This is a genomic window from Amphibacillus indicireducens, from assembly GCF_039539605.1.
In the GTDB taxonomy this organism is placed as follows: Bacteria; Bacillota; Bacilli; order Bacillales; family Amphibacillaceae; genus Amphibacillus; species Amphibacillus indicireducens.
Genome location: NZ_BAABDL010000155.1, coordinates 2,191 through 46,279, shown reverse-complemented (window position 1 = coordinate 46,279; position 44,089 = coordinate 2,191). Strand labels below are relative to the sequence as shown.

The window sequence follows — 44,089 nt, the reverse complement described above, 5'->3', positions numbered from 1 at the left end:
GTTCGAGGTAGAAGCATGGTGACATGTGAAGCTGACGAATACTAATCGATCGAGGACTTAACTAAAATTAAAAAGCGGAATCATCCGTTTAACACCTTTGTAATTGATGGCACTTGTCAGGTGCAATTCTTATCTAGTTTTTAGGGTATATTTAATTATATCTATGGCCTAGTGACAATAGCGAAGAGGTCACACCTGTTCCCATACCGAACACAGAAGTTAAGCTCTTCAGCGCCGATGGTAGTTGGGTTTTCCCTGCGAGAGTAGGACGTCGCTAAGCCAAACAAATGAAGCTTTGTGAAGTAACAAATGGTATTTAAACCTCTCCAATTGTTCCACAGTAGCTCAGTGGTAGAGCAATCGGCTGTTAACCGATCGGTCGTAGGTTCGAATCCTACCTGTGGAGCCATTTATTCAATTAAATTGATTATAAATGCTTCCATAGCTCAGTAGGTAGAGTGCATCCATGGTAAGGATGAGGTCGCCGGTTCGATCCCGGCTGGAAGCTTTTAAATTTTTAACAACATGTTATGGCCCGTTGGTCAAGCGGTTAAGACACCGCCCTTTCACGGCGGTAACACGGGTTCGAATCCCGTACGGGTCACCATTTATTTTTGTATGATCTCAGTATTTTTGGATAACCTACTTTAGCAACTACTTATCATGGAGGATTAGCTCAGCTGGGAGAGCACCTGCCTTACAAGCAGGGGGTCGCAGGTTCGAGCCCTGCATCCTCCACCATTTTAACGAGCCGGCCTAGCTCAACTGGTAGAGCAACTGACTTGTAATCAGTAGGTTGGGGGTTCAAGTCCTCTGGCCGGCATGGTCTTTTGTTCAGTTAGATAAATATACGGAGGGATAGCGAAGTTGGTCAAACGCGGCGGACTGTAAATCCGCTCCCATCGGGTTCGTAGGTTCGAGTCCTACTCCCTCCACCATTTAATTCTTATAATAATACCGATAACAGTTTTGTATAAATGCTGTTATTTTCTTATTGGTGGGCTATCGCCAAGCGGTAAGGCAACGGTTTTTGGTTCCGTCATGCGTTGGTTCGAATCCAGCTAGCCCAGTAACCTAAAGTGAAGAAACCCTTAAAACAAAATGTTTTAAGGGTTTTTTTAGGTCGAAAAGGTACCACATAATTGATAACATTGGTACTTTTGATTATAAAGATGATTTTGAGTGTGATATAATAAAACAAGTGATTACCAATTGAAATGAGTGGTTATGATATGAGTAGAGGGATGTGTGAATCATGCTTGGTGAGGGTTTAAATATCTTTAATATTCTTAGGATCATCGTTGACATTACCCTTGTCTGGTATGTATTTTATAAACTGATTATGTTATTACGTGGTACGAAAGCAATCCAACTTTTAAAAGGGATTTTTGTCGTATTATTTATTTACTTAGTTAGTTATATATTGAATCTCCAAACAGTACAAGTAATGATTGAACAGGTGATTGTTTGGGGACCGGTTGCTTTAATTGTTTTATTCCAACCTGAGCTCAGAAGAGCACTCGAACAGATTGGACGAGGAAGTTTCTTTAGTCGAAACCGCCACTCGGAAGAGGAAATTTTAAATCAAATAATTGATGCACTAGTTACTTCTAGTAGCTACATGGGAAAACGACGAATTGGTGCGTTAATTACGATTGAAAGAGAAACAAATATGGGTGATTATATTGAAACGGGAATCCCGATTCAGGGGCAATTATCTCATCAATTATTGACAAATATTTTTGTGCCGAACACACCTTTACACGATGGGGCGGTTATTATTCATCACGATCAAATCATTGCGGCGGCCTGTTATTTACCACTCTCAGAAAGTCCGTTTATTTCTAAGGAGTTAGGAACTCGACATAGAGCAGCGATGGGTATTAGTGAAGTAAGTGATGCCTTGACGATTATTGTGTCTGAGGAAACAGGAAATATATCTTATACGCGTAATGGGGAGTTACACAGAGATATTAGTCAAGAAGAATTAGCTAATTTGTTAAGGCAAGATTTAGGTACGAGTTTTAGTCAAACCCCTACATTGAAAACCTGGAACTGGAGGGGGAGAAAAAAATGAATGAATGGTTAAATAAAACGTGGGTTATCCGGATTATCTCTTTATTGTTAGCGATTATAACGTTTATAGTAATTACCATTGATAATCAAGATACGAGAACTGCAGATATTGGCAGTTTTGATTCGATTTTTAGTAGTTCACAAGAAGTTCAGGTTTTAGAAGATATTCCAGTTAATATTCAAATCGATGATCAAAAGTATGTTGTTAGTGGTGTTCCACAAACAGTAACTGTGACGTTAGAAGGAACGGTAAGCGTTGTACAATCAACAGCTACCCAAAGAAATTTTGACGTTTTTGTTGATCTCGAAGGACTTGAACCCGGGACTCATGTTGTCCCGATTGAATACGAAGGCGTTTCAAACCGTTTGACTGTCGATATTAGACCTAGTGAAGCTGAAGTTTTGATCGAAGAGCGAGCAACAAATGAATACAGAGTAGGTGTTGATTTTACCAATCAAGATCGTTTACAGCCTGGATTTGAGTTACTTGAAGCGACTGTAATACCAGATACCGTACAAATTACGAGTTCGCAGAATATCATTGAACGAATTGCGATTGTAACAGCTTTTGTTGATCTTGAAGGTTTAGGAGAAGATATGACCTTTGTCGATGTGCCTGTTCGTGTTTATGATCATGAAGGAAATCAACTAAATGCTCGGATTGAGCCAGAGGTTGTCTCGGTTGAGGTTAAGTTAGCGAGCCCTAATAAGACTGTTCCAGTAATAGTAGATACTACAGGTGAAATAGCGGATGAGTATCGAATAACATCAATTACGGTTGATGTTGAAGAGGTTGATGTTTATGCCGCTGAAGAAAACCTAGAGAACTTAGATATGATTCGAACGATGCCGATTGATTTATCAGGGGTTACGGGGACAACGACAATTGAAGTTGGCTTAGCGATGCCTGGTAATATTCGTTTAGTCTCACATGAAACAGTATCGGTCACAATAGAAGTCGAAGAATGGACTGAAGCAGTAATTGAAGATGTTGAAATCACTGTTGAAAATTTAGCCGGTGATTTTACTTCATCATTCATAGACCCTGAAACTGGACTGATTGATATTACGATATTAGGCTATCAATCAGATTTAACAGGAATGAGTTCAAGTGATTTTCAATTACGAATCGATTTAACTGGACTTGAAGACGGCGAGCATCAATTACCTTTAGATGTCGTTGGGCCTACAGGTTTAGAGTTTTCACCAGAGATGGAAGAAGTTGTTGTTGAAGTTCAGTAATGAATAAAACTGTATTTGGAAACAAAGGAGAGGTACATGATGGGTAAATATTTCGGAACAGATGGTATACGAGGAATAGCTAATGAACAACTAACACCGGAATTAGCTTTTAAGCTGGGCCGAGCAGGTGGATATGTACTGACAAGAGAAACTGAGAAACCGAAAGTGTTAATTGGAAAAGACACACGTATTTCAGGGGAAATGTTAGAAGGAGCTTTAATATCTGGATTGTTATCGATGGGAATAGAAGTGATGCGTTTAGGTGTCATTTCAACCCCTGGTGTCGCCTACTTAACTAAAGTGATGAGTGCAGAAGTTGGGATCATGATTTCAGCCTCACATAACCCTGTCGAAGATAATGGGATTAAGTTTTTTGGACCAGATGGCTTCAAACTATCTGATGAGCAGGAGCAAGAGATCGAGGCTTTAATCGATGCAAAAGAAGACAATCTCCCACGTCCAATTGGCTCTGAAATTGGTGTGATAAATGACTATTTTGAAGGTGGTCAAAAGTATTTACACTATTTAAAGCAGTCAATTGATAATGAATTTGATGGTCTACACGTTGCACTTGATTGTGCAAATGGATCAACTTCTTCACTAGCACCACATTTATTTGCCGATTTGGAAGCAGATATCTCAACGATTGGTGTTTCGCCTAATGGCTTAAATATTAATGACGGCGTAGGCTCAACTCACCCTGAGTCGTTGCAAGCACTAGTTGTTGAAAAAGAAGCTGATATCGGCCTTGCTTTTGATGGTGATGGTGACCGATTAATTGTTGTTGATGAAAAAGGGAAGGTTGTTGATGGTGATCAAATCATCTTTATTTGTGCAGATTACCTTAATAAACGTGGTCTCCTCCGCCATTCAACAGTTGTATCAACGGTGATGAGTAATTTAGGTTTTTATAAAGGTTTAGAAGAAGTGGAAATCAAGAGCAGTAAAACGGATGTTGGTGATCGTTACGTTGTTGAAGAAATGCGAAAAGGTGGATTTAATCTAGGTGGAGAACAATCAGGGCATATTGTCTTTTTAGATTATATTACAACGGGTGATGGGATGTTAACGGCACTCCAGCTGTTAGATATTATGAAGGAAACGGGTAAACCAATTTCTGAATTAGCTGCTAAAATGAAAAAATTCCCACAGGTATTGAAAAATGTTGAGGTTGTCGATAAGCATCAAGTATTTGTCGATCAGCGTGTGCAAGATGTAATTGATAAAGTAGAATCTGATTTAGGTGACGAGGGTCGTGTATTAGTTCGACCTTCAGGAACTGAGTCACTTGTTCGTGTAATGGTTGAAGCACCAACAGTTGAACGTTGCCATGAAGCAGCAGACCAAATTGTTGACGTGATTGAAGATGTTTTGGGGTTAGAATAGAAGATTATAGCTTTAATGTCCTTTGTCACGATCCAAATTAGTTATTAGACTACTTTGGATCGTATTTCTTTTTTGGCTTTCTTCATATCAAGATACCTGATTATTTTTAATAACGTATATTTTTATAGTAAATCTAGCAGTAGTAGCGCAAATAAATTGGTAAAAAAAGTTTATAAAACTCAATATTAGTATCGGCAAACTTGGAAAATCCCGTTTTGAAGATAAAAAAATAAAAAAATATTTATTTTGCACTTTACCAAAGCGCTTTAGTAGTTTATAATGACAGTAGTGAAATAAGTGAATCGAAAATGGAATTCAACTAATATCCTTTTGGTCGAATCGGAAAGCGCTTTACCAACTTAAAATTTCTACTGGTGAAATGTAAAGGCTTACTAGATAGGAAACATTTTTTTAAAATCAAACCAAAGCGCTTTGGATGTTAAAGGATACCATTATATAGATTTTATGATTCATTTATATTGCTAAATATAAAAGGGAGGGTTTTAAGAATGAGAAAGTTTTGGAAACTTATTTTGATGGTGTTATTTGCTACTAGCATACTTGTAGCATGTGGTGGAGATGACGGTGGTCAAGCTACCGATGCAACAGGAGATGAAGTTGATGAATCTGAAAGTGTAGATGATGTGACAGAAGAACAGATTGGTAGTGAAGATGCAGAAGTTGAGTTAGTATTTTGGGAGTTTGGAAATACAGGTTATGATGTTCTAATAGAAGAATATGTAGAGCTGAATCCACATGTATCAATCAATCTTTTAAACCAAGATATGAATGATGTCCATGATAACTTATTTACATCCCTTTCAGCGGGCAGTGGAGCTCCTGATATTGCAATGATTGAAGAGGGTGCAATTGAGCGTTTTAAAGCGGCTGAAGATCGTTTTCACAATTTAAATGATTTAGGAGCCACTAATATAGCGGGTGATTTTCTTGAATGGGTATGGGTAAACGGTCAAAGTGCTGATGGCTCTTTCCAGTTTGGTTTACCAACGGATATTGGTCCTACAGTCATGTTTTATCGTACAGATGTATTTGAGGCTGCGGGCTACGATTCATCGCCAGAAGCTGTATCTGAACTACTTAGTACATGGGATGACTTTGCTGAAGTAGCACAAGCAATTAATGATGCTACAGGTGCTTTAATGACTGACTCTGGCGAACTAGTATTTAATGCGAGACGTGATCAAGCTACTGAAACATACTTTAATGCTGAGGGAGAATATATTCTAGAAGATAATGACCAAATTAAAGAAGCTTTTGACTATGTTGCAGACTTGTTTGAAGCTGGTTTAGTTGGAGATACGCCACTTTGGACACCAGAATGGTTTGCTGGTATGGATGATGCTTCTTATGCAGTATTCTTAGGACCAGCTTGGTTACAAGGTGTTATTAAAGAAAACAGTCCTGAAGAAGGAGTATGGTCAATAGTTACAATGCCAGAAGGTGCTGGTAACTGGGGAGGATCTTTCTTAACGCTTCCAGCAGAAGGTGAGAATCAAGAAGAGGCCTATGCATTTATTGAGTGGTTGACTGCACCAGAGCAACAATACAAAGCATTCCAAGGTTATGGATTATTCCCATCTACACCTGCAGTATACGAAATGCCCGATTTCCAAAATTATGAGGATCCATACTTTGGTGGAATAAATACAGCTGAAGTATTTGGCGAGGCAGCCCAAGCTGTGAAACCTGTTTATAAAGGTAGCGCATATTATCCGATAGGTGATGAAATTTATGAAGCTATCGATAATGTTGCTGCTGGTGGCGATCCAGAAGCAGAATGGGAAGATATGTTATCAAGAGTTCAAAGTATTTTAGATAGACAATAAACTAAAAAAATGGGGGGTATGAGAAACAGTCATACCCTCCCAAACTTTACTTTATACTTCATGTTTTTGTTGGTAGTTTAAATATAATTATACTTTACTCAATAATAATGTATAATTTTAACTTTAATTATTGAGTTTAATAGATTTTATATAAATGCCTAGTAATAGGAGTGCCAATGTCTAAGTTTGATTCTCTTTATAATGATAAATAAATTAAGTAGGATATTCTTAAGGTCCTATAAGGAGGGGCAGAATATTGTCTAGAATGAGAACTAGAAAGTTAACTGAAAAGAAAAACAATGCTTTATCTGGTTATGTGTTTACTTCTCCATTCTTTATTTTGTATGCAATTTTTGGGTTTTTCCCTATGGTGTTTAGTTTTTATTTGTCCTTTTTTAATTGGAATGGTTTATCGCCGATGACCTTTGTTGGGTGGAAAAACTTTGAGATCGTTTTAAATGATGGCTCATTTTATTCGTCCATCATCAACACATTTATTATCGGTATTATGGGGACTATTCCGCAATTAGTCATTGCGCTATTCATAGCATTTGCACTCAATTCGGCACTTATACGGTTCCAAAATACATTTAGAACATTAATATTTTTACCATACATTACGTCACTTGTATCGGTTGCAATTATTTTTGGTCTTATGTTTAATAACCAGCCATTTGGCTTCGTAAACTATATTCTAAGTTTGTTTGAGATTGATCCTATTAGATGGAGTCAAGCATACTGGCCGGTAAAAATAGCCATCTCAACAATGGTGTTATGGAGATGGGTTGGATATAATACGATCATATTCTTAGCAGGCATGCAAAGTATTCCTAAAGAATTGTATGAAGCGGCCAAAATTGATGGTGCAACTATTATGCAACAAATTAGATTGGTTACACTTCCGATGTTAAGACCAATTTTAATGTTCGTTGTGTTCACATCGACAATTGGAGCATTACAATTATTCACAGAGCCGTTGATCTTCTTGGGTCGAGGATTACGTGAAGAAGGAATTACTATAGTTGCTTATTTATGGCGAGATGCATTTGTATTGAACTCGTTTGGAACAGCGTCTGCCGCAGCAATTATAATGTTCTTAATCGTTATTATATTGACCGGAACTAACTTGCTGCTGACAAACCTAGTAGGTCGTTCACGGAAAGTAAAATAAGGGGGACTAATAATGAGTAAAAGTAGAGAAGTTGGATATAAAAAGTTTTCAATTAAAAGATCCTTGGTTTATTTGTTTTTAATCGTTGTTTCACTAGCGTCCCTTTTCCCATTTTATTATATGTTTGTGATGGCAACACGATTAAATCGAGATGTTAATGCAGTCCCACCTCCATTTACTCCTGGTGCTGAATTGGTGAGTAATTTCCAAAAGGTTACTGACAATATAAATTTCTTCGGTGCGATGGGAAATTCGCTTATGGTAGCATCGTTTATCACGATAGGTGTTTTATTTTTATGTTCTTTAGCAGGATTCGCCTTTGCCAAATTAGATTTTAGAGGTAAAAATTTCTTGTTTGGTTTTATTTTAGTAACAATGATGGTACCAACACAATTAGGATTAATTCCACAATACTATATTATTACTACTCTAGGCTGGTTAAATGATCTTCGTGCGATTATTATCCCCGGATTAGTTAATGCATTTGGTGTATTTTGGATGGCCCAGTATATTAGAGATGGTGTGCCTTATGAGACTGTTGAAGCGGCAAAAATAGACGGGTGTTCAAATTTTAGGATTTACTGGAACATTGTTATTCCGATGATTTTACCAGCATTTGCAACGCTTGGTATTATTGTATTTATGCAAGTGTGGAATGACTTTTTATGGCCAGTTGTTGTATTGCGTGAACCAGCCGTTCATACAATACAGGTTGCACTACGGTCATTAAATGATGCTAGACAAATGGATTATGGAATGATTATGTCTGGTACTTTTTGGGCAACGGTTCCGTTATTGATTGTATTTTTAATGTTTAATAGATTGTTTATTGAGAGTCTTACAGACGGGGCTGTAAAAAGTTAATACACGGATTATATAATAGAAATAAGTATGTATAAGGTAATTCACAATACTTTTTGTAAAGTTTAGAGTCGTCTATTAGTTATATACATTATAAAAATATGCAAAAGCTTTCAGAAAATATTTTATCACATTCAGTGCCTTTTATTTTATTTAAGAAGGTCTGAATGTGAATTATATTTTTGAGTGGAATAATACTTGAAGAGATTCATGAAGGTAGGCTTAAAATGATGATAGATTATTTATGGGGTGCTTAAGTTGGGAAATTTAGTTTTTAAGATTGCTGATATTATCTATAGATTTGTCGTTTTAAATTTAATATGGTTGCTATTTTTTTTAATTGGGATGGGTATTTTTGGTTTTATGCCAGCGACAGTAGCACTATTTTCTGTTATTAGACAGTGGATAAAAGGAGAGGAAGATCTAAGACTTTTTAAAATGTTTTTTCATTATTATAAAGTGGAATTTATTCGCTCTAATATTCTATGGCTAATATTCTTAGTCATTTTTTATATTATATATGTAAATTATTCATTTATTTCATACTATTATAGTGCGGGATTTCATTTTTTCTTATATATAATCCTATTTTCTTTTGCCTTTATAGCGTTCATGACATTTGTCAATTTATTCTCAGTCATCGCTCATTTTGAATTTAAAACAATTCGATACATTAAGGTGGCTGCAGGAATGGTTTTTTTAAGACCATTTAATACTCTAATACAACTGTTATGGTTAGTTGTCTATTATATTATATCGTTTCAATGGCCAACTGTTTTTATAGTATTGGGTGTCAGTGTATTAGCATTTATATTAATGGCTACAAATTATCCGACATTTATAAAGCACACTCCATTAGATCAACAAAATAATTAGAACCTCACGTTTGCTTTGGGTTAACCGATTGATACAAAGGTTAAAATGCCTAATTCTTATCAAGGATTATTAGAATTAGTTAGATGAAAATATGCTATAATATATGTTGAAAGTAAGTTAATTTGGAATTGAGAGCGATCTCAATCTGCTATTTATTACTGTTTTAATCTATTTTAGTTATTGGCATCTTCACTATCAATAATTAGTAGCGCTATATTCTACATAAATCAATTATTGTAGAAATGTGTAGCCTTCTTCCATTATGGGAGAAGGCTTGATTTATTAAATGATTTGATATATTTTTAATTTAGATGGAAATGAAAGAAGAATCGGTATAATTAAGGAGAGAAATGAATATTGGTAACGATATACGATGTGGCTAAAAAAACAGGTTTTTCTATAACAACTGTGTCAAGAGCACTAAATAATTATCCCGATGTAAGCGAAAAAACTAAGAAGCTTATATTAGAAGTTGCAGATAAAATGGGCTATTTTCCAAATTCTATTGCTAGGTCGCTAACAATGAAAAAAACCTTTACTTTGGGTGTTATATTTGTTGAAGATTTAGGAATAGGAATGAAGCATCCTTTCTTTAGTGTAGTTATTGAAGGATTTAAACAAAGAGCTGAAAAATTCGGTTTTGACTTAGTGTTTATTAATAGATTTATTGGGGAAGATAGGAAAAGTTATATTGATCATGCCTACTATCGTGGTGTTGATGGTGTGATTGTTGTCTGTTCACATTATGATGATCCAGAGGTAAAAAAGTTGATTGAATCTCCATTGCCAAGTGTTGTATTAGATGTCCACAGTGATCAGACAAATGTTATTTACAGTAATAATATTTATGGCTGTGAATTAGCAATTGATCACTTATATTCACTTGGTCATCAAAAAATAGCTCATATAGCAGCTACTGATGGCTCCTTTACTGGAAAAGAACGATTAAAGGGATTTGGGCTAGCGTTAGATAAGTATGGGTTAACGATAGATGACTCTTATATTGTAAATGGTGGACTTTTTTCATATGAGAGTGGGTACAATGCAATGAATAGATTGCTTAAATTGGATGATGTACCAACAGCGGTGTTTGCCTCGAGTGACACGATGGCTATAGGCGCAATCAAAGCGATTAAAGATGCAGGCCTATCAGCGCCTGATGATATTTCTGTCGTTGGGTTTGATGATATTGAGCTTGCTCAGCATATAACTCCTGGCTTAACCACTATTAGACAAAATGCAGAGCTAATGGGAAGGAAAGCTGCTGATCTGTTAATTAATCAAATTAATGATGAAGATGAAGACTTTTCGACAATATTACTCCCGGTTGAGTTAATCATTAGAGACTCGACTAAAGACATAACAAACTAACGTTATTCATTAACTTTGAATTAAAATCCCCTACATGCCCAGACACATGGATTAAATGTAGGGGATTTTTGTGGTTATATTTTTACTTTACCATCAACTTTATCAGCAATACTATTTTTATCTAATTCAGGATTTATGCTCTCTATCAAATCAATCTCTTTCTCTATATCTACCTCGACAACTTCTTTATCTACATTAGTTAGATCAAGCACATCAGTATTATTGTCCATACTAGTTAGCTCTTTAATTTCTTTTGCCACTGTAAAGCGACTCATTGAGCCTTCTAATTTACCTACAGCATCGGAAAGATCTTTCGAGTGATCATTCATTTGTTTGATAATATTACTTTGCTCAAATATTGATTCATGTGCATCGTTGATATGAACCGTTGTTTTATTGGATAGTTTAGATAATCCGTCTAATGATATATTGATCTCATCACTCTCACCTGTCATTGTTGTGATATCAGCATAAATATGATCAATATTTTTAACTAACTCATTAACTGAGGATTCGACTTTATGTAAACTAGTAATATTTTGTTGTATTTTATTTTGTTCGATTATTGTTTTTTCATTCGATGATTTAAGAACGGATTTAACTTCATTAGCATCTTGTTGAATCCCTTGTATAATAACGTTGATGTCATTAATAGATTGATTGACTTCTGCTGATAAATCTCGAATTTCATCAGCTACAACAGCAAACCCCTTCCCGTAATCACCTGCTCTAGCAGCCTCTATTGATGCGTTTAATGCTAATAAATTCGTTTTTTCTGCAACTTTATTAATTAACTCTGTTATTTGCGAGATATCGACAGCTCTTTCTACAAGTATATTTACTTTAGAGACGGTATTTGCAACAGATTCATTAATCGTAGCAATATTGGAAGCCGTAACATTCATCAGTGAGATGCCTTCTTTAGTTTCGGTTGATACTTCTAAAGAAGAACTTTTCATTTTTGCACTGAACTGTTCAATTGAATTTATTCTTTCATTAAAATTGTCATTTGTACTTGATATTTGAATAATTGATGCCGACTGTTCTTCAACAATTGTAATTAATTCATTTAATTTATTTGAAACACTTATACTAACGTGCTCTAGAAATGTTGCGGATTTTTCCAAATCATCACTTTTTGAACCGACATTAATAGATACATTAGAAATATCCTTTAAAATATCTTCAATACTATCTTTCATGGTATTTAAGGAAAGAGAAATTTTGGAGAATTCATCTGTGCCATGTACATCCAAGTTGTTAGCGCTTAAATGACCTTGTTCAATTTTTTCGCTAAAACCAAGAATTTCTGTCAGTCTCTTCTTTACATTATAGTTTACAAGAATTAATATTGTTAGACCAATAAAAACAGAAAGGAGTATTGATATAATTTGAATCTGCGTAGTTATTTGGAAGCTCTCCGACGTCGATTCTACAGCATTTAGTCTCTCTTCTTCAAAAATTGTTCTCAACTGATTTAGTGAAAATGAGCTTTGCTGATAATTTCTTCGGGCATTTTCATATGTTCGTCTATCAATATTAGCAGATTTTTCACTTTCTCTTAATAAGGTATACTCATTAAAGCTTTCGATGATTTCTGCATCATTTTCTAATACGGTATTCAATAGATACTGTTTATCATCTGAATCAATATAAGGATCTATTTCGTCTAAATATGCATTAAATTCTGCAATTGTATTTTCAAAATCACTAACAGAAAGATCAGTAGGTGCAACCATATATTGTCCTAATATCGAATAGCGCTCTTGTATGAGTAATTCCATTTCAAATAACATGACTGAGTTTTCTGTACTTCGATTCATTACGTTCACTTCATCTCTAGTATCAGATAATAATAGATTAATTAATAAAGCCGAGATAACAAATAAAATAACGATTAAAACATAAATTGATCCATATTTAAAAGTTAAATTTCTATTTGACCATTTAAACATATCAACCACCCTTTCAATTCTCTCTTTTTTGTTCCATGTTCCTTAAATTGTAGTTTTGTCACATTACATTCAAACGTCACATGACGATAGAACTGTGGATCTACAATTTCACGTTATTTCAAGACTTAAAGCTGCTAAATGTAATAGTACATGCCCCCTTACATTCTAAGTAAAGCGCTTTCTATAAAAGCCTCAAAAACACCAAAGCGCTTCCGGTTTTTAGTGTAATAAATGACTGAGTATATGGTGAAAAATTGATTAATTTATATGAATTAGATTAATAAACCGTAGTACTTTATCTTCAGTATATATTAGTATGATATCGTTTTCAAGGTTAATTTTTAGGATATAGTTGATTTATCTACTATTAATTCGGTTGACAAAAAGGTAATGTTTCTTTTATAATGAAATCACGAAAGCGCTTCCGATATAATGTTATAATATTTAGTTAAGTAGTTTCTGTATTGGTCGATTTACTGTTTTGAAGTTCCCCCTTTAAAATAATTTGAGGAAGCGCTTTACTTAAAATTTTCATCTTAACGATCTATAAATAAATAAGATGAAAAGATAATTAAATTTAAATGGAAGCGTATTCAATCGTGCTGAAAAAAGAAATTAAGATAGGGAGGGATAATATAATTATAACCTTTTATTAACAGGGAATTAACGCAGAAAAATAATAATTTTAAGGAGGTGGTTACTAAATACTGTTGGGATTTATTGTAGCTGAGAAATATATTATTAAAGGAGGAAAAGTAATTGTTAAAGAAATGGACGATAGGTTTATTAAGTGTATTGCTAATTGTTTCAAATTTTAATGTGCCAATGATTAGTGCTTCAGAATCTGATGTCACAGACTCCGATTGGAAATTAGTATGGAGTGACGAGTTTGATGAAGATGAAATTAATATGGATAACTGGAGCTTTGATCACCCTGAGAATGGGCGCTATAATCAAGAAATTCAATCTTACACCGAAGACAACGCTTGGATTGAAGATGGAAAGTTGTTTATTGAAGCTAGAGAGGAAGAAATTACAGAGCCTAATGGTGAAACATACAACTATACATCTTCAAAACTAATTACTAAAGGCAAGCAAATGTGGACTTATGGAAAATTTGAAATAAGAGCAAAAATGCCAACAGGCCAAGGTATGTGGCCTGCAATCTGGATGATGCCGGAAGATGAGCCTTTCTACGGAACATGGCCAGTAGGTGGCGAAATTGATATTATGGAGCTGCTAGGGCATGAGCCTGACACGATTTACGCAAATATTCATTATGGCGTCCCTAAAGGAGACTCACAAGGAACGTACAAATTGCCTAATGGTCAGAGTTTTGCTGAAGATTATCACGTTTATACTCTGGAGTGGGAACCGGGAGAAATTCGCTGGTATATAGATGGTGAACTGTTCAACACTGCAAATGATTGGCATTCAAAACATCCAGGTAATGCAGATGAGTTTACTTATCCAGCGCCGTTCGATCAGGATTTCTTCTTAATATTGAATATATCTGTAGGTGGTGGTTGGCCAGGAAACCCAGATGATACGACTGTATTTCCACAACAAATGGCGGTAGATTACGTCAGAGTTTATCAAAAAGATGAATATCCTGTTCGTGAGAAACCTGAGCCGGAAGAGGAAGATTCGGAAGGAAGAGCTCCACTAGAAGATGGTAACTATATTTATAACGGTAGTTTCAATTCAGGTACAGATCACTGGACATTTTTACAAGGACCAGGTGGAGATGCTAAAATTGAAGTTGAGAATGGTGAATTCCATGCAGCGATAACGGCTGGTGGTACAGTGGACTATGGCGTGCAATTAATTCAAGATACGGTTCCACTTGAACGAGGTGCTAGATATAAAGCAAGCTTTAGAGCCAAAGCAGAAGAAGAAAGAGATATAAAAGTAAAACTTGGCGGTGGTGCTTCCAGAGGGTATTCAGAATATTCACTAATCCCCCCTGTGAGACTTTCTGAAAAATGGGGAGACTATGAATTTGAATTTGTCATGCCAGAACGAACGGATTTAAACTCTCGTTTCGAATTTAATATGGGATTAAATGATGCGGATGTCTGGCTTAGCGATGTGAGATTAGACAAGATAGAAGATGCTTCTACTACAGAGCCATCCTTTGAACCAAGATCACCTCTTCCAGGCGGTAACTATATTTACAATGGGACATTTGATCAAGGCATAGGAAGAATGGCGTTCTGGGAATTCAAAGCAGATGATAGTTCGGATGTTAATTACTATATTGGTAGTGCAGTTGATGAGCGCAGGTTTGATGCCTTGATTAATAATGGTGGAGCCCATGCTGAATCAATCCAACTTGTGCAACCTCAAGTTAATTTAGAAGAGGGGAATAGCTATCAATTAACGTTTGATGCAAGTGCAGATGTATCAAGAGATATTAGAGTAAGCCTAGTATCGTCAAATGGCAATGTGATAGCTGATCAAGCAGTAGGTTTGGATCCAGAAATGAAAGAATACTCATTTAAATTTAATGTAGATGTAGTTACAGATAATGATGTTGAGCTTCAATTTAATATCGGCGGAAGCGACGATAATGTTTATCTTGATAATGTGGAACTAACAAGAGTTCTTGCATCTGATGGAATTGAAGACAATCTTATTCGAAATGGAATATTTGATAGTCTATCACATTGGTCAACTGAATTTAATCATTCTAAAGCTGAATTTAAGGTAGATGAAGATGGTCACTTTAAAGTAAATATTACTGATGTTGGATATGCCACTTGGGCGATTCAGCTTTATCAAAAAGGAGTTAATATTGAAAAGGATGCTACTTATCAGCTTTCTTTTGAAGCAAGATCAACAATAGATAGACCGGTACTTTTAAATGTTGAGAATAGCACTGACTATACGAAATATTTAGAAGAAACTGTTTCATTGACTGATTCATGGGAAACTTATAATTACGAATTTACAATGAACGAAGAAACAGATCCAGATACGAAATTCGGTTTTTCTTTTGGAGGAGATGGTAGTGACAATATACCATCTGATGAACATGATATCTTCATTGATAATGTGGTCTTAAGGAAAGTAGAAGAAACTGACGAAGAACCTGGTGAGGACGATGATCAAGCAACTGATCCTAGTGACAAAGATGATGAAGAACAAATGCAAGAGTTATTAGATAGAATCAGTAATTTAGAAGATAGAATTAAAGATTTAGAAGATAGTAGTCATCTAGAAGATTTTGAAAATCGAATTAACAATCTGGAACAAGAACTATTAGCTCTAAAGACTCAATACAATAATCTAGAAGATCGAAATTCAGAAATCGAGCAACAAATTGTTGCCTTACAAGAAGAAATTGCAAGGTTTAAAGCATTACTTAGCGATCAGGATGATGTAGTAAATGGTACTGATGAAGACGATCAATCTACAAAGGCTGATGGTGACAAAGCAACTGCACCTGCTGGCGATGATCAAAATCTAGAGTCTGATAATAAACTTCCGACTACAGAGGATGGCGATGACCAAGTAACTGTGCCTGCTGGCGATGATCAAAATCCAGAGTCCGGTAATAAACTTCCGAAGACTGCAACGGCTACATTTAACTGGTTAGTTATTGGTTCTAGCGTACTATTAGTGGGAATGGCATTAGCATTTTTCACAAGAAGAAAATTAAGCGTGCTAAAGAAGGATCAATAATATTCTAGTAAATTACGTCAATCTCGTTTATATGAAAAACAACAACCCTATCTTGTCGGTGTCTGAGAGATAGGGTTGCCTGTTTATCCTCAAATCTGAGTTAATAAAAGAAACGCTCTTGATAAAAGCAGGTGGAAACATATAAAGGCGAAGCAATAGAGTAACACGTTTGGTACGACGAATACCGATGGCAAAAAGTATATATGTGGAGGTTTCATTGTGAAGAACAATTTAAGACGCTACTTAGTATTTATGCTAACTTTTGCTTTTGTTGTCTCTGTATTTACACCGGTGATTAGTGCAGAAGATAATGAAGAAGGGGAAACGAACATTGTCAATCCACTTCCAATTTCGGAAATACCACATGAATCTAACTATGGGTCATATCCTTATTTACTTGATGATGGTGTAAGGAATGCTGAAGAGGGTGGGGAATTATCAGTTAAAGAAGTAAACGGTCAACTGACATTAGTTGATCAAAATGATAATCCCATCCAATTACGTGGTATGAGTACTCATGGTTTACAGTGGTTTGGCGAAATCATTAATGAGAATGCTTTTATAACATTGGCTAATGACTGGGATTCAAACATGATCCGTCTAGCTATGTATGTGGGAGAAGAAGGTTACGCAACTAATCCTGATGTTAAAGACTTAGTTTATGAAGGAATTGAACTTGCCTTTGAAAATGATATGTATGTTATTGTTGATTGGCATGTGCATGCACCAGGTGATCCAAGAGAGCCAGTATATAGTGGTGCTTATGACTTTTTTGAGGAATTAGCTGATCACTATAGAGATCACCCTAAAAAACATTATATCATTTGGGAGTTGGCAAATGAACCAAGTCCAAATAATAGTGGTGGTAATGGAATTACCAATAACGAAGAAGGTTGGCAGGCAGTGAAAGAGTATGCTGAGCCAATCGTAGAAATGTTGCGAGAAAAAGGAGACAATATAATTTTAGTGGGAAATCCCAATTGGAGTCAGCGCCCAGATTTAGCTGCTGATAATCCAATTAAAGCGGATAACATTATGTACTCTGTTCATTTCTATACGGGAACACATAACGGTACAAATGAGAGTTACCCTGAGGGGACGCCGAGTGATGCGCGCTCGAACGTGATGGCGAACGTGAGATATGCTCTTGATAATGGGGCTGCTGTATTTGCTACAGAGTGGGGCGTGAGTGAGGCGAATGGTGATAATGGTCCTTACTTAAATGAAGCGGATATATGGCTTAACTTTTTAAATGAAAACAATATTAGTTGGGCCAATTGGTCATTAACGAATAAAAATGAAACGTCTGGGGCGTTTATCCCATTTATATTAAACGAATCAGACGCTACAAATCTTGATCCAGGTGAAGATCAAGAATGGTCACTTGAAGAACTAAGTGTATCAGGTGAATACATTCGCGCACGGATTAAGGGAATTGAATATGAGCCGATTGATCGAACACCAAAGGAAGAATTTACTGAAGTAATCTGGGATTTCAATGATGATACAACACAGGGGTTTGGTTTGAATGGTGATAGTCCAATTAATGTTACGTTAGAAAATGAAAATAACGCTTTAAAAATTTCCGGTCTTGATCCAAGTCATGACATAGGCGGGGAGGGTGAAACATACTGGGATAATGCGCGGATATCTTCTGATAATTGGAATGGTGAGTTGGACATCTTAGGTGCTACGGAATTAACAATGGATGTTATTGTCCACGAGCCTACAACAGTAGCAATAGCAGCAATTCCTCAAAGTGAGAAGTATGGTTGGGCAAACCCTTCTCATAATTCACTAGTAGAAATTGAGGATTTCACGCAGCAAGATGATGGATTATATAAAGCTGTTTTATCGATAGATACAGCTGCGTCACCCAATCTTGCTAATTTAGCAACTGATTCTGAGGGTAGCTTATTAAATAATATTATACTAGTTGTTGGCACCGAAGATGCAGATGTTATTTATCTAGATAATATAACTGTTTCTGGAGACCGTGAGGCCGTCCCAGTTCCAATTGAACATGATCCACAAGGTGAAGCAACGTTTCCATCTGACTTTGAAGATGGAACAAGACAAGGATGGGAATGGCAGGGAGAATCAGGTGTTCGAACGGCCTTAACAATTGAAGAGGCAAACGGTTCAAATGCATTGTCATGGGAGTATGCTTACCCAGAAGTTAAACCATCTGATAATTGGGCAAGTGCTCCACGTTTAGACTTTTGGTCTGACGATTTATATCGTGTCGATAATGAGTTTGTCTCTTTCGATTTTTATATCGATCCGATAGAGGGAAGGGCTACAGAAGGTGAAATTGAAATTAATCTCGTTTTCCAACCAGAATCCGCTGGTTATTGGGCACAATCATCTGATGTTTTTGTCATCGATTTAGGAAAAATAGCAGAACAACCATTAACAGATGATGGGTTGTATCATTATGAAGTGGAAATCGATATTACAAATATCAATGTGTCAGATGATACGTTCTTAAGAAATATGATTTTAATTTTTGCTGATAATGAAAGTAACTTTGCTGGAAGAGCCTATGTTGATAATGTGAAATTTGATCAGAGTTTAGAGAAAAGAGTAGAAGAGTTGGAAAGAATAATATCTGATCTGGAGGAAGAGTTAGCAATGATAGAGTCTGCTAATCTAGAGAAGATCACAGAATTTGAAGACAGAATTAAAGCACTCGAAATACAGTTAGGTGAGCAAGCAGATCAATCTAATTATGGTGAGCTTCAACAAACTGTAGTGGAATTACAGAATAAGCTAAATACCCTTAAATATGAGATCAGGGAGCTTGAAGAATACGGGGATGAAAAGTCTAAATCTGATTTTGAAGATAATGGGCATTCCACTGGAGAGATTAAAGCACCAATCAAAGATGATGAAAAAAATGTCTTAACTTTAAAAGATAAATTAAATGAAAATAAAGCCGGAATTACATCGAAGGGTGATGTTTCTTCAGAAAAAATAGATGGGCAAGTACTTCCTATTACAATGACACGCATGTATAATTTAATTTTCCTAGGAACCCTATTAGTGATTACTGGAGCTTTATTTTTGGTCTACCGAGGAAGAAAAGAAGGAATGAAGTAGTTTTTGTGTTACTGATTCTTAAAAAAGCTATCTATTCAGCTTTTAGCTGTTTAGATAGCTTAGTACTCAACTTATACACTTTTAACTGAGGAGATAAAGTTTGATTTATTAACCATTTTCTGAACGCATTGACTTTCAATTGGTGATTTAGATGACTAATGCGTTTAGAAAAACATTCACCGAGAGTGATAATCACGGGTGCATGCTCTAACTTTATTGTCCGTGTTTTAGCATCTATTAAGTAAAAATGAAATTGATTTTCGAAATATAACTGTTTCATTCAGATGGAGCTGAGTAATGCTAATATTTATTGACAAAAAAAAAGCAGTCATATACTATGATGAAAAGCGCTTTTTATTAGGTGGTATATAATGACAACTATATATGATATTGCAAAAAGATCGGGTTATTCAATAACTACAGTATCAAAGGTTTTAAATAACTATACAAATGTAAGTCAAAAGGCAAAGAAGTCTGTTTTGGATGCTATAGAAGAGCTGGGTTATACACCTAATTCGTCGGCACGAACTTTAGCCACAAATAAATCGTGGATGATTGGTGTCGTTTTTGCTGAGCATTTAGGTGTAGGAATTGCACATCCTTTTTTTAGTGAGGTTATAGAGGGATTTAAGAAACATATAGAATTATATAATTATGATCTTCTCTTTGTTTCAAGAGATATGGGATTGAAACAGGAAACATATAAACATTTAAAGCATCGCGGTGTTGATGGAGTAATGGTTATTCAATCAGAGGGTGATGATAGTGTATCGTCAATTCCAACTGTTTATATTGATCGACCATTAGAAAAGCCGGGATCAGTATATAGTGACAATCGGCAGGGTAGTAAATTAGCAGTTGAATATTTATTTGAGTTAGGTCATCGAAAGATTGCTCATATTGCGGGAGATACAAAAATATTTAGTGCAATAGAAAGAGCAAAAGGTTACAAAGAAACTATGGAAAAACTGAATTTGAGTGTTCCGGATGAGTATATAGTTAATGGAAACTTTTTCTCATATGAGGGCGGGCGAGAAGCGATGATTCGCTTATTATCATTACAAGATAGACCAACGGCAGTTGTTGTTGCTGGTGATCATATGGCCTTAGGTGCAATCAAGGTTATTAAAGAAGCTGGATTAAAGGTACCTGATGATATTTCAATTATTGGTTTTGATGATATTGCTGTTGCTCAACATATTGACCCGCCGTTAACAACGATTAGACAGGATAAAGATCTCATTGGCCGTCAAGCTGCTATTATGTTACTTAATAAAATTGACCATAAAACTGACGATCCAACAAAGATAATACCTGTTCAACTAATTAAACGAGAATCCTGTAGTCGAGTCTGAATTTTAATTTCACCAAAAAGGAAAGCGCTTTACCATTTAGGTTTCCTAGATAGATAAAGTTAGCTCAAGAGAGTATGAAATGATACTTATCAAGTAGCTCTGTATAGGATTAGATAATTTTGAATGGTTAGAAAGGTTGATAACATGTATAAATTAATGGATGATTTAAAATTTAAAATTGATAATTATTGTCAGGCAAGTCCATTCTCGAGCTTCTTGCCTGGTTTAGCTGGAGAAGATGGGATTCCGATGTGGGTATATTATGTTAATAGAGGTCAGGCGATTGCAAGCTTTGGCGTGGAAAACAAAGATAATGCTATGACTGAATTTTACCCAGCTGATAAAGCGTATCAGGTTGTACCGTTGCAAGGCTTTCGAACATTTATAAAAGGAAAAAGAGGTAAAGAATCGTTTAGTTATGAGCCATTTAATAGATCTGATCAACAAATAAAAGATAGTATGATTATTGATAGTAATGTTCTAGAGCTCAGTCATGAAAACAAACGCGATAAACTAAAAATTGATATTGCTTACTATAATTTACCTCATCAATCTATTCCAGGCTTTATTAGAGAAGTAACAATTAAAAATGATACTGAAGAAAATTTAACTTTAGAGCTTCTTGATGGTCTAGCAACAATACTTCCAGCCAAAGTGAATAATGATACTTATAAATCAATGAGCCATACACTAAAAAGCTGGTTTGATGTCGAGCTTATTGATCAAAAGTTTGGTTACTATTTCCTACGAGGGAGTACGGAAGATGAAGCGGCAGTTTCACAAGTTGAAGGAGGTAACTTCTATATTTCATTACTTCAAACGGGGCAAGGAGAATCAATTATTCCACCACTTTATGATCGGAATTTTGTGTTTGGAGGAGACTCATCACTAAGGCAGGCTGAGTTTTTCCAAAATAATTGTGTAACTGAGATTGATTTTAATGCTCAGATTGGCACGAATAAAACAGCTTGTGCCTTTTCCCCTGTTTACTATCATTTTAAAGCTCACGAAGAGATCAAACTTTTTTCAGTGATTGGTCAAGTTGAAAATAAGGAACAAGCCAGACGTTTTTTAGCTGAACAAGTGTCTTCGGACAAGTTTAAAAGTTACCGAAGTTCAGCCGTTCAGCTGACAAAGGAACTTACAGATCATGTAGAGACACAAACAGCATTACCACATTTTGATGCATATGTTAAGCAAAATTATTTAGATAATGGTTTGCGTGGTGGATTTCCGTTAGTTTTTGAGAATGAAACGGCTAAACAAATATTTTATTTATATTCTCGTAAGCATGGTGATTTAGAAAGGGATTATAATTATTTTTCAATAAGCCCTTCTTATTATTCACAGGGTAATGGCAATTACCGTGATATGAATCAGAACAGACGACTTGATGTGTTGTTCGATCCCCGTGTTGGGGATAGTAATATTAAGAAGTTCGTTAATTTGATACAGTTAGACGGTTACAACCCATTAGCTATAAAAACAGTCCAATTTACCTTGAAGGAAGCAGATTTTGATTTTGGCCGATTTGGTATAAAAGAGCACCTACAAGAAGCATTGAAAGCATTGTTACTAAAAGGCTATACACCAGGTGATGTAAAGCGATATTTAGATGATAATGAAGTAAATTTGACTGTTTCTTTTGAAGTATTCCTAACAAGCGTATTAACAGCAAGTGATGAGGTATTGGAGGCGGAACATGGAGAAGGGTTTTGGATTGATCACTGGACTTATAATTTGGACTTAATTGACACCTATTTAGCTGTTTATCCAGATAAGAAAAGTGCACTTTTCTTTGCGGATGGTTATCGCTATTTTGATAGCCCCGCATTTGTCAATACTCAAGATGTTAAATATGTAGAGGGTAATGGCAAGGTTCGCCAATATAATGCATTAACAATTGATGAAATAAAGATAAGTAAACAAGCAAGTGGTGCAGAGCAATGGCTTAGAACCAATCACAATCAAGGTCAGATTTTCACGACAAACTTATTTTCTAAACTATTTTTATTAGCAACTAATAAATCAGCCACAATTGCTCCTTTTGGGTTAGGAATTGAAATGGAGGCTGGAAAACCTGGCTGGAATGATGCGCTTAATGGTTTACCAGGAATGTTTGGCGCAGGTGTATCAGAACTCTATGAATTGAAACGATTGTTAAATCTATTAAAGATTGATCACCCAGCCACCAATACAGACATTACTTTACCTGTTGAAGCCGGGGAGTTTATTAAAAATTTAACTAAATGCTTAGAATCTATTGAAGAGACTGATTTGAATTTGGAGTTATGGCAGGCGATCACAACTATACGTGAGCGCTATCGTGCTTCAATTAAGTCAGGAATAACAGGTAAACTTTTTACTTGTACAATTGAGCATGCAATCAAGAGTGTTAAGGTATTCGAACATTTTGTCGATTTAGCTATTGATGCTGTTGAGGCATTTAATGAGGATCTTGTTCCAACCTATTTTTACTTTGATGTTGAGCTTTCACCAAATAGTAAAGAAGTGAAGTCAATCAATCCACATGCTGTCTTGCCTTTTTTAGAAGGGATTGTTAAACAGTTAAAACTTTCTAACGATCCAAAAGTGGCTAAAAAAATCTATGGAAAAGTAAAAAAATCAGACCTTTATGACCGAAAATTGGGGATGTATAAAACAAGTGTCTCGATTAAAACAGAGCCAATTGAGTTAGGTCGCGCCAAATTTTTCACGCCTGGCTGGTTAGAGAACGAATCTGTTTTCTTGCATATGTCTTATAAATATTTATTAGAATTGTTGAAAAACGAACTCTATGATGAATTTTTTGAAGAGATCAAAACAGGACTTGTTTTGTTTAATGATCCTAAAAAATATGGAAGAAGTATATTGGAGAACTCTTCATTTATTGCAAGTAGTGCCAATCCTGATCCATTATTACATGGGAAAGGATTCATTGCGAGGTTAAGTGGAGCTACAGTGGAATTCTTGCATATGTGGTTTTCTATGTTTGTTGGACAAAAGCCATTCAGCTTTGATGATCAGGTGTTGAGCTTTGAATTATCACCAAAGTTACCAAGCTGGCTATTTGATCAAAATGGTCAAGTGCAATTCAAACTATTTAGTCAAATAGATGTTACTTATGAGAATATTGAACGGAAAGATACTTATGGCACGCTCGGAGTTAAACCAGTTAAATACACTTGCTTATTAGCGAATAAGAAAAAAATTTCTATTGATGGTTCTGTTATTTCGGGGGATTTAGCAGAGCAAATTCGAGCAAAAGAGGTTCAATCGATTCATGTTCAATTGGCTTAATCTAAAATTAAAAAAGAAGCAGGGAGGTTAATCTCCTCAGCTTCTTTTTTTATTAGAAAAATTGTTCCTGAAATATTTACAAATATACTTGTAGTTCTTTGTGTCATAAATGTTCTTAAAAAATCATATCAAATGATACTAATTTGTTTAATTAACTTTTATAAATTGAATCTCTTCAATAACGATCCCTGGTTTTGTAAATTTGATTTTTAATTCATATAAACCTTGTGTTAACTCTATTCGCTGTAGCTTTTGTTTAATTGTTTTACCGTCTGTTCCATTTGTTTGTGCTGTTGCAACGGTCTGATTATTTATCACAATGTTACATGATGTTTGAGCAAGGTCGGCTCCTGGTGATGATAAATCAGCAAACATACGGTACTCACCAGCTTCTTCAACCTTAAAGAAAATTGGCTCCTTTGAATTGGGCTTTAATTTTTGATTTGGTTCTAAGTTTTGAACCCGATCTGTTGGTTCTTCACTGAATGTGAGTGGAGCGAGCTTCCCAAATGAATCATTAAAGGTTTGATTACGATTAAATACCGGTGCATCAATTAAGAATCGACAGATATTAATTGCTGAGCGCTGTAATTCGCCTCGCGTCAAAGTCCCAGCTTCTAATGCTTCTAATGTATGGTCTTGACTAGAATTCACTTCTGCACCATAGTTTGCAACAACCATATAGAGATCATTTTGTGCGCGAATCATATGATGTGTATTTCTTCGATCAGACTCTCCGGCATCAATTGGATCGTTCATATGTGCCCACCAATCTGTCATGACAATCCCATCAAAACCCCATTCGCCACGTAAAATTGTTGTATTTAGATCATAATTTGATGCTGACCAGTGACCGTTAATTGGATTATAGGCAGTCATGACTCCCTTGGCTCCACCTTCTTTGATAATCATTTCAAACCCTTTCAAATAAAGTTGACGTAATGCTCGTTCAGAAACAACTGCATTTACTTTAGTGCGAGAATGCTCCTGGCTGTTTACGGCAAAATGTTTTGGTGTTGCGTGTGCACCACCTTTAACAATACCGCGGGAATTCGCAATCGCCATTACTCCAGTTAAAAATGGATCTTCAGAGAAGTATTCAAAGTTTCGACCATTGAGCGGATGGCGTCTTAAGTTGATTCCTGGTCCTAGTAATAGATCGATTTGATTACGAGCCAATTCTTTACCTTCTAAAACATATAGTTCTTCAACTATCTTTTCATCCCAAGTTGCAGCTAATAGTGTACCAATAGGAACTTGAGTTGCTTTTTCACCACTATCCATTCGAATCCCAGATGGTCCGTCTGCCGTAGAGGCAACAGGTAAACCATAATTTAAGAGTGAATCACTTACTCCGCCAAATGCTGATGCTGTCCCCGATGTCACGAGAGGACTGCTCATTCCTTCTCCTCGAATAATTGTTGCTAATTCTTGATCAGAAAACTGAGAAACAAATGTTTCAATTGATACTTTTCTATCAGCTACATCTTGGAGTTTGAATCCTTGATCCCCCGTTTGTTCAAGTTCCTCTGGCATTCTCGTCTCGATTCGGTCTCTAATTGAGATTTGACGCTGAGGTGTGTCGACATAAGTTAATTGATAACAACCATTGGCTAATTTTTTCCCTGGCATCATTCGTTTAAATTGCTCGATCGGAGCCAATGCTTCTTCTAATTGTTTAATCAAACGAATTTCAGGAACAAAATAGCCAGTCTCTTGATCAACATTAACTTGGATTGTCTCTCTTACGCTAGTACCAACATGAAACAGATAATGGCCGGATTCAAGTACATAGGCAGATCGATAACCAGTCACGCCAGCATCATCATAAGATGCCAGAGAATCGATTCTAATACGTAGTAAAACGCTTTCTTCTTCACCCGGTTGTAAAAGTTTTGTTTTTGTAAAGGCTACGAGTGAACGAGTTGGTTGACCAAGCTTTCCTTGAGGTGCTTCTAGATAAACTTGAATAACTTCTTTTCCAGCGTAAGCTGATCCTGTATTTTTCACAGTCACATTAAACTCTATATGTTCAGTACCATCTACAGTTTTTGTTTGTGCAGGAGCACAGTTGAATTCAAATGTTGTATAGGATAAACCAAAGCCAAATGGGAACTGAACTTTTTCCGGTGCGAAGGTTTCAAAGTAGCGATAACCAACGTAAATGTCCTCCGCATAAATATTTTTAAGGTCATCACCATAATTAGTTGTTGCGGGATAATCATCAATCGCATAGGCGATTGTATCTGTCAGTTTCCCGCTTGGTGTCACTTCACCAACCAGTACATCGCTCGCAGCTCGCCCACCTTCCATCCCGCCATGCCATGTGTATAGCAAAGCTTGGACATTATAGTTTTGAAGCCAGCTTGTATCAATGATATTCGATGTATTTAATACGACAGCTACTCGATCAAAGTGGTCAGTCACAAGTTCAATCATCTTTAGCTCATCACCCGTTAGTAAATAACTTCCTTGTTCAGCAGCATTATCCTGATCTTCACCTGCTGTTCGACCAATCACGATTACTGCTTTATCAGATTGATTTTTAGCTTCTTGAACAATTGCCTTTGTGAGTGGCATTTCTTTTTGGTGCCAAGGTTCAGCTGCCCAACCGCCACCACCATTATCAAATGGATGTTCTAGAATCCAGTCTTTATAAATTGAAGCTAATGTTTGATTGATCTTAATCTGATCTTTTTCCATTAAACTATCAATCAGGTTGGTTGTATAGCTAACATTAACGCTTCCTCCCGAACCTGTTCCACTACGATAATAATCTTGTTGTACACGTCCGAAGACAGAAATAACTTCATCCGATTGAAGAGGTAACGTGTTAAAATCATTTTTTAGTAAAACAGCCCCTTCAGCAGCAACTTTACGACTGAATTCAGCAAAACCTTCTAATGGTACTCCAATTAGTTGTTCACTCAATAATAAAACCCCCAAATCATTTTTTATATAACAATATATAGTTTAACATAAAGCGCTTTACCTTTCACTTAAAAAGATAATTATTAGAGTGGATAACATAGATCAAAAGTATGCACAGCAGGTAGTTGAGTTGAATGTTGGTGGTATGAATTTTCAGGTTACTACTTTTAGTCAATATCGATAATTTTAAATAGGTATTCGATCATAGTAGTCGCTCTGAAATCGTCTATATTGATTTTTAAGCAGAAATACTTTGTTAAGGTTAAATAGTTCATTTTATTTTGTGTGAATCTAGTTTAGATCATAATCAAAATGAAATAATCATAGGTGTCCAAGCCTCCTATGATTATTTTATTAGTAATGACCGCTTTCTTTAATTGCCTCAGCTTTTGTCTGATGAACTGTCCCTAATTCATGTTCAGCTGGGGCATAAATTGAGTAAAGCTTTAGTGGTTGGTTACCAGTGTTCTTGATATTATGCCATTTCCCTGCCGGCACCATGACCGCAGAATCAGACTCAACTCTTCTTTGGAAAATTAACTGTTCTTTGTTGTCTCCCATTAGTACTAAACCATTCCCAGCTTCAATTCTTAAAAATTGATCATGATTAGAATGGATTTCTAAACCAATCTCATCCCCGACTTCAATACTCATCAATGTGACTTGAAGGTATTTCCCTGTCCAAATTGCTGTCCGAAATGTTTTATTTTGTTTGGTTGCTTGGCTTATGTTAATGACAGATGGCTTTCGTCCTTGATCTTTTGAGAATGGGTGCTGATCATTACTGACAATATACGTTGTTAAATCTTGATGTTCGATCCCGAGTGGATAGCTCCACCAATTTTGTTGCATGGCTGTGTTGAATGCCGGGTAATTATAATAATATGGCCAATGATAATGATTCACTTTTTCATCTCCTCATCTCTTTAGTCATGTTACTATATGCTAATAGCCTATAAATGGTACAGAGTATTAAGTTGATGTAAATTCTGGTTTGAATCTATTGAACCCGACTGACTGCTATGCTATTTTTGAAATACCTTTTTAAAAAAATCAGAATAGCAAGATAGTAGGGGTGGCTTGGTTATGGGAAATAAGCGAGATAGTCAGTTAAAGAGATGGATCGAAATATTTATTGTGACGTTACGACTTGGCTTAACATCATTTGGTGGGCCAATTGCTCATTTAGGGTATTTTCACGAGGAATACGTGGAGAGAAGAAAATGGTTAGATGAAAAAAGCTACTTAGACTTAGTTGCACTTTCTCAATTCTTGCCCGGACCAGCTAGTAGTCAGACTGGGATTGGAATTGGGGTGATGCGTGGAGGTGTAGTTGGGGGAATTATTGCGTTTTTAGGTTTTTCTTTACCGTCCGCGATTGCGTTGATGATTTTTGCAACTTTTCTAACTACATTTGGTATCGAAGATTCAGCTGCGATTAAAGGATTGCAAGTGGTCGCTGTTGCAGTTGTGGCTAAAGCTGTTTTAGGGATGGCTGAAAAATCAACGCCAAATTTAAGAACAAAGCTGATTGCCCTTTTTGCATTACTTGTCACTTTATTATGGCAAACCGCTTACGCACAAATCATTGCGATCTTGTTAGCTGGCGTAGTAGGATTGATTCTATTTAAGGCAACAGATAAGCAAACAAATCAATCGACAAGTGAATTTCCAATCTCACACCGTGTTGGCTATATTTGCTTAACATTATTTTTTGGTTTTTTAATGGGATTACCGATCTTAAGTGGTATGGTTGATTTACCGTGGCTAACATTATTCGATAGTTTTTATCGCTCAGGTTCACTCGTCTTTGGTGGCGGCCATGTCGTTCTCCCATTACTTGAGCAAGAAATTGTCACGGCGGGATGGTTGACACAACAAGAATTTCTAACTGGATTCGGTGCGACTCAGGCCGTTCCTGGTCCGCTATTTACATTTGTCGCCTATATTGGGGCAATCATTAACGGTTGGTTAGGCGGATTCCTTTCGTTCTTAGCGATCTATTTACCTGCTATTTTACTGATTATTGGGGTGTTACCTTTTTGGGAAGCACTTAGAAATAAGCCGAAAATAAAAGGAGCTTTAATTGGAGTCAATGCATCTGTCGTTGGAATTTTAATTTCTGCTCTTTATACGCCAATTTGGACGAACGCTGTTCAAACAACGACTGATTTTGCTTTAGTTGCTATTTTGTTTAGTATGCTAGCCTTTTTAAAACTTCCGTCATGGTCTGTTGTAATTGCTGGTATTATCGGTGGTTTGATTTTATTTTAATTAAACAAAGGAGCCTGAACTTTTGGATCGGCTCCTTTGTGTTTGGTGAATTTTTTATGAAAAATTAATTTGAACTTGCAGCTGCTTGTTCGTTTGATTTGACAAAATCGATTGCTACGACAATTGCAATCACAATGTGTTCATAGGCTTCATCGATCACGTGGACGTCGTATGTGTCACCCCAAGTAAACCATCTTTCGTTTACGTGAGCTATTTTTCTGCCTTGTTTAAAGACTTCGAAGTTTTTGTCCCACCAGTCACCGCTAATTTCAATGTCAGAGCTATCGATCCGGTAGCGATCTCTGAAGAAGGTGAATTCTTTAACAATTGTCATAATTTCATTGCCTCCAGCCTCTACATAAAACTTTGGTAGAAAACTAAAAACTTTTTTAGTGATTAAGGCAACTTGATGGCCGTTGATATCTTCAATTTCAAAGGTTTTTGGGATTGAAAAGAAGCTGCCTCGGATAAAGTATCGGTCTTGTTCATGCTCATCTTTAACGGTAAAACGTTCGCCTAAACTAAAGACTTTTTGTTTAATATACAAATGACTCATCATTCGACCCTCTTTCTTAATATATTATGTACATTTATTACTGTGCTATTTTTATTATACATGATCGCATGTGAAAAAATTATAATTTCTTCAAAAACTCCTTATAGTAAGCTATGATTAAATTAAATACGATTCATGAGAGGTGAGCAAATGCGTACAGAACAGGAAATGTTTGATTTAATTTTAGCTGTCGCGGAGAAGGATGAACGGGTACGAGCTGTTGGTTTGAATGGATCGAGGACAAATCGAAATGCACCTAAAGATATTTTTCAAGATTATGATGTTGTCTACCTAGTGACTGAGATGGAATCGTTTTTAGAGCAACCAAGTTGGATCGATGTTTTTGGGGAACAATTGATTATCCAAACACCAGAGGATATGTCACTGTTTCCGCCAGAGCTCGGCAATCGCTATTCGTACCTGATGTTGTTCACTGATGGCAATTGAATTGATTTAATGCTTGTTCCTGTTGAAGATCAGGTTGAATACATCGGAGAAGATACGTTAACAAAAATTTTATTAGATAAAGATCAGTCACTGCCAGAAATCCCAGTAGCGACAGATCAAGATTATTGGGTTAAAAAGCCGACTGATCAGCAGTACCTTGATTGTTGTAATGAATTTTGGTGGATAACAACTTATATCGCAAAGGGATTATGGCGTGAAGAGATGCTTTATGCACTTGATCACTTAAATCGTTATTGTCGGCCGATGCTTTATCAAATGTTGGCATGGCAGGTAGGGTTTGAAACGGATTTTTCAGTTAGTGTTGGAAAGTCAGAGAAGTATTTAGCTAACTATCTTGAAAAGGACACTTGGGAGCGGGTGCTGAATACATTTCCTCGAGCATCGTATGCGGATGTCTGGAAGGCGTTATTTGCAATGATTGAATTGTTTCGTGATACGGCTGCTTTTATTGCTGAACGTTTGGATTTTGATTATCCAGTTGGATGGGATCAACGGGTTTCGGCCTATTTAAATCAAGTGAAGGGGCTCCCGAAAAATGCAACGGAATTTACTAAATAGTCTAGTTTAAGATTAAAATTCGTGTTGGTCATATTGCCAACACGAATGATTGACTAAACGCGATTAAAGTGGGTATCTTTGAATGCTGTTGGATATTTTAAGCCAAAGCCAAAGAGCCGATCCATCCCAATGTGTGCTAACCAGATGATTCCGATCGATAAGGTGATCGAGCTAGAAAGCAGTAGCCCAATGAAAAGGACGCTAATAGCAACTGTATAAGTGTGAAAAAGATTATAAATCATCGAACCAAGCTTAGGATTGATGAAGTATCCCAGCATAGCAAGGTCTGGGACAAATAACAATGCGACAAATAAAATCCAGCTAAATTGAAAGTGATGATAAATATAAAAGCTCAATGCAAAGACAGCAAGGCCTTCAATGTGGAGTAACAATTTAGGCATTATGATATCCTCCGTTTTTAAATGACTTTTCCTTTTTTCTTCGCTTCTTCATCTTTTCCTGCCCCAATTGCTAAGCCGATTGCTAACCCAATTGGTAATCCGAAACCAATATTATCAAAAATGACTAAGCCAAACAAAAGCCCAATACTCAATCCGATTGACATGTAGATACCCGTATAATGTCCGCTAGACACGAGATCGTGTTGATCGGTTAAGTGAGTTTCAATCTGCCTAATGACTTTTGTGTGTGTTTTAATGTCTTGTTTATTGATACTTTCTTTTTGATTTAATAGTTGTGAGAGATGATTTTCAAAATCAGAAAAATTCTGTAAGCAGGCATCACATTCTGATGAAAATTCAGCTAGCCGATTTATGTTCCGCTCACATTTTTCTAAATCAAGCTGTTTACTAAGTTTTGGCTCAATCGAATTACTTAATTCATTAAGTTTTAATTTAAGTTCATCTGCACGAGTATTTCCCATTTAATCACCCACTCTCTTAGTCGATTTTAGTGATGATCAATTAAAAATGTAAAGTATATTGACAATTAAACTAACTCAATTATAACAAAAACCCCCCAGGACGACATCCTAAGGGGTAAAACTTTATAACCTTTTTTCTTGAATCATGCTATCGATTAACAATTTTCAGTAACGGTGGTACAAGTGCTGTTGTAATAACGGCAGCGACGATTGCTTCTGCGAGTCCGTTTGTCAAAAATACAGTTAAAATTGCATTAAAAATAGCGCCAACACTATTTACATCAATTGCTTGTGCATAAGCATCTTGGAAGAAGAAAGCAATCGATCCCATCACTAAAAATGTGTGAATAAAAGTGGACAGTAAACCAGTTAAAAATAACGCAGGTTTCTGCCGGAATTTAGTTTTTTCAAAAATCCGCTTGGTTGCTTGATAAAGATAAAACGGAATAATTCCAAGCAACACTCTAGGTACAATCGCAATAAACAATGCCCAGAATCTTGCTGGCCCAACATCGACTAGATCAACAAAGGGAGAAAAGGCAAACGATAATAAGCTCGGTGATAACGTATTGATAATCACACTCGTTAAACCAAATACAAGTCCTTGAAGCGCACCAATTCTGGGACCTAAAAGGATTGAAGCGATAATAACCGGTATATGAATAATTGTCGCTTTAATGATGACTAAGTTGATAAAACCAACAGGTGTAAAAGCAAATAATAAAATAATTGAAATAAAAATAGCAGTCAACGTGAATTTCTTAATGTTCATTCTCATCTACCTCCCTAAATAATATAAATGGGTTAAAATGATAACTTAAAAGATGACAAAGATGAAAGTAACGCTATTTTAACACTTAATATAGAAAGACTCCAATTATATTTCTTTTATTTTGTTGATAAAAGCATACGATTAAGTAAGGATGCTATCAAAAGATTAAAATAGCCGATGTTTGACAGTCGAAGCATTCCTTTTGTAGAGTATAATTGAAAGTGAATCAATGGTTTTTTTAGCTGGATAGGGGGGATTTCTTATCGTTTGGGAAGTTTTAAATATTATTGGGACGATTGCCTTTGCAATGAGTGGGGCTGTAATTGCTCTTAAAGTCGATTATGATCTGATCGGGGTGTATGTTTTAGGATTGATTACTGCATTTGGTGGGGGTGCCGTCCGAAATCTATTTATCGGGATTCCTATTACTCAACTTTGGCAGCAAAATTCCCTGTTTATTATCGCTTTAATTACAATTAGCATTGTCTTTTTACTACCGAGTAAAGCCGTGATCTTTTTATCACGCTGGAATATTCTCGATGCGATTGGATTGTCAGCCTTCGCCGTTCAGGGTGCGATGTATGCTCAAGCGTCTGAGTTACCTATTTTCGCAGTCATGTTCTCTGCTGCAATCACGGGAGCAGGTGGTGGGATTATTCGTGATGTGTTGGCGCAAGAAAAGCCAATGGTATTTCGTCAAGATGTTTATGTCTTATGGGCGATTTTAGCTGGATTTGTGATTGGAATGGACTGGATCACAGAGGCCTATCAATTTTATCTGGTCTTTATCGTGATCTTAATCTGTCGGACGATCTCGCATCGTTATGGATGGAGTTTACCGAAGCGATCGCTTCATCATGTGGAAAAGGATCGATCTAAAAATTACATTGAAAAATCTGCGAAATTGGGTTAAATTTTTTGGCCATTTCGCAGATTTTTTTGTTTTAACTTAAATAGTTTGTGACAACATAACCGACTGATTTCGCTGCGACAAGTAAGGCGTTTTCATCAATATCAAATTTAGGATGATGATTGAAATAAGGTTGATCAACACCTTTTGGTGAACAGCCAATAAAGAAGTACGAACCAGGGATTTTTTCCGTGTAGTAGGCAAAGTCCTCTGATGGAGAAAGCCTTGCTATTTCACGAACAGCTTTAATATCCTGATCATTCACTTGATTGAGTGTGTTAGCAACAAAATCGGTCAGCTCAGGATCGTTATATAATGGTGGATAGTCTGGTTTGTAAGTAAGCTGATTATCGACACCAAACATTGCTTCAAGTCCGTCCACAATCCGCACAAGCTCTTTTTTAATCACTTGTTCCGTTTCGTAATTCGAATAACGAATGTCACCTTCGATTTCAATGCTGTCTTTAATCACATTAAATGTTCCTTTTCCGTCAAATGATCCAATTGTCATAACCGCAATCTCATTTGGATCAATTCTTCGACTAACAATTGTTTGAATCGCTGTGACAAAGTGAGCACCTGCAACAATTGCATCATTCGCTTTATGGGGAGAGGATCCGTGTCCACCTGTTGCGTTAATTTTCAATTTAAAATATGAACGTCCATTAAAAGCATACTCACTTCGGTAACCAACCATTCCAGCAGGCGCAATCGGTAAAACGTGGATACCGAAAATCGCCTCAACATCATTGAGATGCCCGCTGTCAACAATAGATTTTGCTCCACCCGGCGGTAACTCCTCAGCATGCTGATGAATTATTTTTATCGTTCCAGCAAGTTCATCTTTTAATTCAATTAAACAATCAGCTAAAACAAGCAAGTAGGCGGTATGTGCATCATGACCACATGCATGCATCACACCTTTATTTTTAGACTTAAAAGGAACATCTGCTTCTTCTTGAATCGGCAGTGCATCAAAGTCGGCTCTTAGTGCGACTGTTTTCCCAGGCTTTCCACCTTTAATTGTCACGATGATTCCATAACCATTTCCAACATTTGTCTCCATATCAACGGCTTTACCTTGATAAAAATTCTCAATATAAGTTGCAGTATTTTTTTCTTGAAAGGATAGTTCTGGATACTGGTGTAAGTGACGGCGAATCTGAATCATTTCGTCATATCGCTCTTCTAACATGGTGATTAACTTTTTCATAAATCAGTCGAGCTCCTTTCGGGATGGTTTTCTTAGATGCTGACTTATTGAATTGTTAAGCCAATTCTAACACAAACAGAATAGAAATTTCCCGATGGCCTGGTCACAGATTTTAATTATCTTCAAAAAACTCTCGCCTGCAAAAATACTAAATCTGAAATCTAGTGAGCAGACGAGGGTCAAATGAATTAAAACGACTTATTTTTTTGAAACAATCGCAATATAGCCTAAGTTTGATTTATTTGCTTTGAAAAAGCGGTACATCGACTTAAAGTAGACTCGGTTTTCTTTTTTCATTGCTCGGCAAAAGATTTTTATCGTCCGCCCTAAGCCTTCATCTCTAATCATGCCTAACGGGTTCATAAGTGACATTGGACCAGTTGCTATTTTTAGATTTTCAAAACCTGCTGTTTTAAAAATTTCACGCCACCCTGCTTCATCATGTGGAGTCGCTTGAACGTGAATGGCTTTTTGTAAGTCCTTAACAACCTCCACCATATTCCCATCAGCAAGTTTAACATCATGAGTAAGTAAAACGCCACCAGGTTTCAAAACGCGATAGTATTCTGAAATCGCTTTTACCTTTTGTTTATCCCCTAGCATTGTTAGCATCGCCTCATTAATGACAATGTCAAAAGATTGGTCGGGATAAGGAAGATTTAATGCACTTGCTCGTTCAACTGTGATCTGATCTGTCAGATTGCCTGCTTCGACCCGTTTTCGAGCGATTTCTACAACTTGTTTATCTAAATCGACAGCTGTGATTGAACACCCTGTTTTTTTGACCAATTCAATTGCATTTGTACATTGGTTACAGGCTACTTCTAAGATTTGTTGGTTTTTATTAAATGGAACATGATTAAATAACCAATCTGTTGCTTCCACACCACCGGGACGTAGCCGTGTTTTTCCTAATCTAGCAAGAAAGGAATGCCCTGCTTCACTCATCTTATTTACCTGTCTTGACGACTGTTAGCAACATTTTAAATGCTTCAACAGCTTCTAAAGCATGCGGTATTTCGGCTGGCATAACGATACTTTCACCCTTTTTGACAGTGTAGTCAGTCTGATCAATTGTAATCAATGCTTCACCTTCTAAAATTTGGACAAGTGCATCTCCCGTCGCTGTATGTCGTGCAATTTGTTGCCCTTGATCAAGTGCAAATAATGTCAATGTTAAGGTCTCATGTTGGACAAGCGATTTACTCGACTTTCTATTAGGGACAATGTCAATTTGATCTGCTAACTGAATCGTTTCATTATGTGGAATTTTATGAATCATTTGTCTATTCTCCTCCGTTTGATAAAAATGAATTTGTTGAAAACTAGCTTTATTTTTAGCCTTTATTGCATGGCGCGAACCACGATCTAATAAGATCATCGATCCAGCTTCTAAAATAACAACTTGCTCATTATGGGTGACTTCTAGTTGACCTTCGAGACAATAAATCAACTTTTCTAAGCCAACAATTTCTGTACTAATCGATTCACCCATTCCAAGTCCAAAAGCAGTTATATCATAAATTGTTGTTTCTGCAATTGCCGTACTGATGATTTGATCAGGTAAAATGATCGCTAATTCTGAGTTGCTAAACACTGTTGCAATAGGTAAATCTCTCAAACGATCCCTCCTTATCTACTGTCACTATAATATTAATTAATAATGATAATCATTCTCATTTATATAAATTTACCATACAATTATTTGTAAGGCAAATGATTTTTTAAACAATTAATTATTTTTAATTAGAACTAACAAAATATAATCCAATTAACTATGTTAAAATAAGGGTAACTTCTTTTTTGAGCAATCTACTTTGTCTTAGAAAAAAATACGAGGGGGCTTGACTGATGAAAAAACATTTTGTTCGATTGATTCCGTATTTGCTATTGTTCATTTTGATGTTTGTCTTAAATTATTTATTCTTACCAGCGTTAACGATTCAATCGCCAGGATTCAGATTATTTATTGGAGCATTTTTTATTGGTGTTCTATTCATTGAACTTGTTATTGACATTGATATATCTGGGCGTAAGAAGGTTAACCGTACAAAATATACGTTGATTTCTTTGCCAATCGTGTTTGTTTTATTAGTATTTGCGATTCAGTTTTTTAACGGACCCATTTTCAGGTCAAAAGATTACGCGAATTTGATTGATGTTGTGGAAAAGGATTTTGGCTCTGATTTCTATGTGATGAATACAGATCAAATTCCAATGATGGATCGTGACACTGCGGAGCGATTAGGTGATCGGCGAATCGGTTCGATGAGTGATTTAGTCTCGCAGTTTGTTCCAGCGAATGCGTATACACAAATTAACATAGAAAATGAGCCTTTTCGAGTGACACCATTGGAGTACTCTGGCTTTATGCAATGGCTCAATAATCGAAAAGAAGGGATCCCAAATTATTTGAAGGTCGATATGGTTTCGGGTGAGGTAACCGTAGAGGATTTAGCTGAGAATATTAAGTACAGCCATTCTGAGCGGTTTTCTCGAAATGTAAAGCGTCATTTGAGACGCCAATATCCAACAACTATTTTTAGATCACCTTCATTTGAAGTTGATGATGAAGGGCATCCGTACTATGTTGCGACAACGTATAAAAATAAGTTCCTCTTCACTTATCAAGAACCAAGTGGTGTCATTACTTTAGATGCAGTTACTGGAGAGACGGAAGCTTATGAATTAGGGGAGATCCCTACATGGATGGATCGGATTTATGCAGCAGAATTAATTCTTGATCAACTAAACTATTATGGCAAATATACAAATGGATTTTGGAATAGTATTTTTCAAAAACGTGGTGTGACACAAACGACAGAAGGCTATAATTACATCCCAATGAATGATGATGTCTTCCTATATACAGGTGTCACATCAGTTAATAGTGATGCGTCAAATATCGGTTTTTACCTAGTTAATTTACGAACAAAAGAAGCTGAATTTTACCCTGTAACATCTGCCGACGAGTTTTCAGCGATGGCATCAGCGGAAGGTAGCTTACAACAAATGCGCTACACATCTACATTCCCATTACTACTCAATTTAAATGATCGGCCGTATTATATTTCGTCATTGAAGGATGATTCTGGCTTAGTTCGTGCGTATGCACTAGTTGATGCTCAAGATTATCAAAAAGTATTGACGAGCGATACAGTTGATGGCTTAATTGCCCAACTAAATGGTTCCACTGGAGGAGTGAGTGAGCCAACTGAAATTGAGGAAATTGAAACAGAGGAAGAGTTAACAGCGATTAGTGGTCAAGTTGAAAACATTTCACAGGCTGTTGTAGCTGGTGACACGATGTATTACTTTATGATCGATGGTTCGATCTATAAAGCATCAATTGAATTAAGTGATCAACTGCCATTCGTTGATTTAGAGACTGAACTCGAAGGGGAAGTCAATCAAGATAATATCTTCCGTTCGATTACGATTATTACGGAATAATCAATTGACACCCCCTACACACCTGTTGTAAAGTAAGTGTGTAGGGGGTGTTTGGTATGAATCAATCAATGAAACGAAAGCAATTCCATATCACACAAGACGATGAACGGATCTTAAAAGCTTTGGCAAAAGATAAAGGGATGTCTGAAGCGGAAATTGTTAGAGAAGCGATTCGGGAATACGAAACGAATCATGTGAAACAGGAAAATCCATTACTTGCGATGGCAAGAAAGGCTAAAGAGCTTAAAGTTGATTTGCCGTCTGATGCGTCTGTTAACCATGATCAGTATTTGTTGGAGACATATGAAAATGAAAAATAATAAATGTTTTGTCGATGCAAGTGCACTGATTGCACTAAACAATCCTAAAGATCACTATCATCAAGCAGCAATTGAAATTGCCAAAAAGTTAAGCAATATTGAATTAATTATTTCAGACAGTGTCCTAAGTGAAACGTATGCATTTTTGAGGTATCGATCAGGTTATCCGATTGCATCTAATTTATTAGAAAATATTTTGGTAGGTGCGCCGTTTGTGATTGTAGATGTTACTTTAGTGGCGAGAATGACAGCTATGGCATTGCTTGAAAAGTTCAATGATCAAAAAATTTCATATTGTGATGCTTTAAGTGTTGCAATTATGAAAGAACAAAAAATTGATCAGATCTTTACCTTTGACCATCATTTTGAAGTGATGGGTGTACAGGTGATTCGCTGACTGTGCAATTTTAAAACTCTAATAATTTGATTAGTTAGGATGGGTAATGTGATTTTAAAACCTGAATCAAATGATTACGCAAAATACTTAGCTGAGACTGAAGTTCTGAACTTTAATGATCTGTTTATCAAAAGAAAAATGGATGAGCTTTTTGCTGACGATCAAAATGAGATTGACAAAGTTAAAGTTGCCTTTGAGTTTGTCCGTGATCAGATTTCTCATTCGTGGGATATACAAAGCTCTCGAATAACTTGTATTGCTTCTGATGTCCTTCAGTATCAGGAAGGTATTTGCTACGCAAAATCGAACTTATTAGCAGCTTTATTACGCGCACAAAACATACCGACAGGCTTTTGCTATCAACGGTTAATGCTATTTGATACGCCAGAGCAAGGTTACTGTATCCATGCATTAAATGCTGTTTATATAGCCAAGGTCGATCGTTGGATTAGACTTGATGCACGTGGAAATAAGTCCGGGATTAATGCTCAATTTTCACTTGAAAAAGAGCAATTAGCTTTTAGAATTGATCGTCGTTCAGGTGAAGTTGATTATTCAACCATCTATATCAATCCTCACCCAAAGACTATACACGTATTAAAACAAAATAAGAATGCGATTGACATGTATCGGCATCATTTGCCCGAATATTTGTGAAGGATAAAGTAAAATCGATCTTGTTTTAATTATTTATTTGTATTTGCATAAATTGCCATTGCATCGCGCATAAACGTAGCTAGACCTTCACCAAACTGATCAATATTTTTTGTGAAACGTTCATCATCAATATACATCTGTCCTAAATTTTTAAAAGCGTCTAGTGAATAATGACCAAATTTGTTCAGATAGATATACCATTCGTTAATCTTTTCTTGTGCCTCTGTTGAGGCTGGTTCAAGATGACGAATATTAGCAAGATCACGATAAATTTGATTGAAGCTTTCCTGGTCAAATTTAGAGAATTCTTTTACTCTTTTATTTGCTTGATCAACTGCTTGATCACCCCATTTTTGGCGTGCTTCTTCTTCATATGGGTTCTGACTAAAATCAAAGCCTGCAAACTTTTCTTTATTAGACATTTGGATCTCACCTTTCGTATGTTTGATTGTTTTTTTGACTGTGTCAATCATCTGATCTAGCCGCTCTTTCTTTTCCACCAACATTTTGTAATGTAATTCCAACGCTTCTTGTTGATTAAAATTGGGACTAGTCATAATCTCCTTAATTTTCTTTAATGGAAAGCCAAGTGCTTTGAAGAACATGATTTGTTGTAATTTCTCAAGGTTATTGTCAGAATAGACTCTATAACCCGAGTCGGTTATTCTTTCTGGAACTAACAAACCGATTTCATGATAATGATGTAGTGTGCGCACACTAATACCGACTAAGTCAGCAACTTCTTTAACCTTCATGTTCGATTACTCCTTTCACTAGATACTATAAAGTATAACGTAACGTTAGGGTCAATGGTATTCGTGATATTTTTAAAATTTATCCTGAATGTGAGCGATTCAATTGTCATTAAAATTAAAAGGGGTGAGTTTTTGATGGGCTATGCAATTAATGAATCGGACACGCTATATGCAATAAAGTTCCGATTAGTGAAAGATATAAAATCAATCCAAATAGGAAAGTTAGGTCCATTTGATTTTCCACGGGGGTATTACGTCTATGTCGGTAGTGCCAAACGAAATATTAAGGCAAGGATTGACCGACATTTGAAAGTAGACAAGAAAAAACGCTGGCACATTGACTATTTGCGACCATATTTAAGCGTTGAATCCGTTCAGAGTTTTCCTGAAAGTGATGGAGAATGCCAACTTTTTCAACGTTTAAAGTTAGAACATAATGCTGATATGCCTGCTAAAGGCTTTGGCTCGTCAGATTGTTATTGCTATTCTCACTTGTTTTTCTTTGAGATAAAAAGCTAAGCCAAATCAAGCACTCTATCTATGATAGGGTGTTTTTTTATGTGAAAAATCCCCTTTACCTATCTAAACTAAAGCGTCATATTACAGCTTTTCAATGAATAGAATGACTCAAGAATAACGATGGCCAAGTTTTCGTGGTCTCTTTTTATTCTAAACATTCTCAATTGAAAAGGAGCTAATTATGATGACTAGGAAGATCAGCTTTTTCTTAACAATTCTTTTACTAATGTCACAATTACTAAGCACCCCAATTAGGATTCATGCTACACAGAGTAATGGTGTCACGTTAGTTGATGAATCAAATGTGTACCAGCAGACAAAGTTCTATCAGGATAGTTTGTTTGGCGTAGCGGGTGGATTTCATCTTGTTGGTTTAAATAGTGTCAAGAATAATGTGCATATCAACGGTAATATACTGACGGATAAGCTAATATACGGCAGTGATTTTGGTACATCTGGGGTTGAAGAGGCTAACTATATAAGAAATATTGAGAGTGGGATGGCAATCACTGTCGGTGGCCATGAAGCATCAATTTTGGTTTTAGGGAAAGAGGTAGAAGTCGGTACAGTTGATAATGGAAATGCTTGGTCGGTGAATGGCAATAAGGTCAATAGGCCTTATAAAAATAATCAGCCAAATCAACTCTGGCAAGATGATGAGAGAGAGTTTATCGATCTAAATCAAGTTGAACAACATGTTATTCAGTTAGTTAGTAAACTAGCTAAATTAGAAAATAGTTCAATTGAAATAAACAATCGTGATCATAATAAGCAAGAAATTATCGTCTCAAATAATAAGAATTTTAATGTTTATCACTTGAAAAAGGGTGACTTTAGTTTTTCAACTCCAATTCACATTAAAGGATTTGAAAAAAATAAAGCATCAACATTAATTATAAATGTTGATATGAATCAGATGGACAACAAGAATGAATTTATCATCCCCAATTCTGTTGCGCATTATAGCGATGGCTCATCTGTATCAATTGGTCATGTGACAAAGTGGTCTAATGCGAATGTTGTTTGGAATATCTATGATTCTTCAACTGGAAGCAACCTATACGCGGGAACAATAAAGAATTCAGCGGCAGTTACAGGTTCTATTTTGGCTCCAAAGGCTACTGTAATATTGGATCATAATCTTAATGGAACAGTCATTGCGGAAGATATTATTATAAATGGAGAAACACACAGAGATGATTATGTGAACCCTGAGAAGGATCCAGAACCTAAAACAACACAGGTAGCTGTTGAAAAGGTTTGGGAAGGTAAAGCGCAGGATTCAGTTACGATTAACTTACTTGTAAATGGTGTAGTTGTTGATTCTGTAAAACTATCTGACCTGAATGATTGGTCACATATTTTCACAGACTTACCTGTAGAAAATGAAGCCGGTGTAATTGAATATACAGTTGAAGAAATTTCTATAGACGGCTATGAAACGGTGATTACAGGTGATGCGGAAGCTGGTTTTATCGTAACGAATACAGAAATTATCGAGCCAGAAACAACAGAATTCTCAGTAGAAAAAGTTTGGCAAGGTAAAGTACAGGATTCAGTGACGGTTAACCTCCTGGCCAATGGTGCAGTAGTTGATTCAGTTGATTTATCTAATTTAAATAACTGGTGGCATACTTTCACCAATTTGCATGTAGAAAATGAAGTTGGCAAAATCGAATATACAGTTGAAGAAGTAGCTGTTGATGGCTATGTAACGAAAATTACGGGTGATGCAGAAACGGGCTTTATCGTAACGAATACAGAAATTATCGAGCCAGAAACAACAGAATTCTCAGTAGAAAAAGTTTGGGAAGGTAAAGTGCAGGATTCGGTTACGATTAATTTACTTGCCAATGGTGAAGTTGTCGATTCAGTTAAACTATCAGACTTGAATGATTGGTCACATACGTTTACAGACTTACCTGTAGAAAATGAACAAGGCCCAATTGAATATACAGTTGAAGAGGTTTCTATAGAAGGCTATGAAACGACGATTACAGGTGATGCGGAGTCTGGGTTTATTGTAACCAATACAGAGATAGAGGAACCTGAAGAACCTGTCGAAGAAGATCCAGACGAAGAGCCTGAAGATGATAAAAAGGTGGTTCCTGAGAAAAATGAAATAGACAAAAGCTCTAATGAATCAGGAAAATTACTGCCATCTACAGCAACAAATGTATTTAATTTATTATTGATTGGCTTCGTCTTATTACTAGTAAGTGGACTAGGATACTATTTATTAAAAAAGAAAAGAACAGAATAACAAATAGGTGAAAATAAGGGATCAGTCAACTTGATCTCTTATTTTTTACATATCAATCATGAAAACAAGAAAATGTTTATTCTTCAGTGAGAATGGTAACATAATTAAATAGGGTGTATTGATTCAAAATTAGAAAGGATGGTTGATGTGAAGGTACTAGTTGTAGGAGCGAACGGCCAAATTGGTAAGCAGTTGACGTCATATATACAAGCGAGTGATCATTTAACAGCAAAAGCAATGATCAGGAAACAAGAACAAGCCTCATTTTTTGAGGATCTAGGTGCAGAAACAGTCTTAGTTGACTTAGAAGATCGTGTTGAATCAATTGCCAAGGTTGCTACTGATGTTGATGCAATTGTTTTCACTGCAGGATCGGGGCCAAAAACGGGTAAAGATAAAACACTTATGATTGATTTAGATGGCGCGATTAAAACGATAGAAGCAGCAGAAAAGGCTGGGGTTAAACGGTTTATTATGATTAGTTCTTTTGATACAACTCGGGAAGCAATTTTAGCGGCTAATGAATCATTCGCTCCGTATGTGGTGGCAAAGTATTATGCAGATGTGTGGTTGAGAAATACAGATTTAGATTATACGATTATTCACCCTGGAATCTTAACGAATGATGGGGCTACAGGGAAGATTACTGCCGCTGAGCGTGTTGATCGTGGGGAGATTACTCGGGATGATGTTGCGCGTGTCATTTTAGCTTGCTTGGAAAAAGACGCAACGATCGGGAAAGAATTTCAAATTGTCGGTGGCAATACACCAATCAATGAAGCGATTGACGCATTATAATAAAGTGAAACTTCAATCGGTGGGCTACTGATTGTTAGTTGAACCAATCGGGCCGCTACTGTCAGTTGATCCCCCACTAGCAATTATTAGTTTTATTCGAATTTTGAATTGGGGATCTTACTGACAGTTGCAC

General features: G+C 36.2%; 32 protein-coding genes, 7 tRNA genes, 1 rRNA gene and 1 pseudogene. 30 read left to right on the top strand and 11 right to left on the bottom strand.

Annotated features, from left to right (window positions below; all coding sequences use genetic code 11):
• Positions 1-167 precede the first annotated feature (167 nt).
• The 16 genes from rrf to ABD814_RS13045 all read left to right on the top strand — a co-directional run bounded on the left by rrf (position 168) and on the right by ABD814_RS13045 (position 10,830).
• Positions 168-280, top strand: a 5S ribosomal RNA gene (rrf, locus tag ABD814_RS13120).
• 54 nt (positions 281-334) lie between these two features.
• Positions 335-409 (top strand) — tRNA-Asn (locus ABD814_RS13115).
• Between the two features lie 26 nt (positions 410-435).
• Positions 436-508, top strand: a tRNA-Thr gene (locus ABD814_RS13110).
• Positions 509-532: 24 nt separating this feature from the next.
• Positions 533-607, top strand: a tRNA-Glu gene (locus ABD814_RS13105).
• A gap of 58 nt (positions 608-665) precedes the next feature.
• Positions 666-741, top strand: a tRNA-Val gene (locus tag ABD814_RS13100).
• 9 nt (positions 742-750) lie between these two features.
• Positions 751-823 (top strand) — tRNA-Thr (locus ABD814_RS13095).
• Positions 824-852: 29 nt separating this feature from the next.
• Positions 853-938: transfer RNA gene (locus ABD814_RS13090), tRNA-Tyr, on the top strand.
• A 60-nt stretch (positions 939-998) separates the two neighbouring features.
• Positions 999-1,070: transfer RNA gene (locus ABD814_RS13085), tRNA-Gln, on the top strand.
• A gap of 185 nt (positions 1,071-1,255) precedes the next feature.
• A complete protein-coding gene (gene cdaA, locus ABD814_RS13080) occupies positions 1,256-2,077 on the top strand; it encodes a diadenylate cyclase CdaA (RefSeq protein ID WP_344914144.1) in 822 nt (273 codons plus the stop codon).
• Positions 2,074-3,318: a CdaR family protein gene (locus ABD814_RS13075; RefSeq protein WP_344914143.1), complete on the top strand. Its 1,245-nt coding sequence runs from the start codon at positions 2,074-2,076 to the stop codon at positions 3,316-3,318. Before cdaA ends, ABD814_RS13075 begins: the two co-directional genes overlap by 4 nt.
• Positions 3,319-3,357: 39 nt before the next feature.
• The gene (gene glmM / locus ABD814_RS13070; RefSeq protein WP_344914140.1) at positions 3,358-4,704 is read left to right on the top strand and encodes a phosphoglucosamine mutase; all 1,347 of its coding nucleotides are present in this window, start codon (positions 3,358-3,360) and stop codon (positions 4,702-4,704) included.
• A 509-nt stretch (positions 4,705-5,213) separates the two neighbouring features.
• Positions 5,214-6,551 carry an ABC transporter substrate-binding protein gene (locus tag ABD814_RS13065; protein WP_344914137.1) on the top strand — a complete coding sequence of 446 codons (1,338 nt, stop codon included), beginning with the start codon at positions 5,214-5,216 and terminating at the stop codon, positions 6,549-6,551.
• 265 nt (positions 6,552-6,816) lie between these two features.
• Positions 6,817-7,722, top strand: coding sequence for a carbohydrate ABC transporter permease (locus ABD814_RS13060; protein WP_425549088.1), 906 nt, complete (start codon positions 6,817-6,819; stop codon positions 7,720-7,722).
• Between the two features lie 12 nt (positions 7,723-7,734).
• Entirely contained in the window at positions 7,735-8,586 is an 852-nt protein-coding gene (locus ABD814_RS13055; RefSeq protein WP_344914134.1) for a carbohydrate ABC transporter permease, read from the top strand.
• Between the two features lie 255 nt (positions 8,587-8,841).
• On the top strand, positions 8,842-9,459 hold the full coding sequence (locus ABD814_RS13050; protein ID WP_344914131.1) for a YesL family protein: 618 nt from the start codon (positions 8,842-8,844) through the stop codon (positions 9,457-9,459).
• A gap of 357 nt (positions 9,460-9,816) precedes the next feature.
• Positions 9,817-10,830, top strand: a complete 1,014-nt coding sequence (locus ABD814_RS13045; RefSeq protein ID WP_344914129.1) for a LacI family DNA-binding transcriptional regulator — start codon at positions 9,817-9,819, stop codon at positions 10,828-10,830.
• 74 nt (positions 10,831-10,904) lie between these two features.
• Here the strand turns inward: ABD814_RS13045 and ABD814_RS13040 are convergent, their stop codons facing one another.
• The gene (locus ABD814_RS13040; protein WP_344914126.1) at positions 10,905-12,785 is read right to left on the bottom strand and encodes a methyl-accepting chemotaxis protein; all 1,881 of its coding nucleotides are present in this window, start codon (positions 12,783-12,785) and stop codon (positions 10,905-10,907) included.
• A gap of 759 nt (positions 12,786-13,544) precedes the next feature.
• On the opposite strand from ABD814_RS13040, the gene ABD814_RS13035 reads away from it, so the two are divergent.
• From ABD814_RS13035 to ABD814_RS13020, 4 genes are all read left to right on the top strand, one after another.
• A complete protein-coding gene (locus tag ABD814_RS13035; RefSeq protein ID WP_344914124.1) occupies positions 13,545-16,472 on the top strand; it encodes a carbohydrate binding domain-containing protein in 2,928 nt (975 codons plus the stop codon).
• A 219-nt stretch (positions 16,473-16,691) separates the two neighbouring features.
• On the top strand, positions 16,692-19,574 hold the full coding sequence (locus ABD814_RS13030) for a carbohydrate-binding domain-containing protein (RefSeq protein ID WP_344914121.1): 2,883 nt from the start codon (positions 16,692-16,694) through the stop codon (positions 19,572-19,574).
• A 371-nt stretch (positions 19,575-19,945) separates the two neighbouring features.
• Positions 19,946-20,929, top strand: coding sequence for a LacI family DNA-binding transcriptional regulator (locus ABD814_RS13025; RefSeq protein WP_344914118.1), 984 nt, complete (start codon positions 19,946-19,948; stop codon positions 20,927-20,929).
• A 144-nt stretch (positions 20,930-21,073) separates the two neighbouring features.
• The gene (locus tag ABD814_RS13020) at positions 21,074-24,229 is read left to right on the top strand and encodes a hypothetical protein (protein WP_344914116.1); all 3,156 of its coding nucleotides are present in this window, start codon (positions 21,074-21,076) and stop codon (positions 24,227-24,229) included.
• 147 nt (positions 24,230-24,376) lie between these two features.
• Here ABD814_RS13020 and ABD814_RS13015 read toward each other — a convergent pair whose 3' ends face one another.
• Both ABD814_RS13015 and ABD814_RS13010 read right to left on the bottom strand, forming a co-directional pair.
• Positions 24,377-27,160, bottom strand: a complete 2,784-nt coding sequence (locus ABD814_RS13015; protein WP_344914113.1) for a glycoside hydrolase family 3 protein — start codon at positions 27,158-27,160, stop codon at positions 24,377-24,379.
• Between the two features lie 354 nt (positions 27,161-27,514).
• Positions 27,515-28,012: a cupin domain-containing protein gene (locus tag ABD814_RS13010; RefSeq protein WP_344914149.1), complete on the bottom strand. Its 498-nt coding sequence runs from the start codon at positions 28,010-28,012 to the stop codon at positions 27,515-27,517.
• Between the two features lie 234 nt (positions 28,013-28,246).
• Between ABD814_RS13010 and chrA the strand changes: the two genes are divergently transcribed.
• Positions 28,247-29,434: a chromate efflux transporter gene (gene chrA / locus ABD814_RS13005; RefSeq protein WP_344914111.1), complete on the top strand. Its 1,188-nt coding sequence runs from the start codon at positions 28,247-28,249 to the stop codon at positions 29,432-29,434.
• 64 nt (positions 29,435-29,498) lie between these two features.
• Here chrA and ABD814_RS13000 read toward each other — a convergent pair whose 3' ends face one another.
• Positions 29,499-29,990, bottom strand: coding sequence for an LURP-one-related/scramblase family protein (locus ABD814_RS13000; protein ID WP_344914108.1), 492 nt, complete (start codon positions 29,988-29,990; stop codon positions 29,499-29,501).
• 150 nt (positions 29,991-30,140) lie between these two features.
• Here ABD814_RS13000 and ABD814_RS12995 point away from each other — a divergent pair.
• Positions 30,141-31,016: pseudogene (locus ABD814_RS12995) on the top strand (aminoglycoside 6-adenylyltransferase).
• 53 nt (positions 31,017-31,069) lie between these two features.
• Here ABD814_RS12995 and ABD814_RS12990 read toward each other — a convergent pair.
• From ABD814_RS12990 to ABD814_RS12980, 3 genes are all read right to left on the bottom strand, one after another.
• The gene (locus ABD814_RS12990) at positions 31,070-31,417 is read right to left on the bottom strand and encodes a DUF4260 domain-containing protein (protein WP_344914106.1); all 348 of its coding nucleotides are present in this window, start codon (positions 31,415-31,417) and stop codon (positions 31,070-31,072) included.
• 17 nt (positions 31,418-31,434) lie between these two features.
• A complete protein-coding gene (locus ABD814_RS12985; protein ID WP_344914103.1) occupies positions 31,435-31,899 on the bottom strand; it encodes a glycine zipper domain-containing protein in 465 nt (154 codons plus the stop codon).
• A gap of 148 nt (positions 31,900-32,047) precedes the next feature.
• The gene (locus ABD814_RS12980) at positions 32,048-32,671 is read right to left on the bottom strand and encodes an ECF transporter S component (RefSeq protein WP_344914100.1); all 624 of its coding nucleotides are present in this window, start codon (positions 32,669-32,671) and stop codon (positions 32,048-32,050) included.
• Positions 32,672-32,933: 262 nt separating this feature from the next.
• Here ABD814_RS12980 and ABD814_RS12975 point away from each other — a divergent pair, with 262 nt between their 5' ends.
• Positions 32,934-33,584 carry a trimeric intracellular cation channel family protein gene (locus ABD814_RS12975; protein ID WP_344914147.1) on the top strand — a complete coding sequence of 217 codons (651 nt, stop codon included), beginning with the start codon at positions 32,934-32,936 and terminating at the stop codon, positions 33,582-33,584.
• A gap of 31 nt (positions 33,585-33,615) precedes the next feature.
• Here the strand turns inward: ABD814_RS12975 and ABD814_RS12970 are convergent, their stop codons facing one another.
• From ABD814_RS12970 to ABD814_RS12960, 3 genes are all read right to left on the bottom strand, one after another.
• Complete coding sequence (locus tag ABD814_RS12970) at positions 33,616-34,794, bottom strand: amidohydrolase (RefSeq protein ID WP_344914097.1); 1,179 nt, start codon at positions 34,792-34,794, stop codon at positions 33,616-33,618.
• A 198-nt stretch (positions 34,795-34,992) separates the two neighbouring features.
• Positions 34,993-35,742, bottom strand: a complete 750-nt coding sequence (locus ABD814_RS12965) for a class I SAM-dependent methyltransferase (protein ID WP_344914095.1) — start codon at positions 35,740-35,742, stop codon at positions 34,993-34,995.
• A gap of 1 nt (position 35,743) precedes the next feature.
• The gene (locus tag ABD814_RS12960) at positions 35,744-36,415 is read right to left on the bottom strand and encodes a cupin domain-containing protein (RefSeq protein WP_344914092.1); all 672 of its coding nucleotides are present in this window, start codon (positions 36,413-36,415) and stop codon (positions 35,744-35,746) included.
• A 230-nt stretch (positions 36,416-36,645) separates the two neighbouring features.
• On the opposite strand from ABD814_RS12960, the gene ABD814_RS12955 reads away from it, so the two are divergent.
• From ABD814_RS12955 to ABD814_RS12940, 4 genes are read left to right on the top strand one after another with little or no spacing between them, the layout of a single operon-like run.
• On the top strand, positions 36,646-38,247 hold the full coding sequence (locus ABD814_RS12955; RefSeq protein WP_344914090.1) for a hypothetical protein: 1,602 nt from the start codon (positions 36,646-36,648) through the stop codon (positions 38,245-38,247).
• Positions 38,248-38,303: 56 nt separating this feature from the next.
• Positions 38,304-38,567, top strand: coding sequence for a ribbon-helix-helix protein, CopG family (locus tag ABD814_RS12950; protein WP_344914088.1), 264 nt, complete (start codon positions 38,304-38,306; stop codon positions 38,565-38,567).
• Positions 38,557-38,964, top strand: a complete 408-nt coding sequence (locus ABD814_RS12945; protein ID WP_344914085.1) for a type II toxin-antitoxin system VapC family toxin — start codon at positions 38,557-38,559, stop codon at positions 38,962-38,964. Before ABD814_RS12950 ends, ABD814_RS12945 begins: the two co-directional genes overlap by 11 nt.
• 48 nt (positions 38,965-39,012) lie before the next feature.
• Complete coding sequence (locus ABD814_RS12940) at positions 39,013-39,621, top strand: transglutaminase-like domain-containing protein (RefSeq protein WP_344914082.1); 609 nt, start codon at positions 39,013-39,015, stop codon at positions 39,619-39,621.
• 29 nt (positions 39,622-39,650) lie between these two features.
• Here the strand turns inward: ABD814_RS12940 and ABD814_RS12935 are convergent, their stop codons facing one another.
• Entirely contained in the window at positions 39,651-40,376 is a 726-nt protein-coding gene (locus tag ABD814_RS12935; RefSeq protein WP_344914079.1) for a MerR family transcriptional regulator, read from the bottom strand.
• Positions 40,377-40,511: 135 nt separating this feature from the next.
• On the opposite strand from ABD814_RS12935, the gene ABD814_RS12930 reads away from it, so the two are divergent.
• The 3 genes from ABD814_RS12930 to ABD814_RS12920 all read left to right on the top strand — a co-directional run bounded on the left by ABD814_RS12930 (position 40,512) and on the right by ABD814_RS12920 (position 43,956).
• Positions 40,512-40,895, top strand: coding sequence for a GIY-YIG nuclease family protein (locus ABD814_RS12930; protein ID WP_344914076.1), 384 nt, complete (start codon positions 40,512-40,514; stop codon positions 40,893-40,895).
• A 184-nt stretch (positions 40,896-41,079) separates the two neighbouring features.
• Positions 41,080-43,158, top strand: coding sequence for a Cna B-type domain-containing protein (locus ABD814_RS12925; protein WP_344914073.1), 2,079 nt, complete (start codon positions 41,080-41,082; stop codon positions 43,156-43,158).
• Positions 43,159-43,296: 138 nt separating this feature from the next.
• Positions 43,297-43,956 (top strand): SDR family oxidoreductase, encoded by a 660-nt coding sequence (locus tag ABD814_RS12920; protein ID WP_344914070.1) that lies wholly within the window; start codon positions 43,297-43,299, stop codon positions 43,954-43,956.
• The last annotated feature ends 133 nt before the right edge of the window (positions 43,957-44,089 follow it).

Coding starts and splice junctions, on each gene's coding strand:
- chrA (WP_344914111.1), top strand. CDS start 28,247: ATGGGAAATAAGCGAGATAGTCAGTTAAAGAGATGGATCGAAATATTT.
- ABD814_RS12920 (WP_344914070.1), top strand. CDS start 43,297: ATGGTTGATGTGAAGGTACTAGTTGTAGGAGCGAACGGCCAAATTGGT.
- ABD814_RS13060 (WP_425549088.1), top strand. CDS start 6,817: ATGAGAACTAGAAAGTTAACTGAAAAGAAAAACAATGCTTTATCTGGT.
- ABD814_RS12955 (WP_344914090.1), top strand. CDS start 36,646: ATGAAAAAACATTTTGTTCGATTGATTCCGTATTTGCTATTGTTCATT.
- ABD814_RS12935 (WP_344914079.1), bottom strand. CDS start 40,376: ATGAAGGTTAAAGAAGTTGCTGACTTAGTCGGTATTAGTGTGCGCACA.
- ABD814_RS13055 (WP_344914134.1), top strand. CDS start 7,735: ATGAGTAAAAGTAGAGAAGTTGGATATAAAAAGTTTTCAATTAAAAGA.
- ABD814_RS12930 (WP_344914076.1), top strand. CDS start 40,512: ATGGGCTATGCAATTAATGAATCGGACACGCTATATGCAATAAAGTTC.
- ABD814_RS12980 (WP_344914100.1), bottom strand. CDS start 32,671: ATGAACATTAAGAAATTCACGTTGACTGCTATTTTTATTTCAATTATT.
- ABD814_RS12925 (WP_344914073.1), top strand. CDS start 41,080: ATGACTAGGAAGATCAGCTTTTTCTTAACAATTCTTTTACTAATGTCA.
- ABD814_RS13000 (WP_344914108.1), bottom strand. CDS start 29,990: ATGAGTCATTTGTATATTAAACAAAAAGTCTTTAGTTTAGGCGAACGT.
- ABD814_RS12945 (WP_344914085.1), top strand. CDS start 38,557: ATGAAAAATAATAAATGTTTTGTCGATGCAAGTGCACTGATTGCACTA.
- ABD814_RS13020 (WP_344914116.1), top strand. CDS start 21,074: ATGTATAAATTAATGGATGATTTAAAATTTAAAATTGATAATTATTGT.
- ABD814_RS13040 (WP_344914126.1), bottom strand. CDS start 12,785: ATGTTTAAATGGTCAAATAGAAATTTAACTTTTAAATATGGATCAATT.
- glmM (WP_344914140.1), top strand. CDS start 3,358: ATGGGTAAATATTTCGGAACAGATGGTATACGAGGAATAGCTAATGAA.
- ABD814_RS13010 (WP_344914149.1), bottom strand. CDS start 28,012: ATGCAACAAAATTGGTGGAGCTATCCACTCGGGATCGAACATCAAGAT.
- cdaA (WP_344914144.1), top strand. CDS start 1,256: ATGCTTGGTGAGGGTTTAAATATCTTTAATATTCTTAGGATCATCGTT.
- ABD814_RS12990 (WP_344914106.1), bottom strand. CDS start 31,417: ATGCCTAAATTGTTACTCCACATTGAAGGCCTTGCTGTCTTTGCATTG.
- ABD814_RS13025 (WP_344914118.1), top strand. CDS start 19,946: ATGACAACTATATATGATATTGCAAAAAGATCGGGTTATTCAATAACT.
- ABD814_RS13075 (WP_344914143.1), top strand. CDS start 2,074: ATGAATGAATGGTTAAATAAAACGTGGGTTATCCGGATTATCTCTTTA.
- ABD814_RS12970 (WP_344914097.1), bottom strand. CDS start 34,794: ATGAAAAAGTTAATCACCATGTTAGAAGAGCGATATGACGAAATGATT.
- ABD814_RS12950 (WP_344914088.1), top strand. CDS start 38,304: ATGAATCAATCAATGAAACGAAAGCAATTCCATATCACACAAGACGAT.
- ABD814_RS12985 (WP_344914103.1), bottom strand. CDS start 31,899: ATGGGAAATACTCGTGCAGATGAACTTAAATTAAAACTTAATGAATTA.
- ABD814_RS12965 (WP_344914095.1), bottom strand. CDS start 35,742: ATGAGTGAAGCAGGGCATTCCTTTCTTGCTAGATTAGGAAAAACACGG.
- ABD814_RS13065 (WP_344914137.1), top strand. CDS start 5,214: ATGAGAAAGTTTTGGAAACTTATTTTGATGGTGTTATTTGCTACTAGC.